The organism is uncultured Lacinutrix sp. (genome assembly GCF_947500605.1).
In the GTDB taxonomy this organism is placed as follows: domain Bacteria; phylum Bacteroidota; class Bacteroidia; order Flavobacteriales; family Flavobacteriaceae; genus Lacinutrix.
In genome coordinates, this window is sequence record NZ_CANMSJ010000006.1 from 1 (window position 1) to 57,671 (window position 57,671).

61 protein-coding genes and 1 pseudogene (1 of these 62 running past the window's edge) are annotated in these 57,671 nt (G+C 30.2%); 27 read left to right on the forward strand and 35 right to left on the reverse strand.

Going from position 1 to position 57,671, the window contains the following annotated elements:
• Window positions 1-87: 87 nt before the first annotated feature.
• The 14 genes from Q0935_RS09770 to Q0935_RS09835 all read left to right on the forward strand — a co-directional run bounded on the left by Q0935_RS09770 (window position 88) and on the right by Q0935_RS09835 (window position 12,650).
• Window positions 88-576, forward strand: a complete 489-nt coding sequence (locus tag Q0935_RS09770) for a hypothetical protein (RefSeq protein WP_299385378.1) — start codon at window positions 88-90, stop codon at window positions 574-576.
• A 38-nt stretch (window positions 577-614) separates the two neighbouring features.
• The gene (locus tag Q0935_RS09775) at window positions 615-1,115 is read left to right on the forward strand and encodes a hypothetical protein (RefSeq protein ID WP_299385380.1); all 501 of its coding nucleotides are present in this window, start codon (window positions 615-617) and stop codon (window positions 1,113-1,115) included.
• 158 nt (window positions 1,116-1,273) lie between these two features.
• A complete protein-coding gene (locus tag Q0935_RS09780) occupies window positions 1,274-1,801 on the forward strand; it encodes a DMP19 family protein (protein WP_299385383.1) in 528 nt (175 codons plus the stop codon).
• A gap of 152 nt (window positions 1,802-1,953) precedes the next feature.
• Complete coding sequence (locus tag Q0935_RS09785; protein WP_299385385.1) at window positions 1,954-2,775, forward strand: GIY-YIG nuclease family protein; 822 nt, start codon at window positions 1,954-1,956, stop codon at window positions 2,773-2,775.
• A gap of 169 nt (window positions 2,776-2,944) precedes the next feature.
• On the forward strand, window positions 2,945-3,739 hold the full coding sequence (locus Q0935_RS09790; RefSeq protein WP_299385387.1) for a cation transporter: 795 nt from the start codon (window positions 2,945-2,947) through the stop codon (window positions 3,737-3,739).
• Window positions 3,740-4,063: 324 nt separating this feature from the next.
• Complete coding sequence (locus Q0935_RS09795) at window positions 4,064-6,271, forward strand: DNA cytosine methyltransferase (protein WP_299385390.1); 2,208 nt, start codon at window positions 4,064-4,066, stop codon at window positions 6,269-6,271.
• Window positions 6,268-7,449, forward strand: coding sequence for an MvaI/BcnI restriction endonuclease family protein (locus tag Q0935_RS09800; protein ID WP_299385392.1), 1,182 nt, complete (start codon window positions 6,268-6,270; stop codon window positions 7,447-7,449). Before Q0935_RS09795 ends, Q0935_RS09800 begins: the two co-directional genes overlap by 4 nt.
• 332 nt (window positions 7,450-7,781) lie before the next feature.
• Window positions 7,782-8,240 carry a hypothetical protein gene (locus tag Q0935_RS09805; RefSeq protein ID WP_299385394.1) on the forward strand — a complete coding sequence of 153 codons (459 nt, stop codon included), beginning with the start codon at window positions 7,782-7,784 and terminating at the stop codon, window positions 8,238-8,240.
• Window positions 8,241-8,445: 205 nt separating this feature from the next.
• Window positions 8,446-8,853: a hypothetical protein gene (locus Q0935_RS09810; protein ID WP_299385396.1), complete on the forward strand. Its 408-nt coding sequence runs from the start codon at window positions 8,446-8,448 to the stop codon at window positions 8,851-8,853.
• Between the two features lie 5 nt (window positions 8,854-8,858).
• Window positions 8,859-9,074 carry a hypothetical protein gene (locus Q0935_RS09815; RefSeq protein ID WP_269354032.1) on the forward strand — a complete coding sequence of 72 codons (216 nt, stop codon included), beginning with the start codon at window positions 8,859-8,861 and terminating at the stop codon, window positions 9,072-9,074.
• A 227-nt stretch (window positions 9,075-9,301) separates the two neighbouring features.
• Window positions 9,302-10,096 (forward strand): cation transporter, encoded by a 795-nt coding sequence (locus tag Q0935_RS09820; protein WP_299385387.1) that lies wholly within the window; start codon window positions 9,302-9,304, stop codon window positions 10,094-10,096.
• A gap of 166 nt (window positions 10,097-10,262) precedes the next feature.
• Window positions 10,263-10,943 (forward strand): hypothetical protein, encoded by a 681-nt coding sequence (locus tag Q0935_RS09825; RefSeq protein WP_299385400.1) that lies wholly within the window; start codon window positions 10,263-10,265, stop codon window positions 10,941-10,943.
• Window positions 10,944-11,088: 145 nt separating this feature from the next.
• Window positions 11,089-12,018, forward strand: a complete 930-nt coding sequence (locus Q0935_RS09830; protein WP_299385402.1) for a hypothetical protein — start codon at window positions 11,089-11,091, stop codon at window positions 12,016-12,018.
• Window positions 12,019-12,098: 80 nt separating this feature from the next.
• Window positions 12,099-12,650: a hypothetical protein gene (locus Q0935_RS09835; RefSeq protein ID WP_299385404.1), complete on the forward strand. Its 552-nt coding sequence runs from the start codon at window positions 12,099-12,101 to the stop codon at window positions 12,648-12,650.
• A 29-nt stretch (window positions 12,651-12,679) separates the two neighbouring features.
• On the opposite strand, the gene Q0935_RS09840 is transcribed toward Q0935_RS09835, so the two are convergent.
• The 6 genes from Q0935_RS09840 to Q0935_RS09865 all read right to left on the reverse strand — a co-directional run bounded on the left by Q0935_RS09840 (window position 12,680) and on the right by Q0935_RS09865 (window position 20,070).
• Complete coding sequence (locus tag Q0935_RS09840; protein WP_299385407.1) at window positions 12,680-14,083, reverse strand: ATP-binding protein; 1,404 nt, start codon at window positions 14,081-14,083, stop codon at window positions 12,680-12,682.
• 12 nt (window positions 14,084-14,095) lie between these two features.
• Window positions 14,096-14,491, reverse strand: a complete 396-nt coding sequence (locus Q0935_RS09845; protein ID WP_299385410.1) for a response regulator — start codon at window positions 14,489-14,491, stop codon at window positions 14,096-14,098.
• A 4-nt stretch (window positions 14,492-14,495) separates the two neighbouring features.
• Window positions 14,496-16,217: an ATP-binding protein gene (locus Q0935_RS09850; RefSeq protein WP_299385412.1), complete on the reverse strand. Its 1,722-nt coding sequence runs from the start codon at window positions 16,215-16,217 to the stop codon at window positions 14,496-14,498.
• A gap of 196 nt (window positions 16,218-16,413) precedes the next feature.
• Window positions 16,414-18,741, reverse strand: a complete 2,328-nt coding sequence (locus Q0935_RS09855; protein ID WP_299385415.1) for a TonB-dependent siderophore receptor — start codon at window positions 18,739-18,741, stop codon at window positions 16,414-16,416.
• A gap of 7 nt (window positions 18,742-18,748) precedes the next feature.
• The gene (locus Q0935_RS09860) at window positions 18,749-19,288 is read right to left on the reverse strand and encodes a YfiR/HmsC family protein (protein WP_299385417.1); all 540 of its coding nucleotides are present in this window, start codon (window positions 19,286-19,288) and stop codon (window positions 18,749-18,751) included.
• Between the two features lie 506 nt (window positions 19,289-19,794).
• A complete protein-coding gene (locus tag Q0935_RS09865) occupies window positions 19,795-20,070 on the reverse strand; it encodes a helix-turn-helix domain-containing protein (RefSeq protein WP_299252642.1) in 276 nt (91 codons plus the stop codon).
• 157 nt (window positions 20,071-20,227) lie between these two features.
• Here Q0935_RS09865 and Q0935_RS09870 point away from each other — a divergent pair, with 157 nt between their 5' ends.
• Entirely contained in the window at window positions 20,228-20,740 is a 513-nt protein-coding gene (locus tag Q0935_RS09870) for a VOC family protein (protein ID WP_299385420.1), read from the forward strand.
• Window positions 20,741-20,828: 88 nt separating this feature from the next.
• On the opposite strand, the gene Q0935_RS09875 is transcribed toward Q0935_RS09870, so the two are convergent.
• The 3 genes from Q0935_RS09875 to msrA all read right to left on the reverse strand — a co-directional run bounded on the left by Q0935_RS09875 (window position 20,829) and on the right by msrA (window position 22,467).
• Complete coding sequence (locus Q0935_RS09875; RefSeq protein ID WP_055437634.1) at window positions 20,829-21,131, reverse strand: hypothetical protein; 303 nt, start codon at window positions 21,129-21,131, stop codon at window positions 20,829-20,831.
• A gap of 174 nt (window positions 21,132-21,305) precedes the next feature.
• Entirely contained in the window at window positions 21,306-21,902 is a 597-nt protein-coding gene (gene folE, locus Q0935_RS09880; RefSeq protein ID WP_299385425.1) for a GTP cyclohydrolase I FolE, read from the reverse strand.
• Window positions 21,903-21,924: 22 nt separating this feature from the next.
• On the reverse strand, window positions 21,925-22,467 hold the full coding sequence (gene msrA / locus Q0935_RS09885; RefSeq protein WP_299252630.1) for a peptide-methionine (S)-S-oxide reductase MsrA: 543 nt from the start codon (window positions 22,465-22,467) through the stop codon (window positions 21,925-21,927).
• Window positions 22,468-22,654: 187 nt separating this feature from the next.
• On the opposite strand from msrA, the gene Q0935_RS09890 reads away from it, so the two are divergent.
• Together Q0935_RS09890 and Q0935_RS09895 are read left to right on the forward strand one after the other, a co-directional pair.
• Window positions 22,655-25,093 carry a DUF5916 domain-containing protein gene (locus tag Q0935_RS09890; protein ID WP_299385428.1) on the forward strand — a complete coding sequence of 813 codons (2,439 nt, stop codon included), beginning with the start codon at window positions 22,655-22,657 and terminating at the stop codon, window positions 25,091-25,093.
• 59 nt (window positions 25,094-25,152) lie between these two features.
• A complete protein-coding gene (locus tag Q0935_RS09895) occupies window positions 25,153-25,815 on the forward strand; it encodes an ABC transporter ATP-binding protein (RefSeq protein WP_299385431.1) in 663 nt (220 codons plus the stop codon).
• Window positions 25,816-25,927: 112 nt separating this feature from the next.
• On the opposite strand, the gene mtaB is transcribed toward Q0935_RS09895, so the two are convergent.
• Window positions 25,928-27,262 carry a tRNA (N(6)-L-threonylcarbamoyladenosine(37)-C(2))-methylthiotransferase MtaB gene (mtaB, locus tag Q0935_RS09900; RefSeq protein ID WP_299385434.1) on the reverse strand — a complete coding sequence of 445 codons (1,335 nt, stop codon included), beginning with the start codon at window positions 27,260-27,262 and terminating at the stop codon, window positions 25,928-25,930.
• 105 nt (window positions 27,263-27,367) lie between these two features.
• Between mtaB and Q0935_RS09905 the strand changes: the two genes are divergently transcribed.
• Window positions 27,368-28,963 carry an ABC transporter substrate-binding protein gene (locus Q0935_RS09905; RefSeq protein WP_299385436.1) on the forward strand — a complete coding sequence of 532 codons (1,596 nt, stop codon included), beginning with the start codon at window positions 27,368-27,370 and terminating at the stop codon, window positions 28,961-28,963.
• Here Q0935_RS09905 and Q0935_RS09910 read toward each other — a convergent pair.
• From Q0935_RS09910 to Q0935_RS09930, 5 genes are all read right to left on the reverse strand, one after another.
• Window positions 28,950-29,669, reverse strand: coding sequence for a lysoplasmalogenase family protein (locus tag Q0935_RS09910; protein WP_299385439.1), 720 nt, complete (start codon window positions 29,667-29,669; stop codon window positions 28,950-28,952). The two genes, Q0935_RS09905 and Q0935_RS09910, sit on opposite strands and share 14 nt — an antisense overlap.
• 28 nt (window positions 29,670-29,697) lie before the next feature.
• Window positions 29,698-30,414 carry a lysoplasmalogenase gene (locus Q0935_RS09915; protein ID WP_299385442.1) on the reverse strand — a complete coding sequence of 239 codons (717 nt, stop codon included), beginning with the start codon at window positions 30,412-30,414 and terminating at the stop codon, window positions 29,698-29,700.
• Between the two features lie 62 nt (window positions 30,415-30,476).
• A complete protein-coding gene (locus tag Q0935_RS09920) occupies window positions 30,477-31,184 on the reverse strand; it encodes a lysoplasmalogenase (protein ID WP_299252609.1) in 708 nt (235 codons plus the stop codon).
• 97 nt (window positions 31,185-31,281) lie between these two features.
• Window positions 31,282-32,457, reverse strand: a complete 1,176-nt coding sequence (locus Q0935_RS09925; RefSeq protein WP_299385445.1) for a GlmU family protein — start codon at window positions 32,455-32,457, stop codon at window positions 31,282-31,284.
• A 141-nt stretch (window positions 32,458-32,598) separates the two neighbouring features.
• On the reverse strand, window positions 32,599-32,850 hold the full coding sequence (locus Q0935_RS09930) for a type B 50S ribosomal protein L31 (protein WP_299252603.1): 252 nt from the start codon (window positions 32,848-32,850) through the stop codon (window positions 32,599-32,601).
• A gap of 160 nt (window positions 32,851-33,010) precedes the next feature.
• Between Q0935_RS09930 and Q0935_RS09935 the strand changes: the two genes are divergently transcribed.
• The 8 genes from Q0935_RS09935 (at window position 33,011) to Q0935_RS09970 (ending at window position 41,365) form a co-directional block, all read left to right on the forward strand.
• Entirely contained in the window at window positions 33,011-33,538 is a 528-nt protein-coding gene (locus Q0935_RS09935; protein WP_299385447.1) for a DUF4199 domain-containing protein, read from the forward strand.
• A gap of 40 nt (window positions 33,539-33,578) precedes the next feature.
• On the forward strand, window positions 33,579-34,544 hold the full coding sequence (locus Q0935_RS09940) for a glycosyltransferase family 2 protein (protein WP_299252597.1): 966 nt from the start codon (window positions 33,579-33,581) through the stop codon (window positions 34,542-34,544).
• A 56-nt stretch (window positions 34,545-34,600) separates the two neighbouring features.
• Window positions 34,601-36,331, forward strand: a complete 1,731-nt coding sequence (locus tag Q0935_RS09945; RefSeq protein ID WP_299385449.1) for a phospho-sugar mutase — start codon at window positions 34,601-34,603, stop codon at window positions 36,329-36,331.
• Window positions 36,332-36,336: 5 nt separating this feature from the next.
• Entirely contained in the window at window positions 36,337-37,566 is a 1,230-nt protein-coding gene (locus Q0935_RS09950) for an IPT/TIG domain-containing protein (RefSeq protein ID WP_299385452.1), read from the forward strand.
• Window positions 37,567-37,628: 62 nt separating this feature from the next.
• Entirely contained in the window at window positions 37,629-39,470 is a 1,842-nt protein-coding gene (locus tag Q0935_RS09955; protein ID WP_299252588.1) for an ABC transporter ATP-binding protein, read from the forward strand.
• Between the two features lie 297 nt (window positions 39,471-39,767).
• Complete coding sequence (locus Q0935_RS09960; protein WP_299252585.1) at window positions 39,768-40,310, forward strand: RNA polymerase sigma factor; 543 nt, start codon at window positions 39,768-39,770, stop codon at window positions 40,308-40,310.
• Between the two features lie 66 nt (window positions 40,311-40,376).
• Window positions 40,377-40,853 carry a hypothetical protein gene (locus tag Q0935_RS09965; protein ID WP_299385455.1) on the forward strand — a complete coding sequence of 159 codons (477 nt, stop codon included), beginning with the start codon at window positions 40,377-40,379 and terminating at the stop codon, window positions 40,851-40,853.
• 62 nt (window positions 40,854-40,915) lie between these two features.
• A complete protein-coding gene (locus Q0935_RS09970) occupies window positions 40,916-41,365 on the forward strand; it encodes a sensor of ECF-type sigma factor (protein WP_299385458.1) in 450 nt (149 codons plus the stop codon).
• Window positions 41,366-41,429: 64 nt separating this feature from the next.
• On the opposite strand, the gene Q0935_RS09975 is transcribed toward Q0935_RS09970, so the two are convergent.
• From Q0935_RS09975 to Q0935_RS10070, 20 genes and pseudogenes are all read right to left on the reverse strand, one after another.
• Window positions 41,430-42,491 (reverse strand): oxidoreductase, encoded by a 1,062-nt coding sequence (locus Q0935_RS09975; RefSeq protein ID WP_299385460.1) that lies wholly within the window; start codon window positions 42,489-42,491, stop codon window positions 41,430-41,432.
• Window positions 42,492-42,582: 91 nt separating this feature from the next.
• Window positions 42,583-43,263, reverse strand: coding sequence for an SCO family protein (locus Q0935_RS09980; RefSeq protein ID WP_299385462.1), 681 nt, complete (start codon window positions 43,261-43,263; stop codon window positions 42,583-42,585).
• Entirely contained in the window at window positions 43,223-43,855 is a 633-nt protein-coding gene (locus Q0935_RS09985) for a toxin-antitoxin system YwqK family antitoxin (RefSeq protein WP_299385464.1), read from the reverse strand. The genes Q0935_RS09980 and Q0935_RS09985 overlap by 41 nt, the downstream gene beginning before the upstream one ends.
• A complete protein-coding gene (locus Q0935_RS09990; protein WP_299385467.1) occupies window positions 43,821-44,762 on the reverse strand; it encodes a YHYH protein in 942 nt (313 codons plus the stop codon). Before Q0935_RS09990 ends, Q0935_RS09985 begins: the two co-directional genes overlap by 35 nt.
• Window positions 44,763-44,892: 130 nt before the next feature.
• Entirely contained in the window at window positions 44,893-45,540 is a 648-nt protein-coding gene (locus Q0935_RS09995) for an SCO family protein (RefSeq protein ID WP_299252564.1), read from the reverse strand.
• Entirely contained in the window at window positions 45,537-46,163 is a 627-nt protein-coding gene (locus Q0935_RS10000) for a hypothetical protein (RefSeq protein ID WP_299385470.1), read from the reverse strand. The genes Q0935_RS09995 and Q0935_RS10000 overlap by 4 nt, the downstream gene beginning before the upstream one ends.
• 6 nt (window positions 46,164-46,169) lie before the next feature.
• Entirely contained in the window at window positions 46,170-47,057 is an 888-nt protein-coding gene (locus Q0935_RS10005) for a YHYH protein (RefSeq protein WP_299385472.1), read from the reverse strand.
• A gap of 34 nt (window positions 47,058-47,091) precedes the next feature.
• Entirely contained in the window at window positions 47,092-48,222 is a 1,131-nt protein-coding gene (locus Q0935_RS10010) for a YHYH protein (RefSeq protein ID WP_299385475.1), read from the reverse strand.
• 30 nt (window positions 48,223-48,252) lie between these two features.
• Window positions 48,253-48,786 carry an EF-hand domain-containing protein gene (locus Q0935_RS10015; RefSeq protein WP_299385477.1) on the reverse strand — a complete coding sequence of 178 codons (534 nt, stop codon included), beginning with the start codon at window positions 48,784-48,786 and terminating at the stop codon, window positions 48,253-48,255.
• 66 nt (window positions 48,787-48,852) lie between these two features.
• Entirely contained in the window at window positions 48,853-49,602 is a 750-nt protein-coding gene (locus tag Q0935_RS10020) for a hypothetical protein (RefSeq protein WP_299252549.1), read from the reverse strand.
• A gap of 112 nt (window positions 49,603-49,714) precedes the next feature.
• The gene (locus Q0935_RS10025) at window positions 49,715-51,166 is read right to left on the reverse strand and encodes a CotH kinase family protein (protein WP_299385481.1); all 1,452 of its coding nucleotides are present in this window, start codon (window positions 51,164-51,166) and stop codon (window positions 49,715-49,717) included.
• A 41-nt stretch (window positions 51,167-51,207) separates the two neighbouring features.
• Window positions 51,208-51,492, reverse strand: coding sequence for an EF-hand domain-containing protein (locus tag Q0935_RS10030; RefSeq protein ID WP_299385484.1), 285 nt, complete (start codon window positions 51,490-51,492; stop codon window positions 51,208-51,210).
• A gap of 246 nt (window positions 51,493-51,738) precedes the next feature.
• The gene (locus Q0935_RS10035; RefSeq protein ID WP_299385486.1) at window positions 51,739-52,329 is read right to left on the reverse strand and encodes a hypothetical protein; all 591 of its coding nucleotides are present in this window, start codon (window positions 52,327-52,329) and stop codon (window positions 51,739-51,741) included.
• A gap of 4 nt (window positions 52,330-52,333) precedes the next feature.
• Window positions 52,334-53,338 (reverse strand): YHYH protein, encoded by a 1,005-nt coding sequence (locus tag Q0935_RS10040; protein WP_299252538.1) that lies wholly within the window; start codon window positions 53,336-53,338, stop codon window positions 52,334-52,336.
• A gap of 26 nt (window positions 53,339-53,364) precedes the next feature.
• Window positions 53,365-53,982, reverse strand: a complete 618-nt coding sequence (locus Q0935_RS10045) for a hypothetical protein (RefSeq protein WP_299252535.1) — start codon at window positions 53,980-53,982, stop codon at window positions 53,365-53,367.
• A gap of 12 nt (window positions 53,983-53,994) precedes the next feature.
• On the reverse strand, window positions 53,995-54,996 hold the full coding sequence (locus Q0935_RS10050; protein WP_299385489.1) for a YHYH protein: 1,002 nt from the start codon (window positions 54,994-54,996) through the stop codon (window positions 53,995-53,997).
• 118 nt (window positions 54,997-55,114) lie between these two features.
• Window positions 55,115-55,183 (reverse strand): annotated as a pseudogene (locus Q0935_RS10055) (hypothetical protein); the annotation flags it as partial.
• Window positions 55,184-55,501: 318 nt separating this feature from the next.
• Window positions 55,502-55,978, reverse strand: a complete 477-nt coding sequence (locus Q0935_RS10060; protein WP_299385491.1) for a hypothetical protein — start codon at window positions 55,976-55,978, stop codon at window positions 55,502-55,504.
• Between the two features lie 72 nt (window positions 55,979-56,050).
• Window positions 56,051-56,368, reverse strand: a complete 318-nt coding sequence (locus tag Q0935_RS10065; RefSeq protein ID WP_299385494.1) for a hypothetical protein — start codon at window positions 56,366-56,368, stop codon at window positions 56,051-56,053.
• Window positions 56,369-56,409: 41 nt separating this feature from the next.
• The gene (locus tag Q0935_RS10070; RefSeq protein ID WP_299385496.1) at window positions 56,410-56,988 is read right to left on the reverse strand and encodes an RNA polymerase sigma factor; all 579 of its coding nucleotides are present in this window, start codon (window positions 56,986-56,988) and stop codon (window positions 56,410-56,412) included.
• A gap of 190 nt (window positions 56,989-57,178) precedes the next feature.
• Between Q0935_RS10070 and Q0935_RS10075 the strand changes: the two genes are divergently transcribed.
• Window positions 57,179-57,671, forward strand: the 5' end (the start) of a protein-coding gene (locus tag Q0935_RS10075) for a methyltransferase domain-containing protein (RefSeq protein ID WP_299385499.1). Its footprint extends 722 nt past the window's final position; only the first 493 of its 1,215 coding nucleotides appear in the window; its start codon is at window positions 57,179-57,181; its stop codon lies off the right edge, out of view.

Consider the following 57,671-nt stretch of genomic DNA (forward strand, 5'->3'; position numbering starts at 1 on the left):
TTCGGAATTTTCTCGGGTTCGTATTTGTTTACTAAATTAGTTGCTAAACCACGCAACTAACCATACACAACAACGTTGTGCATAATTATGAAGAAACTACTTTTCATTTTAATAATGATGTTTTCAATCCAATCTTTTGCATGTTCTTGCGAATGTAATTGGGATTGTAGATTCGGAGCAGTTTCTGATAATCAGGAATTCGTAGCACTTATTAAAGTTATTGAATACACCGATTATTTTGAACATAGAAATGAAAAATTCCCATATTCGATAACGGTTGAAATAATTAAGAAATATAAAGGCTCGGAATCAAAAAAGCGGATAAAAATTTGGGGAGACAATGGAATGCTATGCAGACCATATATTTCGGATTTTGAAGTTGGAAAGTATTATTTAATCGCACCATCGAAAATCGAATATGACTCGAAACCTGACCAAAAGAATGATTATGACTTGTTTTCGTGCCATACCGATTATTTAGAAGTGGATTATGAAAAGAAAATGGCTTACGGAGATTACTCTTGGTGGCGAAAAGAAATAAGTTTGGAAAAGTTTGAGAGTAAGCTTAATAAATAACTTTAGGTAACAAAATCTATAATTCCAATATAAACCGAATGAACAAAAATATTTTATTATTATTCCTCATTTTTACCTGTTTAAGTTATGGGCAAAAAATAGAAATTGATTCCACAGACACATTAATATTTAATGACAAAAAAGTTTCTTTAGATTTAACGAGAGACGAACTGAAAGAGGTTTTTGGAAATCCCGATAGAATTACGTTAAAACATAATATTATTTGGACTTATGACGAGTTAGGGTTTATGATTTACATAAAGCCACAGACTCTGAAAATAATGAATATTACTATTAATTTCAAAAAGGAAACTCACGACTTTTCCCCTAAAGAAAAATTTAAAGGAACACTAATTATATTTGGTTCAGCTGTAACCGAATACACAACTTCTGCTGGATTGAAAAGTATTGAGAAAGAAGCAATAAAGAGAAATCGACCACCTGTTTATTCCATAAAAACATCTAATCATTCTATGCATTTCTTTCAAAGTGAGAAAATGAAATCTGAATTATCAGGTTGCGAAATAAATCTGATATAAAAACTATGCACAACACCGTGTATAATTAATTGCTTTGGTCGTTGCTTATTTGGAAAATTCCTTCGGAATTTTCTCGCGTTCGTTTTTGTTTACTAAATTAGTTGCTGAAACACGCAACTAACCATACACAACAACGTTGTAACACATTAAACCATACTTTGAAAAAACTGCTATTATTCATATCATCTTTATTCTTTGCCAACGCAAATGCGCAATCTGAATTTGATTTAGAAAAAGTTTTGAAAATCGAAAGACGAGATATGATTGTTATGGAAATCGACTCATATCTGAATGAAAAATCAGAATATGGAGAAAATATTGAGAAACTGAATTCTAAACAACGGACTTTTCTTTTTGTGGAAAATTTGGAACGTGAAATAAATAATGGAGGATTTAATCAATTCTATTTTAATTCAAGCGGAGATTTTAGTCAAGAAACTGTGAATGCTTTATTGGAAATTGGAGCGGAAAAAACAGCGGAAATTGTAAAAAAGGCAAACTCTGAATTTAAAAGCGGAACTGTTCCCAAAAACAGAACTGAAAGACAAAATGAACTGGAATTAATTGAAGGAAAAGCGGAGGAAAACTGGAACAAATGCGATTCGGAATTTTATAAATATCAGGATAATTTGACCGAATTATTAATTGCATTTGTAATTAAGAACAAATCGGAATTTAAAAAATAACGTGTTACAACACCGTATAAAAATAATGCTTAGTTTAGTACTTAATCAAGAGTCCGTGCGCTTTTGTTACGTCTGATTTTCCTTCGGAAAATCCTCGCACACAAAACCGCACTATTCTTATACATAAACGTTGGCAAACATATGACCAAAAAATGAACAGAAGAACAAAGTTTAATACTTCTGAATATAATCAGCTTCGGAAATTAATTAAGGAAAAAGTTTTGGCTGATAAAATTGAGCAAAAGAAAATTAGAAATAAGATTCGCTCAATTGGGTTTCATTTTTCAATGTTTTCATCAAAAAAAGGATACAATCTAATTGATTTTGAACAACTAATTAATTCTGGACAAATTTCAATTGTGGATAATGGATTTGAAAATCAAAAAAAGGAATCAAGAAATACTAAAATAAGCCCGAAATTAAACTCAACGAAATTTGAGATAAATCTATCAAGCGACCCATTTAAAAACGGAATTTTCACTCAAATTGAAAAGCTGGATAAAAGTAAACTAGATAAAACTGGAATTTATTGTTTTCGATTAAAAGCAAACTCAAAATTGCCAGAAAAATACCAACGAATACTTGACAATAAGCAGAACCGAATAATCTATATTGGAAAAGCAGAAGGACAATCTTTAGCAAGTCGTTTATCACAAGAATTTTACCATACAAGTCCTGGAACATTTTTCAGAAGTATTGGAGCTGTTCTTGAATTTCAACCAATTGCAGGACATTTAATAGGAAAATCAAATCAAAAGAATTATAAATTTTCAAAACCTAATACTGAATTAATAATTTCTTGGTTAGTGAATAATGTAGAAATTTGTGTCTTTAATTGTTCAAATGATTTTACAATCGAAAAAGAGTTAATTAAAAAATATAGACCGATTTTAAACCACACTCATAATCCTGAAAAATGTCAGGAATTAGTAAATGACAGAAGAAAATGTCGAATGATAGCTAAGAATGAATAAAAAATACGATTTGCCAACAACGTGTATAATTAATGGCTAGTTCTCGCCTACTTACGAAAATCCTCGCGGATTTTCTATTCGGTTTTTATTTGCTAAATTAGGTGCTTAAAACACGCCACTAATCATACACAAACACGTTGTAAGTAATGCCGAAAAACCCAGAAACCGAGTGAATAAAACGATATTTGAAATTACCAAAATGGACTGTCCTTCAGAGGAAAATCTAATCCGAATGAAATTGGACGGAATTTCGAGCATTGCAAATTTGGAATTTGATATTCCGAACCGAAAATTGACCGTTTTTCACAGCGGAGAAATTGACCAAATCGAAAAGTCCGTTATCGAATTGAATTTAGGCGGAAAGAAAATCTCAACTGAAAAAACCGACCAAACGGAATTTAAAGAAAACGAAAATCAGAAAAAACTTCTTTGGTCTGTACTTATCATAAATTTTGCGTTTTTCATAATCGAAATGACAACAGGAATTATCTCAAAATCTATGGGACTTGTTGCCGATAGTTTAGATATGCTTGCGGACAGTTTTGTGTATGGAATTAGTTTGTTTGCGGTTGGCGGAACAGTAATAAAGAAAAAACGGATTGCCAAACTTGCTGGATATTTTCAAATAATACTTGCGATTATTGGATTTGTAGAAGTCTTGAGAAGATTTTTAGGAAACGAGAAACTTCCCGATTTTTCAACAATGATTATTGTTTCGATTTTTGCACTTATCGCAAACGGAATTTGTCTTTATATTTTGCAAAAGTCAAAGAGCAAAGAAGAAGCACATATGAAAGCGAGTATGATTTTTACTTCGAATGACGTGATTATCAATTTGGGAGTAATAATTGCAGGAATTTTAGTGCATTATTTGAGTTCTAATAAACCTGATTTGATTATCGGAACAATTGTTTTTGCATTGGTAATTCAAGGAGCATTTCGGATTTTGAAATTAAGTAAGTGAACGAAAAAAGCACTACTTACAACACCGTGTATAATTAATTGCTTGTTTTAATCCTACTTACGAACATTCCTGCGGAATATTCTATCTGTGATTTATTTGCTAACTTAGTGCCAAAATCACGCAACTAACCATACACAATCACGTTACCTGCAAGCTGAAAATCCAACCGCACAGTCAAGCACATTTCATTTTTTTCGTGCCTCAAAAAATAAAAAGAGCTTGCCTTTTCCCAACGCTCACTCATAACAAAAACCAGAATTAAATAGGAATTTAAAAAAATGTCCGTAAATTTGTCCGTGTACGCAAAAACGTCCGTGAATAATTATGGCTACAATTAATTTTTATTTAGACAAACCTGACAAAAAAGGGTTTGCACCAATTCATCTTCGAATAAACTGTAACGGAAGCCAAGTTAAGGTTTCTACAGGACAGAAAATAGAACCGAAAAACTTCAATAAACCCAAACAAAAAGCGATTGGACTAAGTGTGGAATCTCACGAAATCAATCATTATTTAGATTTCCTAAGAGAAAGAGCAGATGAACTTTTGCATCATTCCAATAAAAAAACCTTTGTTCAAGACGAAGTTAAAAGCGTATTGAACGAACATATAGAAAACTATAAAGAAAGTAACAATGTAAATATTGTTAAAGAACAGGTTGCTCTTTATGGAAAACCTTTCACTTTTGTAGATTTATTTGCTGGAGCTGGCGGTTTTAGTGAAGGCTTTTTACAAGCTGAACATAATAATAAATTCTTTGATTTCGTTGTTGCAAACGACATCAACGAAAATTGCGAATTAACTCACGTTGTTCGCTATAATCATCAATTAGGTTTGGATGCTAAATTTCTAAAACAGGATATTACCGAACCTGACTTTTTAGACAATTTATTAGAAAACATAGATGGGCGTAAAATTGACGTTGTATGTGGTGGACCACCTTGTCAAAGTTTCAGTCTTGCAGGTAAGCGAAAGAAATTCGATAAAAAAGACGACCTTTTTTCTCACTACTTAGAAGTCATTAAGGTTTTACAACCTAAATACTTTGTGATGGAAAACGTAAAAGGCATTTTGACCAAAGAAGGTGGTAAAATAAAAGAATTAATTATCAAAGAAATCAACTCTATTGTTGACATAAAAGAAATTCCATTACTAAATACATTCATCAAAAAAATACGAAAAGAATCAAATTCTTTCCTTTTTGATAGTATTGTAAAAAGGGTTGAACTTGAAAAACTACTTGAAAAAGACAAGGAAATTGGAAAAGCTGATTTCATCAGCTTTGTAGAGAATAGATTTAAAAAACTGACACCAAAAATTGCAGACTACAAAACCAGTAAAACGGACGAAAACATCAATACAATTCGTCACGGTTTCAACCTTTTGACTCGAACAAAAGAATGGGAGAAATTAAAACGTGACATTATCAAAGAAAAAGATTTTTGCAATATCGATAGTGATGATTTCACAAATGCTTTTACTGATTTTCTAACAGAAATAGGCTCTGAAAATGTTATCTCAAAAATTGAGAATTCTTTTAAAGCCTTAAAAGTTCCAACAGATTATAAAAAAGATTGTGAGGATATCATAACTGCATTAAAAATCTACACAACGTCCTTTGATGAATCTATTGAGATATTAAAATCTCATTGTAATAAATCGCAGAAAAAGGAATTAGAAACTATTCTTGAAAGCATAAGGCTTTATAAAATAGAACAACCATTTGTTGCTAACGCTTCAAATTATGGTGTTCCTCAAAACAGAGAAAGAGTCCTTTTTATTGGTTGCCGCAAAGACCAAAAATATATTTCGGAAGTCCCTGCAACGGTTTCAGAAGAAGAAAAAGTAACTATTTTCGAAGCTTTATACGATTTAGACTTTATTGGTAATAACCAAGAAGCACATCGATATGAAGAAATTGATATTTCTGCTCAATACAACGGAACTGCAAAGAAAATGGCTAAACTTCTCAAAAAAAGAAAAATTGACGGGAAGCCTATTTCCAAAGGTGGAAAATCATTTGCAGAATGGTCAAAAAAAGGTAGGTTAATTGAACGATTTAAACCTCAAACAAAACCATTTTACGTAAAAAATACTGAAGGTTTAGAGAATGGAGAAAAATATTTTGACATCCTAAATAATCACAAAACAAGTAATCAAAACGAAACCGTGATTGAAAGACTCGGAGTGATTTTAAAAAATGGTAATTATAGAAAATCACAACCAGAACTTGAGAAATTAAATCTTTCTACAAACAAGAGAAATTACAATGTTTTAAAACCAGACGAGCAAAGCTCTACAATAATGACTATTGCAGATGATTACATTCATTACAATTCGCCTCGGTCTTTAACAGTTAGAGAAATGGCACGCTTACAATCGTTTGACGACTCATTTGTGTTTCAAGGAAAACGGTCTACAGGTGGAAATAACAGAAAAACAGAAGTGCCACAATACACTCTAGTTGGAAATGCTGTTCCGCCTTTATTAGCACGAGCAGTAGCAAGTGAAATTTTAAAACATATCAAGTGAGAAAGCTTACAGACGCAGAACAAGAAAAGATAAAATTACTGACCAAAAACCAAGTTTCTCTTACTTTAATTGAACCAACTGAAACTGGATTAAAAAAATCCATAATGGATGCAACTGGTTCTGTACGTAGTTATTTGAAAAGTGAAAATATTCACGATTACGAATTACAACAACAAGGTACAGAGAGCAAAATAATGATTCCAGCAGTTATTCATACTGGTTTTAAGACAATAAAATCACAAGCATCTTTATATCGTCCTTCAACTAAAAAAGGAGACCCACGAATTTGGTTTTATAGCTTAACAAAGGTTGCAGAGCCAAATGATATTATTGCAATAACGTACTTTGATAGTCAATTTCAAGTTTTCAACTTGACAAAATTGGACATCAGAGAATTGATTAATTCTTCAATTCTAAATCCATTTCAAGAGTTAATTAATGCAATTAACACGACTGAGAATGAAGTAGCTTTTGAGCTTTTGGGAATGCTAAGAAAAATAGCAAATGCTGGCCCAATTCCTTCAATGGTAGATGCTGACACTTCTGTTGGTAGAACACTTGAAACTGCACTTGGAATAGACATTAACTCTTCTAAACAACCAGATTATAAAGGAATTGAGCTAAAATCATTCAGAAATAGCAGAACGAATCGAAAAAATCTATTTGCACAAGTTCCAGATTGGAAATTAAGCAAGTTTAAAAGTTCAGCAGAAATTCTGGATAATTTTGGTTACCAACGTGAAGATGATTTTAAATTGTATTGTACAGTTTCAGCAATTACAAGGAACTCACAAGGTTTGAATTTGAGAATTGATAACGATATAAAGCAACTAATTGAAAACTCTGATAAACCAGAAGTTGGAGATTTTGTGGTTTGGACTCTGGAAAAACTTCATAATCGACTAAGAGAAAAGCATAAAGAAACATTTTGGGTTGAAGCCGAAAGCACAAGAATAAATGACCGAGAACATTTTCAATACAAATTAGTTGAACATACAAAAAAGCCAATTACTACTCAATTTGATTTACTAATTGACCAAGGGATTATTACTCTCGACCATCTAATTAAACGAACAAAAACTGGGGGAGCAAAAGAAAAAGGTCCAATTTTTAAAATCAAACCAGAAGGAATTGAATTGCTGTTTCCACCAAGTGAAAGTTATAATTTAATGGCATAGCGGAATTGCCAACGCTAAAAGCCATACACATTTCCAGTCGCGCCATCCACGCTACACCAAAACTGTAAAAGAGTATGTCTTTGCCAACGCTAGCAAGTTTGCGGAAAAAAGCCAGCCAGGTAACAGTGTATAAAAAACATAGGGCATTTATGGCTTAACCGAAAGGTCTGTGAAAGTTAAGAATGTCCGCTAAATATAAAATTTGGCGTTTATAGAAGAAAAAATAAAAGCAAAATATTTATATTTAGCTAAGTAATAAACCGAAACGAAAGTGCTTTTTAACTGCCCTACGTTTCTTATACGTTAACGTTGTAACCAATTTGAGAAACCTAATGCGAAAGAAGAAAAATCTGATTTTAATTGCAATTCTAATAATCGGAATTTTAAGTTTCTATGGTTTTAAAAACTACGCTGAAAAAGTAAAAAACGAACATTCTCTTGCTACTCAAATTTCATCTAAAATATTTGACTTTAATACGTTTGACTTAAAAGTTGATTCTGCTCTGAATTTATCGGATTTTAAAGTTGTGAATCAAAATAGCGGAAAAACAATCTTTGCGGACGGAAAAAACCGAAAAGGAATTAAAAACGAATATGGTCATTGCACTTTTGAATTGTTTTGGAAAGGAAAACAGGTTTATGAATTTGGACACTTCAAAATGAATAATTGGAATACTAACAAATACGAATTGAATATTGGAATGGAAAATAACGAACTTAAACCGAGTTTGGAAATTTATGGACCTGACAGTAAAAAAGCGGATTTATATTTTAGAAAAATAACGGAATAAAAAACTGGTTACAACAACGTGTATAAAAAATTGCTAAATTGGTGCTTAACCAAAGGTCGTTGCATTTTTGTTACGTCTGAATTTCCTTCGGAAATTCCTCGCACACAAAAACGCAACTATTCATACACAAGACCGTTGTAAAACATTTACGAAAAACCGTATGAAATTGATATTTACATTGTTAATTGGACTTTTTACTCTGACTTTGAACGCTCAAGCGGACGAAGAAGAAACTGTAATATTCTCAAGAATTGGAGAATTGAGTGATGAACAATTGAATAATTCTGGAGCTTCTAAACTGACTTTTGTTACGGACAAAAAAGAGGCTGAAAAAATGGCGGAATTGGATATTAAAAACGGAATTCCATTTCTTTTATTAATGGGCGGAATTGCACCAACGATAATTGCAACTGACCCAATTTTTGAAAAAGAATATGGAATTTATTTTTTTGAGTTTGGTTGTACAGGATCAGAAAACGAAATAATAATCGCTTATAACAGAATTATATTTGAACACCTAAATTCGACAAAAGGAAAAAAGTGGATTAAAGACGTCAGAGATGACGTAATTGGATTTAAAGATTGGAAACGAAATAACAAACGGAAAGATTAAACAAAATGACTGAATTTATAATTATCTCTATCCTTGTTATTCTATTTGCTGGATTTTTATATTGGGCTTATTTGCCTGATTATCGGAGAAATCCTAAAGAATTTTGGAGAACATTAATTGGAATGCCAATTGGGATGCTTTTAGGTGGTTTAGGATACTCGACTTTGAATGATAAAATAAAAAAATGGGCAACTGACGACAAAAAGAAGAACGCGAAATAAAACGTTTTACAACAACGTATATAGCTCATAGATTGGTAGTTGCATAATTCAAAGTTAAGGCATATTTGGAAAGTCGCCAAATTTTTAAATTTGGCTTATTGAAAATAAAAGGTAATAAGAAAATTAAAAAATTCGGCTTGTGTTTAACCGAATGGTTATCGCTAATTTGCACGCTACGAGCCATATACAAAACCGTTGTAAGTAATGCCGAAAAACCCAGAAACCGAGTGAATAAAACGATATTTGAAATTACCAAAATGGACTGTCCTTCAGAGGAAAATCTAATCCGAATGAAATTGGACGGAATTTCGAGCATTGCAAATTTGGAATTTGATATTCCGAACCGAAAATTGACCGTTTTTCACAGCGGAGAAATTGACCAAATCGAAAAGTCCGTTATCGAATTGAATTTAGGCGGAAAGAAAATCTCAACTGAAAAAACCGACCAAACGGAATTTAAAGAAAACGAAAATCAGAAAAAACTTCTTTGGTCTGTACTTATCATAAATTTTGCGTTTTTCATAATCGAAATGACAACAGGAATTATCTCAAAATCTATGGGACTTGTTGCCGATAGTTTAGATATGCTTGCGGACAGTTTTGTGTATGGAATTAGTTTGTTTGCGGTTGGCGGAACAGTAATAAAGAAAAAACGGATTGCCAAACTTGCTGGATATTTTCAAATAATACTTGCGATTATTGGATTTGTAGAAGTCTTGAGAAGATTTTTAGGAAACGAGAAACTTCCCGATTTTTCAACAATGATTATTGTTTCGATTTTTGCACTTATCGCAAACGGAATTTGTCTTTATATTTTGCAAAAGTCAAAGAGCAAAGAAGAAGCACATATGAAAGCGAGTATGATTTTTACTTCGAATGACGTGATTATCAATTTGGGAGTAATAATTGCAGGAATTTTAGTGCATTATTTGAGTTCTAATAAACCTGATTTGATTATCGGAACAATTGTTTTTGCATTGGTAATTCAAGGAGCATTTCGGATTTTGAAATTAAGTAAGTGAACGAAAAAAGCACTACTTACAACACCGTGTATAATTAATTGCTTGTTTTAATCCTACTTACGAACATTCCTGCGGAATATTCTATCTGTGATTTATTTGCTAACTTAGTGCCAAAATCACGCAACTAACCATACACAATCACGTTCTGGTTAATTTGCCCAAACCAATGAACAGAAAACTAATTTTAATATTTCTACTTACAATTGTCCAAATTTCTTGGGCTCAAGATTGTAATTTTGAAATACGAAATTTATCGAATATTCTAAATGGAAAATCGGAACTTATTGACAAAACGGAATATGATAAAGTTGTTGAGATTTCAGAAGAATTTATTGAGTTTAATCCAAAATCTGAAATTGAACTGACCAAAAAATATCCAAGAATTTTCAAACTTAAAGATTCTTGCTATACATTTTCGGCAATCTCAAATATCGGAATTGGAATAAAAACAACTGAATTAAAAGCTTGTAAAAATAAAATTCAAACAAAAGAATATTCGGATTATAAATTCAAAGGAACTTATTGCGGAAATGCTTTAATTGAAATCATTGGTTACGAAAGTTGGGGATTTTTATCAGTTAACTTGAAAGACGGACTGACTTGTTTTACAATGGGAAAACCTTTGACTTCAGATGGAGAAACGACTATTTCTCACTCAAACTATTATGGAGAAGAGGAAATCGCATTAACTGATTTAAAAACTAAAGAACAGTACGTTATTGGAATTGAAGGTTGGAATACAATTGAATCAAGAGTATTTGAAAATATTTACTATTTAAAACTTGAGTCTTTTATGAGTAAATGCAAAAATGAAACTAGATATTTGAAAGTAAAAATAAAAAACTAACCACAACACTGTATATAAAAAATTGCTATTTTTAGCTAAACCAATGTGAGTTGCTTTGCTTGCTTGCATCTGATTTTCCTTCGGAAAATCCTCGCACACAAAACCATAATATCCTTATATAACAACTTTACCAGACAAACTTAAAATGAAAATAACTAAGCTCTCTATTTTATTACTTTTTATATCAAACTTATTATTAGCACAAAATAAATCTGATATTACACAATTTAATAAATCATTAAATCAGTTTCATAATGTGAGGGATTTTAGTATTTCTAAAGATGGAAAAGAAGTTTATTTCACTATACAAAGTCCTAATCAAGAAATTTCGCAACTTGCATACATTAAAAAAGAAAGTAATAAATGGTCTGAACCAGAATTATTATCTTTTTGTGATTCATATATGTACTTAGAACCATTTCTATCATTTGATAATAATCGATTGTTTTTTGTTTCTGATAGACCATTAAATGATTCTATTAGTTCCAAAAAAGATTTTGATATATGGTATGTAGACCGAAATAAAGAGAATAATAAATGGTCTAAACCAAAGAATATTGGAAAGCCTGTTAATTCTGAATTAGACCAGTTTTATCCTTCTGTAAGCAAAAATAACAATCTATATTTTACGATGGTATCTCCTTTAGGTATAGGAAAAGATGATATTTATTTTTGCAAATGGGAAGGTGATAAATATTCAAACCCTATTTTATTAAGCGAAAATATAAATAGTGCTGGTTATGAATTTAATGCTTTTATTTCAGAAAAAGAAGATTTTCTAATATTCTCAAAATATAAAGAAAAAGATGGTCAAGGAAGTGGTGATTTATACATTTCTAAAAAGGATGAAAAAGGAAAATGGAAAATGGCAACAAATTTAGGTATTCCCGTAAATACAAAATACATGGAATATTGCCCATTTTATGATGAAACAAATCAGATATTATATTTTACTAGTAAAAGAAATAATTTAAAATCGAGAAGCTTTAATACTATTTCAGATCTGAAAAAACATATTAACGATAGCAATAATGGTCTAAGTAAAATATACATGACTCCTCTTAAAATTGAATAAAACTATTGCCAAAAAAGTTTATCTTTAAATATACTAAATCGTATAAAACAAGCTAAACCTGATCAACCTAATTTATATTCATGAACAAAAAATTATGGTGGAAAAATCATTATGCTGAAGAATGTCTAGTATTTGGAATCTGTTGTATTCTTTGTTCTTTCTACTTTTTTGCACCAACACTTTTTACTTTTAAAAATGCTCTAATTTCTAAATCTGGTGAAATAAAAGAGGTAGAAACATACTATGTTCAAGTTTCAAGCAGTAATGGAATTTATGATGTAAAAAGTATAAAGGCTGAACTACAATTTTACATTAGTGGACAACCACAATTATACTCACTTAAAAAAAATATAGGAATTGAAAGCCGTTACGAAATGTATGAGGATATAAAAAAAGCATTAAGTAACTCAAACGCTGTAAAAGTTTGGATTAAAAAGAGTGAATCGGAAAAGTGGAATCCTGAAGTTTTTCAAATTGAAAAAAATGATGGAATAATTTTATTTGATATTAATGATGCAAAATATGAATTGTATTTTTTGTTTCCATTTTTAATGGTACTTGGAACATTCTCATCAAGCATATATTTAAAGCATAAATATCCTGAAAAATTTAAAAAATACATTGGCATTTAATTAAAGTCTGTTGGTAACACAACAAATAATTAATTATGAATATTCTTTAAGCCTCCATCATCATTATTGCTATTATCAATAAGAATATCGTTTTCAATATTTTTTAATGGCAAAGAGACAAAGAACGTACTACCTTCCCCTAATTTAGAATCAACCCATATAGTACCATTTAAAAGTTTAACTAGCTTTTTTGCTATAGTAAGACCTATACCAACGCCTTCATGCGTTCTATTAAAAGAACCATTAACTTGAGTAAAACCATTAAAGATTAAATCTTGATGACTTTGGTCTATACCAATGCCTTTGTCTGATACAAAAAAAGTAATCTGACTTTTATTTTCTTCTTTACAAATATTAAACCCATAATCTATGGTACCATTGTCTGAAAATTTAATAGCATTTTTTAATATATTTTCTATAATGTGTTTAAGTTTTAATTCGTCGGTATATATTATTAATTTCTCATAATCTGAAGGTACAGACAGGTTGAAGCCTAAATGTTGTTTTCCTAAATGCTTTTGATAAACCTGCATTGATTCATTAATTTTATTAAGAAAAACAGCCAAATCTACATCCTTTAATATCACTTTTTCTTTTCCAGTTTCGATAGCAGATACTTTAAAAAGATCATTAATAAGTTTTAGTAAATGATCGCCACTTTTATTAATAATTTGAACGTACTCAAGAATGTCTTCCATAGAAGAGTCTCCTTCTATTAAATCTGACAAACCAATAATAGCATTAAGTGGTGTTCTTAACTCGTGAGACATGGTTGATAAAAACTGAGATTTTAATCTATCGCTTTCTTCTGCTTTATCTTTTGCATAAGAAAGCTCTAAAGTTCGTTCTTTAACCAAGTTTTCGAGGTTGTTTCTATATTGTTCTAATTCTTTATTTTGAGTAGTAATTTCGTGTTGCTTTTCTAAAAGTAAGTTGTTTTTATTATTTAATTCTTGTGTACGCAACTTTACTTTATGCTCTAGTGAAGTGCTTAACTCTATTAATTCTTTATTTTTAATTTTAAGCTGATTATCTCGCTGGTAACTTTTAAGCGCTTCTTTAACAGTTAAAACAAGGTCGTTAGTATGCCAAGGCTTAGAAATAAACCTATATAAACCTGCATTATTTATTGAATTTGCAACACCTTCTATAGTGGCTTGCCCAGTTAATAATATGTTTAATGTTTGCGGTGATTTTTCATGAAGCTGCATTAAAAACTCGTCACCTTTCATTACTGGCATTGCATAATCTGCTATAACAACTTGAATTTCGTAATTTAAGTCTAGCAAATTATTAATAGCTTCTAAAGCTTCTATTCCAGACTCTGCCGTTTCAATAATATAATTATTACCAAAAGCATTTTTTAGTTCTGTTTTTAAGCTATTTAGAACTATCTTTTCATCATCAATGCAAAATATAACACCTGTTTTCATTCTTCTTGATTTTTAATTAATTGTATTTCTAGAATCTATACAAGAAAATAATTCAGATTCAATCCATGGTTTTCTAATACATTTATATAAACTAGCTTCCTTTTTTGTTTTTTCAATAGAAATAGTATCGGCTTGACCGGTTAACATTATTTTTAATGCCTTTGGATATTTGCTATGCACTTTAATTAAAAACTCGTCGCCCTTAATTCCTGGCATTAACCAATCGCTAATTATTATTAGTTTAACTGTAAGATCCGTCATTATCTCATCGATAATCTCAAACGCATCAACAGCACTCTCGGCAGTTTCATACAAAAACAAATTGCCGTAATTTTCCTTTAATTGCGCTTTTATGCTATTTAGTATGATTTTCTCATCATCAACACATAATATTACAGTTTTTGCCATAGTACTATTCTTTTAAATTTGTTGGTGTTTCCTTTCCATTCATTATCGGTAAATAAATGCTAAAAGTTGTTTCTCCAGGCTTACTCTCTACTTCAATTTTTCCGCTGTGTTTTTCTATAATTCTTTTCGAAATATCTAATCCTATCCCTGTTCCTTCTCCCGTTGGTTTTGTGCTAAAAAACGGATCGAAAATTTGATTTATTTCATCCTGTGGAATACCTTTTCCACTGTCTGTGATGGAAACAACCACCCAACCTTTTTCTTTAAATACTTTAATATGCAACTTACCATTTAAATTCATGGCATAAATAGCGTTGTGCAGTATGTTGGTCCAAACTTGATTTAACTCATCGTAATAACAAAGTATTTTTGGTATTTTTTCGTATTTTTTAGACACTTCAATACCTTGCTTAATCTGGTTATTGTATAGCGTTAAAATATTTTCGATTCCATCTGTAATATCTGCTAAAACTTGCTCATCGTTATTATTAATTCTTGATGAATTTTTTAATGCGAAAACAACTTTTGAAGCTCTTTCGGCTGCAAACTCAATGTTTTCTGTACTACGTTGTAGTCCAGTTATTTTATATGCAACTTCTAAAATCTTTTCAGAGTCTTCGTTTTGTAAAAGATCTAAATATTTTTCAACATTCTCGACAACCATCATATCTACAAAAGTATCGGCAAAAGAATATGAGTTTTTAATATTGTGCTGCTCGAATATTCCTGCTATCTTCTTTTTAAAAACACGTTCTTCTTTCGAAGTTAGCATATGCCTATTTTTAAAGGAGTCTTCCATAAGAGATAAAAATTCTTCTCTTAACTTTTGTGGTAGTTGATTAATAAAGATTGGATACTCGTTTAACACAAAATTTAATGTGTTTTTAATATTCCCTATAGAAGAACGAATAGCACCAAGAGGTGTATTTATTTCATGAGCTACACCTGCTATTACTTGACCTAGTGCAGCTAGTTTTTCTGAATTAACAAGTTTTTTTTGCGTTTGTTTTAAATTCTCTAATGTTTCAGTTAATTCTTTTGTTCGTTGTTTTAAAGACTCTTCTCTCTCATAAATTTGGAGAAGCATTTTATTATATTCTTCTACCAATACTCCTATTTCGTCATTACCTTGTTTTTTAACTCGCAATTGGTAATTTCCTTTTTCTGAAATTTCTTTTGTTGCTTTCGTTAAATATATTATTGGTTCTGATACTATTTTTTGCAACCAAAAAGCGAGTATATAATTTACCACTAGAAGACCAAACAACAATAATAACATAGTGATTACATAGTCTCTTATTTTTGATGATAATACTTCGGTAGAAACTCTTAAATAAATTGAACCTACTTTATTGTTTTCTAAATAAATAGGTCTGTAAACGTTTAAATAATTAGCATCAAACCTTTCCCATGAATCTGAATTATTGGTATTTGAGATTAATACTTTCTCTTCGTTTTCATAAAAATCTGCAAATATTTCGTTTTCATTATTATAAACAATTCCAACATCTACAGATGGAATGTTTTTTAGTTTTTCTAGTGTTTCTACAGCATTTTCTGAAACATCAAAATCAAGTGAAACAGCACAATATTCGCCAATTAAATTAGCATTAATAATGGTGTTGTTTTTCATGTCTTCTTTAAAATTGGAAATATTGCTAAAGATTACATACGTTAAACCTATTACAAGAGAAAACAACGATACTAGTTGGATAACAAGTATCATTTTAAACTTTATAGATAGGTTTTTAATTAACATAATTTATACTGTTTTATGTAATAAAAATACGATTATTTAAAATTGATAATAGAAGATAAGTTGAGTTATACAATGTCTCTATAACACTACTTAAAAGTTTTGAGGTTGAAATAGATTTGAAGACTATTTTCATTATAAGTTAAAATGAAAAATTTAATTTATATTAATATTTCCATTGCAACCCTACAAAAAATAATGATCCAATATTATCTGCAAAGCCATATTCTCGATGCTTACCAAACAAGTTTTTTGCAGTTAGATTTATTGTTGCATGTTTATTTAATTGGTAAGATGTTTTTGCATTTAATATTAAGTTGGTTTTTATATCCATTTGCGATTTATCCTTTTCAAGGTTTTCTAAATCGTTTATTTGATAGTAATTATAACTTGCAAACTCATGTTGTGAATATATATACCCATCGGTATTAAAACTCCATTTATTATTAGGCTTATAGTTAATAGTAAAGCCTCCAAAAAAGGATGGTGTAGCCTCTTCACTCCATTGCGTAGGATTTGTTGTATTACTTAATGTAGTGGTTAAAACATCTCCAGTATCATTAACTTCAAATTGAATATTTGTTAATTCAACATCAATATTTTTTCGACCAGAAATATTCGTTTTTTGATAATTACCAAATACCTTGGCTCTAAACTTATCATTAAAATCATAATCTAATGTAAAGCCTATACCATATTGGCTTGCATTTAAATTATAATTTTCAAATTTAACAGAACCATCTGCTCTTATAGATAATAAAGCGCCTGGATTGCCAAATTCATCAAGCTCTTGTTCTGTTGTATAGTCGTGGTATACATTAGGATTTACAAAGTTATCTACATTAGAATAAAACACTTCTAAATCTAAACTTAAACTATTATTAATTTTAGTTCTCCACCCGATCTCGCTACTTGTTATAGTAGGATATTTAAGATCTTTTTGCCCATTAACATGCAATGTTACAGGTACAGATATTGGAGATGGTGAACCATCTACTGAATGGTTATAATTTGTTGTAAGAGTACTATTTAAATAGGTATCGAAAAAGAAAGGAGACTTTGATGCTTTAGAGTGCACTGCGCGTACTAAGTTATTTTTATTTATACGGTATGTAGAGGCTATCTCATAATTCATGAAATAGTTTTTATTAAAGCCAAACTTATCTACTCGAGCAGCACCAATAACTCTAAGTTTTGTAATAGGTTTCCATTCGGTAAGCATAAATGCCGAATAAGAAAAAGTTTTTCTTGCTTCATCTTTAAATTCATGGTTAAGCTCATTAAAACTAAATCTATCTTGGTAAGTCCAAGGACTATTATATGATAAATATTTATAATTAATTCCAGGTCTAATACTTAACGTCTTAAACTCTTTAAAGTACTCTAAATTACCTTCAACATTAGTAAACTTATAAGAGTTGAACATGTAATTATTCTCATCTTTGCCTGAGTTAATATTAAATTGTCCGCTTAAATTATTGTGCTTTATTTTTGCGTTTAAATAATAACTTTCAGATTCTGTTTGAGATAAAGGTGTTGCTAAATTTAAAAATCCTGTTCTTTGACTTTGAGATTTTTGAGCTCCTAAAGCAACGTCTATATTAGAATTTACGCCATAATTATGTGTAAAAAAGATATTACCTCCTGCTCTTCTTAAACTAAGTTCTTCATCGTAATAAGCACCTAGTTCTTTTTGGTATTCATTAAACGTCCAAGGTTCATTAGCACTTATATCTCTTACTGGTGCAACAAACAATGTTAAACTATCTACACCTACGTAATCTTTTCTAATAAAATCGTAATACTCATTATCAAAACGATAGCGTTCTGAAAAATTACTAGAAAACGAAAGCTTTGTTTTATCATCCCAATTATACCCAATATTTACACTAGCATCTTTAGCTTTGTTAGTACCTAATTGAGTATTAACCGTAATGTTTTTTCCTTTTTTATTTGCATGAGAAGTGATTATATTAATTACTCCAGTAACTGCATTTGGTCCATATAAAGCAGAAGCTGGACCTCTAACAACCTCAATTCTCTCAACATCGTTTAAGGCAACAGGTAACGTTTCCCAAAATGTTCCACCACTAAAATAACTATACACTATTCGGTTATCAATCATAACCAAAATGGTAGTGTTATAAGACAATGTTAAGTATACATTTTTTGTAATATCATCGTAACCTCTAATATGAATATCATAATTACCAGGTGTAATTTCTCTAACAATTAATCCCTGCGATAAGCGTAATGCTTCTGGAATGCTTGTAACACCAGAATTACTTATCTCTTCTTTACTAATAATAGTTGTAGACAAAGGCGTTTCGAACAAATCTTCTGGGTGTTTAGAAGCGGTTACAACTACATCAATATCTAACAACTCCTCAAGAGTCATTTCATTATAAACTTTGTCTTTTTGCGCATAAGTTTTAAAGCATAACGTAGATGTTATGATTATAATGAATAACAGTATTTTTTCCTTAAAATTCATAACTGTTTTATTTAAAAATTTTTCCAATTCTCAATATATCCGATGAGAATGATTGTCCTTCTAGATCTAGCGATGTTAAATTAACTAATATCTTAGGTTTACTATTTTCAATTCCAAATCCGAGAGAGATTTCGCCTTCTTCTACAAATCGAGTTGTAGCGGTAACAGATAAAACTTTATTATCTCTACATATTTTAGAGAAACCATTTATGCCTTTCATGAAGTATACGACATCAAAATTAGATATGTTCCCCTCTAATTCTTTTGGTGTTATAGCTTTAACCACCATAGAACTTCCTAGTCCTTTAATAAATTCGTCCTTATCTAGTAAAGAGTTATTATTATAAACAACTAAAATTTTAATTTCTGAATTTTGAGGAATTTGAGGATTGTATTTTAAAACCTTTGTTAAAAGTGCCGCTTGAATATTTTCTGGAACCGAAATATTTTGTGCGTAAACAGCACTACCAAAGCATAAAAAAATGCAGATAAAAACTAATCGCTTAGTAAAGAATAATATATTTTGGGCTAACTTTAAGTTAAACATTTATTAGGTATCAGTTTTAACTTTAAATTCAAAAAATTTGGGGAAATTAAATGAATTTCGTGTTATTTCATCGCGACTTTTAGTGGGTTAATAAAATTATATACTTTTAAAAATAAACACTTAAAACCATTACTAAAGAATATATTAGCATTACAGGAACTATAAAAAATATTAGAGCTCTTTATTTCAGGAAAGGAAAAACTTGAAAACAGTGTAAAAAACAGGCTTTTGTTTGGTTGCATTTGTGGTTAAGTTATTTAACATTTAACTCAATTAGTTCTAAAATTAAAAATCTAAAGTAATTGAATTAAAACATTAATTCCTACAAAAATAAGCTTTTAATCTAACATATAAGCTTTATATCGATGTTTTTGTGTAAAAATGTAATCCATTCGTCTGCGCATTTTTAATTTAAAAATTATTTAAAATGTTAAATTCATCACTAAAAACATGCTTATACTAACTAAAGCAATCGAATTAAAGAGGCTAAAATGGCTCACTTTTAATTAGTTTTTACAATCTTCTAAGCCCCAATTATCTAGGCGCCTTAAAATATCTTCTAGAGACCTACCTCTTTTTGTTAAACTATACTCCACTTTAGGAGGAACCACAGGAAAAACTTTTCTAGAAATAAGACCATCCTTTTCTAAATCTCTTACTGTTTGTGTAAACATTTTATTAGAAATTCCTGGAATATTTTTTTGTAACATGCCCGAACGCAAACCACCTTCTAATAAATGGAATAAAATTAAAGGTTTCCATTTTGTTCCTATTAAATTCATTGTATAATTTAGAGGACAAGTATTTTCTTTATTCAAAATTTTAGATTTATAACACTAATTATCAATATATTACTCCTTTTGGTAACTATACCACTTTTTGGTAAGTTATTGCCAATTAAGCAAATATAGATTAATTTTGGAATCTAAAATAAAACCTATGACAACTAATAAAAATTATCCAAAATCATTTTCGCATATTGGATTAACAGTTCCAGATATTAATAAAGCAGTAAAGTTTTATTCTGAAGTAATGGGCTGGTATGTAATTATGAAGCCTTCAAAAGTTAAAAAAGAAAAAAAAACTGCTATTGGCCAAATGTGTATTGATGTTTTTGGTGATGATTGGACAGAATTTGAAATAGCTCACTTAGCTACTTCAGATGGTATTGGAATAGAATTATTTTCTTTTCCTAATGGAATTAAAGAAGCTCCAGAATTTAATCCTTTCAATACTGGTTTATTTCATTTTTGTGTACAAGACCCAAATATTGAAGAACTAATTGATAAAATTTTGGCTTATGGAGGAAAACAAAGAATGCCAATAAGAGAATACTACCCGGAAGACAAACCTTTTAAAATGTGCTATGTTGAAGATCCGTTTGGTATTGTATTCGAAATTTATACTCATAGTTACGAACTAACATATTCTTCAGGTGCCTATTCAAAATAAAATCACTGCTCTAAAAAGAATATAATCTGATTAAAACAAAAAAGCACTCTTACGAGTGCTTTTTTTATATCTAAAACTATTAGTAAAATTAATTTACTTCAATAATTGTTTCTTCTTCTTTTGTTTTAAAAACGTATGTGTATAACCACATTAATGTAAATGTTGGTATTACGTCTAATCCTGGCATTGCTTCCTCTATAAAAGAAACAGCAGCTCCTACTTTTCCTGCAGTACCTTTGTAGAGTTTAGTCATTAAATAAGCCGAGGCAGGAGCCCATACTACATCTATTACTTCTCCTATTCCTGGAATTATAAAGCTGGCATAACCTATAGCATCGAAAATGATACTCGCGGCTAATATTTTGTATTTGTTTGTGTTTTCTAAATTCATTGTGTTGTGTGTTAATACTTTTAATAAAGCAAATAGTGTTCCATTTTTTATTAGCATTTTAAAATAACCCTCTAAAAACAAAAAAACTACTATTTAACTATAAGTAAGCATTTTACGTGTTTTGTTACAAAAACGCCTAAAATCATTTACTTTTTCACCTAACACAACATCGTTTTAGCTTAAACTAGAACTTATTAATTTTAAAAATTCGTTACGCGTTTCTATATTTTTAAAAGCGCCTCTAAATCCAGATGTTGTAGTTGTAGAGTTTTGTTTTTGTACACCTCTCATCATCATACACATGTGCGATGCTTCTATTACTACAGCAACACCTGCAGGTTTTAAAGTATCGTTAATACAATCTAATATTTGATGTGTTAAACGTTCTTGCACTTGTAATCGTCTTGAAAAAACATCTACAATTCTTGGCAATTTACTTAAACCAACAATATGTCCGTTTGGTATATAGGCTATATGTGCTTTACCAAAAAATGGTAAAATGTGGTGCTCGCAAAGCGAATACAATTCTATATCTTTAACTATAACCATATCGTTATAGTCTTCCTTAAACATTGCTCCTTTTAAAATTTCGGCAGCATCTTGCTCGTAACCTTGAGTTAAAAACTGCATGGCTTTAGCAGCACGTTCTGGTGTTTTTATTAAACCTTCACGTTTAGTGTCCTCTCCTAAATCTTCAATTATACTTTTATAACGTTCGGTAACATCGTCGGTAACTTTAATATTATACTCCTCAAATTGTTTATATGCCATGCTATTGTATGTTTTAGAAACCTTATTTTAATTTATCACTGTAATAAGTATTTAACTTTTTAAGCTTTGGGTGAATAACAAATTGGCAATACGAGTTTTCCGAATTACGTTCGTAATACTCATGGTGATCTGCTTCAGCATTGTAAAAAACATCGAAAGCTGTAACCTCTGTTACAATTTTACTATCGAAAACATGTTCTGAATCTAAATGTGTAATAAAAGCTTCAGCTTGATGCTTTTGATCTTCAGAATGATAAAAAACCGCCGACCTATATTGGGTACCAACATCATGACCTTGCCTATTTAATGTTGTTGGATCGTGAGTTGCAAAAAAGATCTCAAGTAATTCAATATAACTAATTAATGCTTCATTATAAAAAATCTGTATTCCTTCGGCATGACCGGTACGTCCTGTAGTTACTTCGCGATAAGCAGGATTTTTAATGTTACCGCCAGTAAAACCAGAAACTACTTTTTCTACACCTACTACTCTATTAAATACAGCTTCGGTACACCAAAAACATCCATTTGCGAAAGTCGCAATCTTTAAATTATTCTTTTCCATTATTTAAATTTACTTAAAAAAAGTCCATTTACTAAGATATTCCTTACATAAGAGCGCTATTTTAACTTTAAATTAAGATAAAAAAGGACTTGTAAAAGTAGTTTTGTCCAAGAAAACTGTAACAAACCAAAACTATTAAAGTCTTTAGACTATATTTTACTAACTACCTACCTTAACGACTAAACTAATGAAACTTTTTTCACTATTAACTTTAACGCTTCTAGTTGCATTTCAAGTTACGGCTCAAGACAAGAAAACATACACTATCGAACGTACTGAAAATTCGCCAAAAATTGATGGAATATTAGACGACGAGGTATGGAAAACAGCACAAATAGCAACAGATTTTGTAGAATTTAGACCTACCGTTGGCAAAACAATGCCTGAGAATAAGCGCACTGAAGTTAAAATGACTTACGACGACTCTGGCATTTATATTTCGGCTTATTTATATGATAACCCAGAAGACATGATGAAGCAATTTACGCAGCGTGATGATTTTGGACAGTCAGATTTTTTTGCAGCTATCTTTAATCCTAATAACGATGCACAAAACAATACAGAGTTTTTTGTTTTTAGTTCTGGAACACAAGCAGATGCAACCGAAAACCCAACTAGTGGAGAAGATTTTGGTTGGAATGCTGTTTGGGAAAGCGCAGTTAAAACGGTTGAAGATGGTTGGATAGTTGAAATGAAAATCCCATATAGAGCTTTACGTTTTACACAGCAAGAAAACCCAACTTGGGGAATCCAGTTTCATAGACATTATAGAGATACACGCGAACAAGCAACTTGGAATGCAGTAGATATTACTAGTGGAGCCGGTATAGGTTATTTTAATGGTGAATTAAACGGATTAAAAAATCTAGAACCGCCAACACGTTTAAGTTTTTATCCTTTCGCCTCTTTTGTAGCCGATCGTTTTGATGATAATAAAATTAACGACTTTAATGCAGGTTTAGATATAAAATACGGTATTACAGAAAACTTTACATTAGATGCTACATTAATTCCAGATTTCAGCCAAGTTGGTTTCGACGATGTACAATTAAACTTAGGTCCTTTTGAGCAACAATTTTCTGAGCAACGACAGTTCTTTACAGAAGGAACCGATTTATTTACCAAAGGAAACTTATTTTATACAAGACGTATTGGTAGTGCTCCAATAGGAGATCCAACGCTAGGAGCTAACGAAGAAATTGATGGCAGATTTCCACAGAAAACAGCATTATTAAATGCTGTTAAAATTTCTGGAAGAACAAAAAACGGTTTAGGAATTGGCTTTTTTAATGCCATTACCGAAGAAACAGATGTAGATATTTTAAATACAGTAACTGGCGAAAAACGAAGCGAAACTGTAGAGCCTATAACAAACTATAATATTCTTGTGGTAGACCAGCAGTTTAACAAAAACTCTTCAATTAGTTTAATTAATACCAATGTAACAAGAAATGGATCTGGTTTTAGAGACGCTAATGTAACAGGCTTATTATTCGACGTAAAGAATAAGAAAAACACCTACGGAGCTATTGCTGAAGTAAAAATGAGTAACATTAATTTATTAGATGGTACACAAACTGGACTTAGTACACGTGCTGGTTTTGGTAAAATAAGCGGAAAATACAACTGGAGCGTTAGTCATGAATTGGCAGACAAGGATTACGATATTAATGATATGGGAATCCAATTTACAAATAATTACAATAATTTTAGTGCAGATTTTGGTTACCAAATTTTTGAACCTACCGAGAAACACAACAACCTTAGCTTTAATGCTTGGACAAACTACAATAGCTTATACAGACCTGGCACTTTTACAGGATTCAATTTTGGAGGACAGGTTAACGCTGTTGGTAAAAAGAGCTTAATGTCTTATGGTGGTAATTTTAATGTGCAACCTGGTAAACAATTCGATTATTTTGGACCAAGAGTAGATGGTCGTTATTTTATTACAGAAGACTGGCTAAATACCGGAACTTACATATCTACAAACTACAACAAAACTTTTGCCATAGATATTAACCTTGGTTACGAAACCTTATTTGAAGAGGAACGAAATTATGAAAGTGTATTTTTTAGCATAAGTCCTAGAGTTAAATTTAACGAGAATTTTATAGTTGTTTATTCTTTTGATTGGGATCAAGAACTTAGAGAACGTGGTTTTATCGATTTTATTGGTGACGATATTATTTATGGTCAACGCGACCAAATCACTATAGAAAACAGCATCTCTACAAGTTATAATTTTAATGCCATGAATAGCTTAACCTTAAGTTTTAGAAACTATTGGAGTGCTGTACAATATGAAAATAACATTTATGCGTTGGGTGACAATGGAAGGTTAAATAGAGACGATAATTACACAAAAGACGATATAGACGATCCAGATGTAAACTTTAGTACTTGGAATTTAAACCTAACTTACTCTTTACAGTTTGCTCCTGGAAGCTTTTTAACAGCACAATACCGTAACCGTATTTTTAATTATAGTAATGATGGCGCACAAGCTTTTAATGATAGTTTAAAAGATTTATTCGACCAACCAAATGGCAATACCTTTTCTCTTAAAATGGTTTACTTTATAGATTATAGTAATTTAAAAAACGTATTTAAAAGAAAATCTTAAACCTTATAAAGTTGTACATTACTTTGTAAAGTGGTAATTTCAACTTCTTATTTTTTTATATGATTAAAGCTGAAAACATCCATAAGTATTACGACGATTTACACGTTTTAAAAGGAGTAAATGTACACATTAAAAAAGGTGAAGTAGTTTCTATTGTTGGTTCTTCGGGAGCAGGAAAAACAACTTTATTACAAATTTTAGGAACTTTAGATACCATTTCGAAAACCAATGACTCTTCACTAATAATTAATGGAGAAAACATTAGCTCGCTTTCTGAAAAGCAATTGGCAAAATTTAGAAATGAACATATTGGTTTTATTTTTCAGTTTCATCAATTATTGCCAGAATTTACAGCTCTAGAAAACGTATGTATTCCTGCTTTTATAAAAAAAACACCTAAAGCTGAAGCCACAAAACGTGCAAAAGAATTACTGGACTTCTTAGGTTTATCTCATAGATATAACCACAAACCAAACGAATTGTCTGGTGGAGAACAACAACGTGTTGCAGTTGCTAGAGCATTAATTAATAACCCTAGTCTTATTTTTGCCGATGAGCCTTCTGGAAACCTAGACAGTGAAAGTGCAGAAAACCTACACAGCTTATTTTTTAAACTACGCGACGAATTTGGGCAAACCTTTGTTATAGTAACTCATAACGAAGAATTGGCAGATTTAGCAGATAGAAAATTAGTGATGGTAGATGGTGTTATTAGTAATTAACAGATTAATTCAATCCTAATTTTAATAAAAACAAAAGCCCGATAAATTAATTTATCGGGCTTTTTTATACACTTGTTTAAGCTAATATAGTAGTCTATAATTGCTCTATGTTTTATGCAAATACTGTTTCAAAATCAAACCTTACTAAACCATCATCATCTATATTAGTAAGCTTTACTTGATGTAATGTATTCACAAGTTCTGGATTCCATGGTGCTTTTACTTTTACATAGTTTTCTGTAAAACCATGTATATAACCTTCTTTATTATCGCTTTCGAATAAAACAGTTCTAGAAGTTCCAATCTGCTTTTCGTAAAAGGCACGACGCATTTTTGTGCTTAATCCTCTTAACATTTTACTACGCTTACTTCTAACGTTTTTAGGCACAACGTTTTCAAAACTTGCAGCCTCTGTGTTATCTCTTTCAGAATATGTAAATACATGTAAATAAGAAATATCTAATGTATTTAAAAAGTTATATGTTTCTAAAAAATGCTCTTCTGTTTCTCCTGGAAAGCCAACAATTACATCAACTCCAATACAAGCATGTGGCATTACTTCGTTAATTTTAGCAACACGGTCTACATACAATTCGCGCATATAACGACGTTTCATTAACTTTAAAATATCATTATGCCCACTTTGTAATGGAATGTGGAAATGCGGTACAAAAGCTCTAGATTTACTTACAACGTCTATGGTTTCGTTTTTAAGTAAATTTGGCTCTATAGAAGAGATACGAAGTCGTTCTATTCCCTCTACTTTATCTAATGCTTGTACTAGCTCTAAAAAGGTATGTTCATGCTTTTTATTACCAAACTCTCCTTTTCCATAGTCACCAATATTAACACCAGTTAAAACGATTTCTTTAATACCTTTTGCAGAAATTTCTTTTGCATTATTAAGTACACTTTCTAATTCATCACTTCTAGATATACCTCTTGCCAAAGGTATTGTACAATAAGTACATTTATAGTCGCAACCATCTTGTACTTTTAAGAAAGCGCGAGTTCTGTCTCCTATAGAATAACTCCCAACATAGAAATCGGCATCATTAATATCGCAAGAATGTACTTCTCCAAAATCGTTTTTAGATAAATCGTTTAGGTAGTCTGTAATCTTAAATTTTTCGGTTGCACCAAGTACTAAATCCACGCCATTAACATCTGCTAATTCCTGTGGTTTTAACTGCGCATAACAGCCAACTGCTGCTACAAAAGCATCTGAATTTGCTTTTTGAGCTTGTTTTACTATGGTTTTAAAACGCTTATCGGCATTTTCTGTTACAGAACAAGTGTTTATGACATAAATATCGGCAGTCTCAGAAAAGTCTACGCGTTCGAAACCTTCATCTTTAAAATTTCTAGCTATTGTAGAAGTTTCAGAAAAATTAAGCTTACAACCTAAGGTGTAAAATGCGACTTTCTTTTTTGTATTTACTGGCAAAATTTAAGTTTATTATTAAATTGGTATTATATTTACTTCTTACTTTAATTTAAGGTTGCAAATTTAAGTAATTGTTTGCAAGTAAGTTTATAAGTACTTTAAAATATGACAAAATACTTACTATTTTCTTTAATAACTATTCTTGTTTTTTCCTGCGGAAATAATAACGATGATAAAAATCTAAACCAAGTATTTAGATATAATGAGCATAAAAACATTGGCTCGTTAGATCCTGCTTTTGCAAAAGACAATGCCGATATTTGGGCTGTAAACCAATTATTTAATGGTTTAGTACAAATGGATAATGCTTTAAATGTACAACCAAGTATCGCTAAAAGTTGGACTATTTCTCAAGATGCACTTACCTACTCTTTTTCGCTTAGAGACGATGTTTACTTTCATAAACACAAATTGTTTGGAAAAGATTCTACCCGTGCTGTAAAAGCTTCAGATTTTGAATATAGTTTTAATAGACTTATCGATAAAAAGATAGCATCTTCAGGACGATGGGTTTTAAATAAAGTTGATCATTTTTCTGCAGAAAACGATAGTACTTTTACTATTAAATTAAAGCAGCCTTTTCCTGCATTTCTAGGATTATTAACCATGAAATATTGCTCTGTAGTACCAAAAGAAATTGTAGCGCATTATGGTACAGATTTTAGAGCAAACCCAATTGGAACTGGTCCTTTTAAATTTAAACGATGGGAAGAAAACATTAAACTGGTTTTTAGAAAGAATATTAATTATTTTGAAAAAGATAACAACGGAAACAGCTTACCTTACTTAGAGGCTGTTGCTATTACCTTTTTACCAGATAAACAAAGTGAGTTTTTACAGTTTATTCAAGGCAATTTAGATTTTTTAAATTCTTTAGATGCCTCTTATCAAGATGATATTTTAACAAGTAAAGGAGAATTAAGAGCTAAATACGAAGCTAATGTTAATATGATTCGTGGTCCTTATTTAAACACCGAATATTTAGCATTTTATATGGATTCTGAAGCTTCAGAAATGCAATCTAAGTTAATTAGACAAGCTGTGAATTTTGGTTTTGACAGACAAAAAATGATGACTTACTTACGTAACGGTATTGGTATACCAGCAAATGGTGGTTTTATCCCTAAAGGGCTACCAGGTTACAATGCCAATATTGGTTATACTTACAACCCAGAGCAATCTAAAGCACTTATAAATCAATTTAAAGAAGAGACTGGTAATAATTCTCCAGAATTAACCATTACAACCACAAGTAACTATTTAAACTTTTGCGAATATATACAAAGAGAGTTGCAAAAAACGGGATTAATAGTTAACGTAGATGTTATTCCTGCATCTACTTTAAAAGGTGCTAAGGCAAATGGTAAACTCGATTTATTTAGAGCCAGTTGGGTTGCAGATTATCCAGATGCTCAAAACTACTTATCTCTTTTTTATAGTGAAAATTTTGCGCCTAATGGTCCGAATTACACTCATTTTAAAAGTGTTAACTTTAATGCTTTGTATACACAATCTTTTTCTGAAACTAATTCTAAAGCCAGAGAAACCCTATATACTAAAATGGATAGTATAGTAATGCAAGCGGCTCCAATAGTTCCTTTGTATTATGATGAAGTGGTTAGATTTACACAAAACAATGTAAAGAATTTAGGCATAAACCCTATAAATATGTTAGAATTAAAACAGGTTAGGAAAGAATAACATCTCTCTTAATCGCTTTACTTTTTTCTTTACTTTTCTCTTCAACTAAGCCCATAATAATAAAGTATTGCGACAAACCGTAAAACAGCATTATTAAAAACTTTTGATAAGGGAATTCTTCATAATAAAAAGATTGTATTACAGAAATACTATCGCATAGAATAGCAAAAGTTACACCTATTAAAACAGTATAATAACTTCTTTTGTTTACATCTCCTTTTCTTAAATATGCAAACAACATAACGATTAAGCATGAAAACAAATAAAGCAATGTAGGAAAGAAAAAAGCACCTAATTTATTTAATACTAATACCATAATAAAAACCATATATGCAAAGCATAAAATAAAAAACGGCAGTAATTTAAAAACATTAAAATCGCGTTGGTTAGAAAAGCACTTAGCATAACATAATTTACCTATCATTAATAAAATAAGTCCCAAAATATAAATTGGGATAATTTTATAAAAAATTAATAGTATATCTCCAATTAAAAAACTCAGTAAAGCAACAATAATATAATGCCAGTTCTCTTGTGTTTTACTGTTATTAACTATAAAGAAATATAAAAGAGACAAAACAATAAGTGGTTTTGTAATTAATCTATACGGTACAGCTTCTAAGTTTAACTTTACATAAATATCTAGAGATAGAAATATAAAAAATAATATAGAAAAGTAAATTTTGTTGGTGAATACAATTTTCATAATAGCGATATGAGCAATAAGTTTTAACCTATAATTTAATTTTTATTAGTTCTTCTTCAATAGTCTTCTTTTCAATTAAAATACCATAAACAATTAAAAACTGTCCTATTCCATAGAATAGCATAACCGAAATATCTTGAAATGGAAGAGAAATATAGTAAGTTTTTATGCCCATAATAATCTCGGAGAGTATTAAAAAAAACATCGATAGCATAACAAGGTTATAACTCTTAGCATTAACATCATTCTTTCTTAAATACGCAAACAGGCTTAATAATAAGGAAATAAAAAAGTAAATTAAAACAGGTATAAAAAAGACACCTAATCCTTTATAAATAAGAAAAAAAACGGAAACCATTAAAATAAAACTTCCTGTTAAAAATGGTAATAATCGTGCTAATTTAAAATCCCTTTTATTTGTAAAACGTATGCAATACATTGCCTTACCTAAAATAAAAAATAGCATTCCAAAAATAAATCTAAAATTATTTACGTGATTGATTACCGCAATACTTGCAATCCAAAATAAAAATAAAGCAATTAATGTATAATAATGTTTTCTTTCTTTATTCAATTTCTGATTTTTCAAATAAAAAACGATTAACAAAATCATTAATAAAGACTTAGTTATATACCTATATGGAACAGTTTCTAGGTTAAGTTTTCCCCAAAGATCTATTACTAAAGCTAGAAAATAGACAATAGTAAAATATGGTTTCTTAATATTAAGTAGGTTATCAAGCATTTGGGGAGCTCTAATATTATTTATTAATATTTTCTGTTTTAAATTAAACTAGTTTTAAATTATTATACACTTATTTTCACTGCATTCTTATTCTCTTTTAAAATACCTAAAACAATTAAGTATTGCGCTAAGCAATAAAAAAACATAACTGTTATTTTATTGTACGCTATTAATGGATTATAAAACATTTTAAGGATGTTAATACTATCGGCAATCATAAATGCAATAACTCCAAATATTACTAGCCAAAAGCTAATAACATTAACCTCTCCTCTTCTTAAATAAGCAAATTGCATTATTAACATTGCAACAAACAAATAGATAAGTAATGGTATAAAATATTGACCTAAGTTATTATATACTATAGACATAATAATACTCATGTAAATAAAACAGAAAAGTAAAAAAGGAATTAGTTTAATAATATTAAAATCTTCTTTATTTAAAAACCGAATAGAGTAGCAAATTTTGGCAACAATAAATAAAAGGGAAGCGATAATAAAGTATACCATATTACCATTATTACCTGAAATGAAGAAAAAGTCTCCAAAAAGAAATAGGCATAGCGCTGCTATAACTAAGTTTTTTTTATCACTATCTTTTTGTTTAGTGTTAAAAAGAAAAAAAAGTAATAAGCTTAAACTTAATAATATTTTCGAGAAATATCTATAAAAATATAAAGTATCATTATTCTTAAAAAAGGCATCTAAAAGATATAAACCTAAGTATAGAATTGAAAATCTAAGTGTGGTTTTAAAAATGAGTTTCATATTGGTAATTGCGATACCGAATATAAACTTTAAATTTAACAATTAAAGACTTACAAAAAAAATCTTTAATAGCTCATTACCAAGTATTAAAATAATTTTACTCTCTTCTAAATCTTTTGGTTTCTTCAAAAACATGTTCTAGAATAGATTGATCTGCTTCTGTAAACTCAAGTCCTCTTCTAGACATTACAACTTTACAAACCTCGAAAGCTTTTTTAGTTAAATAAGTAGTAAAACCACTGCTTCCTCCCCAACTGTAACTTGGTACAAAATTTCGAGGAAAACCACTTCCAAAAATATTAGCATTAACACCTATAACTGTACCTGTATTAAACATAGTATTAATACCACATTTACTATGGTCTCCCATCATTAAGCCACAAAATTGCAATCCTGTTTTAGCAAAACCTTCTGTATCATAATCCCAAAGTCTTACTTCGGCATAATTATTTTTAAGGTTAGAATTATTTGTATCTGCACCTAAATTACACCACTCTCCTATTACAGAATTTCCTAAAAAACCATCATGTCCTTTATTTGAATAGCCAAATAAAACAGAATTATTAACCTCTCCACCTACTTTACTATGCGGACCAATAGTAGTTGCTCCATAAATTTTTGTAGCCAACTTTAAAGTTGCATTATCACACAAAGCTAGCGGTCCACGAACCACACTGCCTTCCATAATTTCTGCATCTTTACCTATATAAATAGGACCTGTACTTGCATTTAGTGTTGCAAATTCAAGCTTTGCACCTTCTTCAATAAAAATATTTTCTGGAGCAATTATATTATTAGATTTTGGTATTGGCTGTGATTCTCTATCCTTAGTAAGTAATTCGAAATCCTGCGCAATAGCTTCGCCATTTTTAGAAAAGATATCCCAAGTATGTTCTATTGTAATAACATCTTCGTTATACTCAATAGCACCAAATGTTTCTAAATCTATATCTTCTTGATCTTCTTCTGTATAAAAAGCAATAACTTCTTCATCTTTAAAGATCGCTTCATTCTTTTTTAGGCTCTTAATTTTATCAACTAAAGTTTCTGTTGGTAAAAAAGACGCATTAATCATTACATTAGCTTCTAGCTCCACCATTGGCCATTTCTCAGACAAATAATCTTCTGTTACTGTTGTTGTAGTAGCTAGTAAATGCTTTTCCCATTTTTCGCGAATGGTTAAAATACCTACTCTAATATCTGCAACTGGTCTTGTATAAGTAAATGGTAATAATTGATTTCTTGCTGGACCGTCAAAGAGAATGTAATTCATTTTAAATTTTATAGTTTAAAGCTTAGAGTTGTATTAGTAAACCTCTAAAAACTTAAGGTTATAACAAAAATAACATAATTGTAGAAAACAAAAAAGCCTTTCATTTTATATGAAAGGCTTTTTAATATGCTGTAGGCCAAATTATTTTTTAAATTTAGCGTATTTGTTTTTGAATTTATCAATACGTCCTGCTGTATCAATTAATTTAGATTTACCTGTGTAAAATGGGTGAGACGTTCTAGAGATCTCCATTTTAACTACTGGATACTCAACACCATCTACCTCGATAGTTTCACTTGTATTTGCTGTAGATTTTGTTAAAAATACGTCTTCGTTAGACATATCTTTAAATGCTACTAGTCTATAATTTTCTGGATGTATACCTTTTTTCATCGCTTTATGCTTTAATTGTATTCTAAATTCGAGGTGCAAATTTAATCATTTTTTGCAAACACACACTATTTTTTAAAAAAAATAATTTAAACTTATTTCTGTAACGTTTTTTTATCTTTGGCTACTAACTAAATATAACAAACTAATAAACTACAAAAATATGGAAACTACAACAAAATCATCAGCAATTAATTACGGTTTATACCTCGGAGGTATTCTAGCATTAGCTACAATATTAGTATATGCTATTAAACTAGAATTATTTACAAGTGTAATTTTAGGAGTAGTTCTTTTTGTTATTACTATAACATTAGGTATTATTTCATTAATTAAATCTAAAAAAATACAAAATGGATTTATTTCTTTTAAAGAAGCCTTTACATCGTACTTCATTACAGTACTTATTGGAATAGTAATAAGTTCATTAATTTCATTTGTAATTTTTAATTTTGTAGACCCTGAAGCTGCTGTACAACTAAAAGAATTAGCTTTAGATTCTCAAGTAGAAATGTTAAGAAACTTTAACCAACCAGAGGAGACAATTGCTCTTATGGTAGAAGCTTCAGAAAAACAAGGGAACTTATTTTCTATTGGAAATGTATTCACTTCACTAATTGGTTATATTATCTTTTATAGTATTATAGGACTTATAATTGCTTTAATTCTTAAAAAAACCCAGAAACAGTAGAATAGTTTTATATTTGAAGTAACAATTTTCAAAATAATACATGGATATATCTGTAGTCATACCACTACTTAACGAACAAGAATCAATTACAGAATTACACGATTGGATTGCTAAAGTTATGCAATCCAATCGTTTTTCTTATGAAATACTCTTTATAGACGATGGCTCTACAGATGGTTCTTGGAAAACTATAGACGCACTTTCTAAAACAAATGCTAACGTAAAAGGTATTCGGTTTTTAAAAAACTTTGGTAAATCTCAAGCATTACATGCTGGTTTTGAAAAAGCACAAGGTGATGTTATTGTTACAATGGATGCCGATTTACAGGATAATCCAGAAGAAATACCTTCGCTTTACAACAAGATTATTAAAGAGAATTTCGATCTTGTTTCCGGATGGAAAAAGAAACGTTACGATAATAAACTTACCAAAAACCTACCATCTAAACTCTTTAATTGGGCTGCTAGAAAAACATCTGGTGTTAAACTTAACGATTTTAATTGCGGTTTAAAAGCCTACAAAAATGTTGTTGTTAAACATATTGATGTTAATGGTGAGATGCACCGTTACATTCCTGTACTTGCTAAAAATGCTGGTTTTACAAAAATTGGAGAGCAAGTAGTACAACACCAAGCAAGAAAATACGGTGAAACAAAATTTGGTATTGAACGCTTTATTAATGGCTTTCTAGATTTAATTACCATTTGGTTTATCTCTCGTTTTGGCAAAAGACCAATGCATTTATTTGGTGCATTAGGTGTTATTATGTTTGCTATTGGTTTTGTGTTTTCGGTTTACTTAGGTATCGATAAACTGTTTTTTCATAAAACGGCAAGACTAATTACACAAAGACCTCAATTTTATATTGCTTTAGTAACCATGATTATTGGCACTCAATTTTTTATTGCTGGATTTTTAGGTGAAATTATTTTACGCTCGAAGCAAAATAAAAAACGTTACTTAGTTAAGGAAGAATTGAACCTAAAGACAAAAACTCCAAACTAATACTCCGTTTACAACTTTTTATAATACTTACTTTTACATTCTATTAATTTACAACTATGATACATATAGAACCAGAATTACTAAAGAGAGTTAATGCATGGCTAACACCTGCTTTCGATAAGGACACTCAATTACATATAAAAGATCTTATAGGTACAAACCCTAAAGAGCTAAAAGAATCTTTTTATAAAGATTTAGAATTTGGTACTGGAGGTATGCGCGGTGTAATGGGTATTGGTACCAATAGAATTAATAAATATACCTTAGGAAAAAACACGCAAGGCTTAAGCGATTATATGTACAAAGTGTTTCCTAACGAAACATTAAAAGTTGCAATTGCTTTCGATTGTAGACATAATAGTAAATCTTTAGCAAAGGTTGTTGCTAATGTATTTTCGGCTAATAATATCGAAGTGTTTTTATTTGAAGACCTTCGTGCTACTCCAGAACTTTCGTTCGCTTTAAAGCACTTAAACTGCCATTGTGGTATTGTTTTAACAGCATCGCACAATCCTCCAGAATATAACGGTTATAAAGTATATTGGCAAGATGGCGGACAATTAGTTCCACCTCAAGATGGAGAAATAATAAATGTTATTAATAAATTAGATTATGCTGAAATTAAATTTGAAGCCAACGAAAATCTAATCCATTATATAGGTAAAGAAGTAGATGATGTTTTTATTAATGCATCTGTTAAAAACGGAAGCTTTAATACTTCCGCGGAAGCGAGAGAAAAATTAAACATTGTATTTACCTCACTCCATGGTACATCTATTACTGCAGTGCCAGAAACATTAAACCGTGCAGGCTACACTAATGTTAATATAGTTGAAGAACAACGCGAACCTAATGGCGATTTTCCAACTGTAGTCTCTCCAAATCCAGAAGAGCCAGAAGCTTTAAAAATGGCAATGGAATTAGCCACTAAAACAGATGCAGATATTGTAATTGGCACAGATCCAGATTGCGATAGATTAGGTGTTGTTGTTAGAGACCTAGATAACGAGCTTGTTATTTTAAACGGAAATCAAGCGATGTTATTAATGACGGATTTCTTATTAAAACAATGGCAGAGTGAGAACAAAATTAACGGCAATCAATTTATTGCTAGTACTATTGTATCGACTCCAATGATGAGTGTTTTAGCAGAATCTTATAATGTTGAATCTAAAATTGGTTTAACCGGTTTTAAATGGATTGCTAAAATGATAAAAGACTTTCCAGAGCAAGACTTTATTGGTGGTGGTGAAGAAAGTTTCGGGTTTATGGTTGGCGATTTTGTTCGCGATAAAGATGCTGTTACCTCTACTCTACTAGCTTGCGAAATTGCGGCACAAGCAAAAGCCAAAGGCAGTAGTGTTTACCAAGAGTTAATTAAACTATATATAGATCATGGTTTATACAAGGAGCGTTTAATTTCTATTACTAAAAAAGGGATTGAAGGTGCTCAAGAGATAAAACAAATGATGGTTGATGCTCGTGAGAATCCATTGAAAAATGTAAACGGTGAAAAAATAGTTTTAATAGAAGATTATCAGTCTTCTATTGCAAAAAACATTCAAAGTCAGGAAGAATATATTTTAGATGTTCCAAAATCTAATGTTTTAATTTATTACACAGAAGATGGCAGTAAAATTGCCTTAAGACCAAGTGGTACAGAGCCTAAAATTAAATTTTACATTAGCGTAAATACAACATTAGACAATGTGTCTGCTTTTAAAACAACGGAACAACAATTGGAAAGTAAAATTGATGCTATTTTAAAAGACATGAAATTAAAATAATACCTATGAATAATATTAAGTTTTTAAGTATTCTGTTTTTTCTACTTTTAATAACTGCCTGTAGCAAAGATGAAACTAAACCAGTTATAACAGACCCACTTGTTGTGGACCAAGTAACAGTTAACTCTTACACTCCTACACAAGGTTATCCTGAAGAAATTGTTACTATTTCAGGTGTAAACTTTGATGCGTCTATTACTAATAACACCGTAAGCTTTAATAATGTATTAGCAAATATTATTAATATAACAACTACCCAAATTTCAATAACTGTACCCAATGCTCCAGCTGGAAATTATACAATTACATTAAACACAAATAATGAAAATATTACTGTTGGAAATTTTGAAATACTTGAAGATTCGAAAATTCTTGCTTTTTCTCCATTAGGAAAATTACATGAAGTATTTACTGGTTCTGGAAGAAGTAATCTTCTTGACACTATAGATTTCGATTTTTGGAGTCAAGGAAATTTAAACTTAATCGATTTTTCTGATGACATATTATACATTACAGATTGGTCTTTATCAGAATATAGAATACTAGAATATAATATAAATACTCAATTACTAGAAACGACAACAAATAATTATTCTAACATACCAGAATTAACCAACACAAATTTTCCTGCAATAGTAACTTCCAATTTTAACACTACTGATGGTTTATTATATTTATTATTCGCCGGAGACGACATAGGAAATGGAAATTTTCCATACTATTTATATACATTTAATCCAGAAACAGAAGCTCTTATAAATTCTAATTTTAGTTTCGATTTGGACTTAATACGTTCAACATTTATCTCTAATAACACTTGGTATATATCATCTAACAATGGAACAGTAAAAAGCATAAATCTACAAGACAATACAATAGTATCGCAAACTTTTAATAATCCACTACATAAAGTCTTTAAACATAACAACCAACTATACGGTTTATATAAAAACCCATCTCAAATTGAAGCTAAACTTGCGCTTATAGATTTAACAACAGGTGATTTGACAGATATTTCTAGCAATACATTAGGTTTTTTAAACCCATCTGGAAATGGATTTAAAAATACTGAAGATAAATTTTTAGACTTTACCATTGTAGAAGATAATGATGTAAATGGATTTACAAATAACGGGATTTATACCTATGATATTTTAAATAACGAGTTGCACTCAGTTTATTTAGAAAATCAAGATTTAGGCTATGGAACTAAAATATTAAAAGAACTTAATTAGAAGAAAATAATATTGTTTCAATTACTACCCACTATAAAGAGTAAAAAATGAAATTAAAATAAATGGATAAGAACTTAAAAAAAATAATTCCTTATACAAAACCATACAGGTCTAATATTGTATGGAATATAATCTTTAATGTACTATACGCATTCTTTAGCACACTATCTTTAATTACAATGTTTCCGCTTTTAGAAGTATTATTTCAAAAGAAAACAGACGATGTAGTTGCAGTAATTAAGGAGCCTGTTTATACAGATATTTGGAATATTGGCACTTATTCTAAAGAATATTTCTTTTATCATATTTCTAGCTTACAAGAAACTTATGGTCCAGAATACTCATTATTATTAGCTGTAGGCTTAGTAATCACAACGTTTTTATTAAAAAACTTATTTAATTATTTAGCATCACTACATATGATGTTTTTAAAAAATGGTGTTTTAAGCGATTTACGAAAAACAATGTTTGCTAAAATTATTAGTTTACCTATTCCGTTTTACTCTAAACGTACTAAAGGTGATATAATGGCTAGAATGTTGGGAGACATTAGTCAGGTACAAAATTCCTTTTTTGTCATTTTAGAACTTATAGTTCGTGAACCACTTACAATTATGTTCGCCATCTATGCTATGTTAAAAATTAGTTTAGAACTTACTTTATTTGTTTTTATTTTTATTCCAATATCAGGTTTTATAATCTCTAGAATTGGTAAAAACTTAAAATCTAAATCTACACGAGCGCAAGAAGAATCTGGAAAATTAATTTCTATTGTCGAAGAAAGTATTACAGGTCTTAAAGTAGTTAAAAGCTATAATGCTGAATCTAATTTTAAAACAAAATTTAATAGTTCTGTAAATCGTTTATTAAAACTATCTAATAGTATTGGTAATAAAAATAATCTAGCTTCACCAATGAGTGAATTTATGGGTATCGTTACTATTGCAACACTACTTTGGTATGGTGGAAACTTAGTACTTGTAGACAAAACTTTAGAAGGTGAATTATTCTTGGTTTATCTATTATTAGCCTATAATATTTTAACACCTGCAAAAGCAATATCTAAAGCATCCTATTCTGTAAAAAATGGTTTGGCTGCAGCAGAACGTGTTTTCGAAATTTTAGAACAAGAAGATACTATTGCATCTAAAACCAATGCTATTATTAAAACCGATTTTACTGATAGTATAGACGTAAATAATATCAATTTTAGATATGAAAAAGAAAACGTACTCAAAAACTTTAGTATAAAAGTGCCAAAAGGCAAAACAGTTGCTCTAGTTGGACAATCTGGAAGCGGAAAAAGTACAATAGCAAATTTACTAACACGCTTTTACGATGTAAATGAAGGTAATATTTTAATAGATAATATTAATATTAAAGACTTAGATATTCATTCTCTACGAGATTTATTAGGTCTCGTAACACAAGATTCTATCTTATTCAACGACACTATTAAAAACAACTTATTAATAGGAAAAGAAAATGCTACTGAACAACAAATAATTGAATCTTTAAAAATTGCCAACGCATGGGAGTTTATAAAAGACTTACCGGATGGTATAGAAACAAATGTAGGAGATGCAGGAAACAACTTTTCTGGTGGACAAAAACAACGTTTAAGTATCGCAAGAGCTGTTTTAAAAAATCCTCCAATCATGATTTTAGACGAAGCAACCTCAGCCTTAGACACAGAAAGCGAACGCCTAGTTCAAGTAGCTTTAGAAAACATGATGAAAAACAGGACCTCTATTGTTATTGCGCATAGACTTTCTACTATTCAAAATGCAGATAATATAATTGTTATGAGCAGAGGAGAAATTGCAGAGCAAGGTAAACACGACGAACTTATTGCTTTAAACGGAATCTATAAAAAACTAGTAGATATGCAAAGCTTTGAGTAGCTTCAAGATCAACACAAATAGAAAAAGGATAAACATTACGTTTATCCTTTTTTCGTTCTATGCATAAAACATAAGTATTATTTTCTGTAATAAATTTAGGACATAAATAGTTAATATCCAAACAATTCACACTTTAATCGTTTAAAGACGTCTTTTAATCGGGTTTTAGAGTATCCAAACAAAATTCAATCAATATCTCTTCAAAAAACAAACTACAAAAAGAGAATATTTTTAAAAGAATATTACATTTACATTAAACCATATTAAACTTTAGAAGTCTAAAAGAAAATAGATTTAGTGACAACAGAAACAGAACTTATATCTCAACTACAAGCTAAAGGCAATAAAGATGCTGCCTTTAGAGAACTTATAACGCAATATAAAGAGCGTTTGTATTGGCATATAAGAAGTATTGTAAAATCTCATGACGATGCAGATGATGTGCTTCAAAACACATTTATTAAAGTTTATAAGAGTATTGATGGTTTTAAAGGCGATAGTAAACTCTATTCTTGGCTATATAGGATTGCAACAAACGAAGCAATTACACTAATTAACAAGAACGCAAAGCGGTTACAGATTACTAATGAAGAAGCTAAAGATTTAGCCATAAATAATATGGAATCTGATGTTTATTTTGAAGGAGATGCTATACAGCTTAAGCTTCAAAAAGCAATTGCTACATTGCCAGAAAAGCAACAGTTAGTTTTTAATATGAAGTATTTTCAAGACATTAAATACAAAGATATGTCTGAAATTTTAGACACTAGTGAAGGCGCATTAAAAGCTTCTTATCACATAGCAACAAAAAAAATTGAAGCCTATTTAACTAACAATTAAACTATTTAAGATTTTTACAGTCTTAATATTAAAGAAATAAAATTCCCACTTTTGTGAGAACGAAATATGAAAAACGAAAACTTACATAGCATTAAAGGTTCAGGATTTAAAATTCCTCAAAATTATTTTGAAGGATTAGAAGACTCCATTTTATCTGAAGCTAAACTTAAAAATTTAGTTAGCGATTCTGGTTTTAAAACACCCGAAGGTTACTTAGATAATTTTACTGTTTCTGTAAAAAAAGAAACAAAAGTTATCTCTATTTTCTCGAAGAAAAATATATTGCTAGTTTCTAGCATTGCTGCGTCATTAGTATTATTTTTTAGTTTAAATGTTTTTAAAAATTCGCCATTATCATTTAACGATTTAGATATAACCACAGTAGACAATTATATAATAGATGAAACTGAAACAGGTGATTTAACCACACTATTTCAAGACAACGAATTAAGTGAAACTAATTTTATAGAATACACATTAAGTGAAGAAACGCTAGACAGTTATTTAGAAACTATAGTTGTAGACGACTTATTTTTAGAATAATTAACACACTAAGTAAACTGCTGTTATAAATGCATTTTACATGATAAAAAACACATATAAAAATGAAAACATTAAAATTACTTTTTATTCCACTTTTTGCTTTACTATTCTCCATAAATAGCCATGCACAAAAGCCTGATAAAGAAAAAATAAAAGCTTTAAAAATTGCTCATATTACAGAGCAATTAGACCTAACAACAAAAGAAGCTCAAGCTTTTTGGCCAATTTATAATGCTAATGATGAAGCACGCCACAAACTTAGAGATAACTATGCAAAGAACAAAACAGAGGAATTATGTAAGCCAGGTTCTAAAATAACAGAAGCTGAAGCTAAAGATTTATTAAATAAAATATACGAAATAGAAGAGTCTAAATACAAAATCGAAAAAAAATATTACAACGATTTAAGTGCTATTTTATCTTCAAAAAAAATATTAACTCTTATAAATGCCGAACGCACTTTTAGATATAAAATGATAAAAGAGTTTAAAGAAAGACATCGCAAAGATTAATCTAAAATAAAGCAGAAATAAAACATAAAAAAACAGCCAATGGCTGTTTTTTTATGTTTTATTTCTATCTAAAAGTAAGCTTTGCTATCCTTTTATTTCCTGCTGCATAAGCAACACTGTCATTTACAAAACGAAGTGTATAAAAACCTTCGTCGCTTAAATGCTTCCAAGAATCTCCTGCATCGTTAGAATAGTCTACACCTTTAAAACCTATGGCAACTAATTCTTTAGCCTCTCTTCCAGGAATATACTGTACACAACTTCTATAACTAGGATTTTGATTTTGAGCAACCAACTGCCACGTTTTACCACCATCTGCAGTTCTTATTTTATTTGCAGAACTATCTGCAGGTTTTGTATAATCTCCTCCAATAGCAAATCCGTTTTTATTATCGTAAAAATCTAAACTATACATACCTTGTGGTCCATTACCTTGTACGATTGGAGTATTAAAAACCTCCCAAGTTTCACCTTTATTTGGAGAATACAAAATACGACTTGCTCCTCCTCCAGTTGCTACCCAAGTTTCGTCTCCTACAATAGCAATATTTGTATCACTTGCTGCAAAGGCTGCTTCATCTTTTATAGCTTCTGGTAGTATATCGCAAGACAGCTTATTCCATGTGTTTCCACCATCTCTAGTTATAATAATACTTAAACAACTATCTGTTGGATCACCAATAGCAATACCTTCTTTATCGTTCCAGAAAGCCATAGCATCGTAAAATGCTTTTTCATGGTCTTCTTGATAGACAATTGAAGTTTCGTTTTCTCCTATTTTATATAAATAAGCAGGACTTGCTATAGATAGAGCAAAACCAGCCTCACTAGTACTCGCAAAAGCTCTAAAATTTAATTTTTCATTATCATTATCTATCTCAATTGGAAAAACAATTTCGTCTTCTCCTATCATTCCTCCTTTACCTGTAGAAGTTAAGAAAAACAATCCCTCATAACCATTAACCAATTCTATAGCTCTAACATTTAAAGTAGAATCTTTAAGCAATAGACCTATCTCTACTTCGCTAATATCTCTTGGCATAAAAACAACTTCTTTTTTTACTTCATCTTTTTTACATGAAAATAATGATAGTGCTATACTTAGAGTAATTAAAAACTTTTTCATTTGTTCTTTTGATTTTCTTAATTTCTATAAAAGTAAAAAAGCTTCACGACATAATCGTGAAGCTTTAGCAAAGGAATTTAAAAAAAAATAGTTAGTTCTCTTTTTTTAAAGTTTTTATATCTGTTATTAATTGCTGTACAGATGTTTTATTAAGTCCATTATAGATACCACGAATATGTTTGTTTTTATCTATAAGCACAAAGTTTTCGGTGTGTAGGAAGTCGTCTTCTGTTTTTGGCTCTCCTAAATCTTCTTCTACAAAATAGGCTTGTCTTCCTAAATCGTAAATTGTTTTACGTTCTCCAGTTACTAAATGCCATTTACTACTATTTACATTTTTAGCAATTGCATAATCTTTTAAAGTTGCAACAGAATCTATTTTTGGAGTTACTGAGTGCGATAATAATAAAATTTCGTCATCATCTTTAAATTCTTCTTGTAAAACAGACATGTTAGCTGTCATTTTTGGGCAAATTCCTGGACAGGTTGTAAAGAAAAAATCTGCTACATAAATTTTATCTTTAAATGTTTGAGAGGTTACTGTTTCTCCTTCTTGATTGGTTAGAGAATAGTCTGGTATTTTATGAAATTCTTTTACCTCATTACTACCTGCATCTAACCAATGTGGAGTAAATGTTGAGTCTTCATAGAATGGCAAACTTGCTACTCTACTTGTTTTCTCTGCCTTATTGTTACAACTTACAATTAACACGAAAACAAAAAGTAGTAAACTATAATTTTGTTGTTTGTACAACTTCTTCTTCCAATTCATAACACAATCCTGCTCTTTTTAAGCCAAAAATTCGTCCGTTTTTAGCTTCATAATTATTATATATCTTTCCGTTTCTTCTCCAAGCACGTTGCAAACCTTCTTCTTTTCCGTTTACAATATTTATTTCTTTAAACAGTGTGCCTCCTTTATACCATTGTTTTTGGACACCATTAACTTTACCTTTTATGTGGTTTGCTTCAGATCTAATTTTACCATCTTTCCACCAGCTCTTTGTTGTTCCGTTTTGCAATCCGTTTTTATAAAAAGACTCAAAACTTAACGTTCCATCCACATACCATTTCTTAAAGCTTCCTTGTTTTTTACCTTCAGTATAAAAAATTTCTTCAGCTTTAACTCCGTTAGGATAATTTAAAACTGAAATACCAGTAAAGGGCTCATTGCTATAATAAATGAGCCCAATATTTGGTTTGGAAATTAATTCCGATTTTAATACCTCTATTAAAACACTATCATTATCAGTATAATTTATGGCATTATTATCCTTTTCCTTGTGTTCACAAGAAAAAAATAAGACAACGCTTAATGCTAAAAATAGCTTACTGAATGTTACTTGGAGTTCCTTGATAATCACCTGGGAATAAAATATAATATGAATTTAAATATAATTCGTTTTGAATATGATAGTGATACTCTGCTGTTGTTGTATGCTGCGTAGTACTTGTATGCCCACCTGAAGCATCTAAATCTGTAGGATACGTTCCTGTAGAGTTACATTTTCTTCCGTAGATAAAGAAACCATCTGCTATTATACCAATTAACTCATCATCGTCTTCAGACCAAGCTTTTGTTTCTAAATGGTAATGGTAACTTTGTGGTCCTGTGTGAGCTGCTGTATAATCTAAAGAACCAACGGCGTCATCTAAAGGTACATTTGGCCCTTCTTCATCATTATATATCATTGCTCCAGATACTGCAATACCAATTGCTCCTAATCCTGTTGCGCTAGAACTTGATGCTAATTGTGGGTTTGCAGATACTGTTAAGCTATAAGAACCATTAAAATCGTCTATATTTCCAGGAGCCATTTGCTCGTTAGTAGTAACTATTGGCTCTATCCAGTTTTCGTGATTAGAACTTGAAACCGTTGTAATGGTATTACCCATGGGATCTGTTGCTGTTCTTGACGTTGTGTTAGACCAATATGGTGATGTATGGTTTGGTAAACCGTTTGTTTGGATAACAACATTATCTCCACTAAGTGCTATATCTAAGTTATTTGCATCAAAATCTGCAAATGCTTCGTGTAATGTATTTGTGTTAGCACTATCATCTGTATCTGTATTATCTGCTACATAACCAGATGGCTGGTCGCAAGAACTCTGCGAAACGGCAGCATTACCTAAACCATCTCCATCTAAATCTTGATACCAAGTTGTTGGTGTACAATCGTCTGAATCTGAATTATTGTCGTCGCTAGTACAAGCTATAGAGATAGCTATTAAAGCAAAAACTAGTGTGATTTTAAAAATGTTTTTCATAAAAAAAGGTTTATTATTTTGTTTGTTTTCTATTTAGATGCTACTTAGAAATAAAACTTGCGTTTAAATAAAAAAAAACTTCACTTTTATAGTGAAGCCTTTAAAAAACTAACAATTTAACCGTATTATTTCAGGCTTCTTTTTTAAGAATTTCTATATGGCGCATTAATCTCTTAATCTCTAAAGGTAAAGTACCATTATAAACGCCACGAATACTTCCTTTTTTATCAATTAGCAAAACATTTTCTGTGTGTATAAACTCACTTTTATCTTGTGTTTTAACAAACTCTTCATCTGCAAAATAAGATGTTCTTGCTAACTCATAAATTTCGTCTCTTTCTCCAGTAAGTAAATGCCATTTATTAGAAGTAATATTTTTATTAATTGCATATTCTTTTAAAACAGCAACCGTATCTACCCAAGGCATAACGGAATGAGAAACCAATTTAATAGCATCGTCATTACTATATTCTTCTTGTATAGCACTCATATTTTTAGTGAGTACGGGACAAATACTTGGACATGTAGTAAAGAAAAAATCAGCAACATAAATTTTTCCTTCTAAATCTTTATTTGAAATTATTTTTCCATCTTGATTTGTAAATGAGAATGGTGCAATGGTATGAATGTTTTTATACGCGTCTGAATTTGGAGAGATCCATTGTGGTGTAAAATCATTAGTTGAGTAATAAGGTAATGTTGTTGTTTTATCTATTGGAGCTTCTTTTTTACAAGAGACGCAAACTAATAGTATTAAAACAAGTTGAATACATTTCATATTATATTTTTATTTTGAGAAGAAGTCATAATACTTACACAGTTTTTCAAGCCTATTAATCCATGTCTTTCACCATTTACTGTAAAAAAATTGGCTCTAATATTACCGTTTGGATTCCACATTTTCTGACTTCCACTTTCTTTACCTTTTTCAAAATTAAAGTGTTTTGCTAAAGTGCCATTAGAATACCACTCTTTAACAGAGCCATTATAAGCACCTGCATTATTAAAATAATATTCGAATTTCTGTGCTTTAGTATCATACCAACCTTTATGAATACTAATTTTTAAACCATTTGAATATGTTCTTTCAAATTTTATGTTTCCGCTAAAATACCAACCATTATAAAACCCTTCTCGTCTACCTTCAAAATATTGAGATTTTGATTTTAAAATTCCATCCTTATAAAATTCAATTATAATACCAGAATATGGAATACCATTAAATAATTGAACACCATTATCTAACTTAAAATTAGCGTCGTTAATGTTTTTTTCAATATTTGGAATGGTAACTCTTGGAATAGAATCTACAATTTTCACCTCTTGCTCATCAACTATAGAAGTGTTTTGATTGCAAGAGGTGAAAATTAAAAGTAATAGTATTAAAGTAGATAATTTCAAATCTTCTTAATTTGTAATAGTTCCAGCTGTACCGTAAAAACCGTTTCCATTAATATATGGTGCTTCAGACGTTATGTGATAATGGTAAATACCATTTGGGAAATCTGCAGTAGCAGCTGTATGCCCATGATAATCGTCTAAATCTGCGTTTGTAACAGTTGCACCGTTTTCTTCTGAACCATATACAGGAAAACCATCAGCCAATAATCCTAAAAAAGCATCAGAACCAAATGTTGTAGTTAAATACGTTGGATCTATATGATAATGGTATTGGTTTGTTCCTGTTGGATGACCTAACCATTGATCAAACGAATTAATTTCGCTTGTTAATTCTTGTTCATTTGGTCCTGCATATTGATTAAAAAACACAATACCGTTTCTTGCAATTCCCATTGCTCCTAATGAAGTTGCTTCATGATTAGAAGCCTCTGCTGGATATAAAGGAATAGTTAATGTTATATTTTGAGTTTCAATTTCATTAGGATTCTGGTTCCACTCTGGATTTGTACCATTATAGTCTTCATATAAAGCATTTGTAGTTGGCCAATATGGACTTGTATGGTTTGGTAAATCTTGTGTAGTAAATATTACATTATCACCACTAATTTGATATGACAAGCCTGTACCATCAAACTTTGATAGTATTGAAGTAATATCATAAGTCACAGCATTTGTACCATCATCGTTATCGTCTGTATCTGTATTATTCGATACATAGTCATCAGGTTGGTCGCAAGCTTCTAGGCTAATATCTGGATTTCCAAATCCATCTCCATCTGCATCTTGATACCATGTTGTTACTGTACAATCGTCTGAATCACTGTCGTCGCTAGAACAAGCTATAGAAATAGCTATTAGTGCAAAAAACGGTATGATCTTAAAAATATTTTTCATGAAATTAGTTTGTTATTATTTTTCGCATTTAATTTTATCTTTGAGCTCTTCCTCCTTGTGGTCTTTTACCATTACCATTTGCTCCTTTTTCTAATTCTTCTTTAGAAATAAAACCATCGCTATTAGTATCTATTTTAGAAAAGTCTTGTTTTAATGGTCCTTTTGCTTCTGTTTTAGATAATTTACCATCTTTATTAGCATCCATTTGCTTAATAAGCTCTGCTGTATTTGGTCTTTCTCCTTGACCATTTCCTTGTTGTTCACCTCTTGGAGGACCTTGTTGCTCTTGTTGTGATACTTCACCCATTACACAACGACTTATATAAGGAAACTCTTCTGTTACTAAATATATGTATTTTCCATCAATTGTAGTACCATTACATTCATCTAAATCTCCAGAACTATCAACATATTCATAATCCGACCCATAAGTTCCATCATGGTGTCCTCCAACAGAAATATCTATAGTTTTACGTGCTGTATACGTACAATCTTCTCCATCCCTATTACCATTTAGCAATTTATAACTTGGCTTATATTTTCCACTTTTAGAATAATACATTGGAAATCCATCGTGAGCAAAACCTATATGTACTAAATCTTCACCAGTATCAAATTTACTAATTATAGATGTTGGCGAACCGTGATAATGGTATGCACCTGTTGGCTGCACGTGTGCATGATTAAAATCTAAACCTAAATCTATTACATTTTGTATAGCCTCTACTCTATAATTTTCTCCTGTTTCGCATTCTACAACCTCTGCTGTTCCTGGTTCAAATTTAACACCATTTAAGGCCACTCCTGGTTCTCTCATCCATTGTGCATTTCCTGTATATTTAGGATTTAACGGAAAAGTATATGTTATATTTTGAGCAGAAATAGTATTAGGATTACCTTGATTTGGAAACGCTCCCGTTTCATGATTTGGCAAAGAATTTGTAATCATAATGCGTTCGTTACCTGAAATAGTAACTTCTGTTTTTGTACCATAACTTTCGTCTTTTAAACTGTAAGCTTCAAAATAGTTACTCACTTTATTTGAAACTTCATCATCATGGGTATGATACGCTTCTCCATCATGAGTATGTACGTTAGTATTTTTATGACTGTTACAACCAAAAAACGATACAGCTAACACAATTATTAAAAATTCTTTTTTCATTATTCTAAATCATTAAAAATTTATAAAAATCTAATCTCTTTTTCTTCGTTTAGGTTCTTCTTCCTTAGCATTCGCATAATAAGCTTCTAACTCTTCTAAATCAAGTTCGCTATCACCATTAGTATCTATTTCTGCAAAATTTTCAGAAAGTTCATGCTTTCTTTTTACTGCTATTTCTAACTCGTTTAACAAACCATCTCCGTTATCATCGACTTCTTTTATTAATTTTTCTGGAGATACTTTTTTAGGTTTTCTTTTAGATGATCTATTCTCTAAAGAGTCTTTTAATTCTTCTAAATCGATGAATGAATCATCGTTACTATCTATCTCGTCAAAATCTTCAGAAATTTTACCTCTTTTATCTTTTGAGGCTTCATCTTTATCGATAACCTCATCATTGTTAGTATCTAACTTAGAAAATATTTCTGAAGCATCCGGTTGCCCACCTCTTTGTCCACCGCCTTTTCCGCCTCTACCGCCACCACCTCCTGGAGGACCTTGTGCATATACGCCTATAGTTAATAGTAATGTAAAAATTGTTAGTGTTAATTTATTGTTCTTCATTTTAGTTCTTGTTTAATATTTAGATGTGTAATTTAAAAATAACTTGCGATAGAATATTATATTTTTTTAAATACCTAATTCTATATTTAATTTAGATGCTATAGCTTTTGTTTTATCTCTTAAACTTATACTATTTGCTAACTGTATTTCTGTTTGTATCAACCTATCGACTAAAGCATTTTGATATGCTCTACTATTTAAAAGGTCGACGTAATTAGATTGTGTCGAAAAAGAGTTTGCTGTTTTAAAGCCAATGTCACGATTGGAAACAATATCTAATAAAGAAACATGCAATTCTATTTCCGGTTTTAAACGGTTTGTAATAATGTTTTCAATTTTTGCTTCTTGACTATTAAAATTATCTAACTCGTTTGGGTAAGACGCTATTAAATGTTTTAATACAGCACTTTCTATAAATTCAAATTTATTTGTGCTGTTTATAGAGTTTATTGCTCCATCATGTAACTGCGTTAATTTATAGTTAAGTAAAACAATATCCTTTTTTAATTCCGTTGTTATCTCTTCTGGTTGTAAACCAACATTTCTTATTGTGTTACTAATGATTTTTACATTTTCTGAATATCTATATATTGAAGAATCCAGAATTTTTAAATTAGAGTCTAACTCTTCGTTTAAACTTTGATAGATTTTATGTTCTACAATTTTATTTTTTCTTATTTCATTTAGGCTATTAATCTTCCAGGCAATTAAAATACCGATAACAATTAAAACAATTTCACCAAAAGCATAAATTAAATAACTTTTAGTTTTACCTGAAGCTATTAAAGTTCTTCTAAGTTTTCTGAATATCTTCATTCTTTACATTACTTTAAAATGATAACAATTAACTTTTTTATAAAAAAAGACTCCATAATTTTTACATTACAGAGCCTTTTAACTACTAACCAACCAAAATTTTAATAAAAATTTAATTTAAATAATCACTTACAGCACTTGCTCTTGCTGAAACATGAGTATTAAGTTCGTTTACTGCATTTTGAAAATCTGAGCTATTATTTAAAAATGTATAACCTTCAATTTCCGAAATTGCGTATGGCTGTACTAATGATGCATAAGTAGAATAAGTAGACTGCATTGTGCTTACATTAAATGCTCCATCAACCACTTCCTGAACATAAGTATCGTATTGAGATTTATATACCGAATCTTGGTATAAATAACCAATTAAAGGCCAATCGCTCGCATTTAATCCTGTAAAATCTAATGGTAAAGCACCTTCCATATTTCCTGTTTCAAGCGCCTCGTTATTATCCCAAGGAATCCAAGTTAATTTACTAGTATCTGGATTATTATATAAGAAGTAATTATGAGTCATTCTACCATAAGTATCCCAATTTTGAATAACTGTATTCACCGCTAAATATTTTAAAAACACATCTGTATCTAAAACAGCATCAAGATTTGTTCTCCAAGCTACAGGATCTGTAGTTCTTGTATCGTCGTGTAAAATTGATAATAAACTTTCTACATCAGAAAAATCACCTTCATCTTCATTTGTTTTCTTTACATATTCAGATTCATTATAAGTACCAGCAGCAAAACTTGCTGCATCTCCATCTGGTTTGTATAAATTACCGTCATCGTCCGAGAATTGTTCATCTAAAACAGTATCATCCACTTCTTCAACTAAAGTATATAACCCAAAATACTCTGGTCCGTTTCCATGATCTACATAAACAGTATAAAATGCAGCGTGAGAAGACACTAAACCTGCGTTTCTAAACACATCTGTCGCTACCTTTTCGCGAAGCATAGAATTGTCATTAAAATTATTTTTAAGACTTAATTTTTTAAAGCCATAAAAACGTTGGTTATCAATTTGCGGATAATCATCTTCAAACTCATCGAAATCTAATTTAAAAGACAGTTTTAAAATACCACTTTCCCAACTTGTTTTTAAGCTTGAGTTTCCTTTAAAACGTACACCAACTCTATACCACTCTTTCCCATTATAAAACACTTCTCCAGGAACAAAAATTGGATCTTCTTCGTCTAATACTGTTTCCACAGGACCTCCTCCTCCTCCTGGACCTCCTGATACCGAACCAAAATCACCGTAAAGATTAGTCATATCGTCCAACATACTTTGCCAACGTGTTTCTGTTATTACAATGTCAAGTCTTTTAACAGCATTGTCTTCAAAAACTTCGTCAAAATTAGGGTCTGCATCTTTACTATGTGTTTCTGTTGTCCAATCTGTTGCTACAAAATCGCTATCGTCTGCTTCTTCTGCCGCTTCCTCTTCTGCAACTACATCTGCAATATCTTCATCGTTAGCACAGGCGTTAAATGTTAATATAGTGGCTCCAAATGTTACTGCTACTATAAATAGGTTTAGGTTTCTTTTTAATCTTTTCATTCTGTTTATTTTTGGTTTACTTAACTGCTAATTAGTATTTTTTACTTTCTTTCTTTTCTTTTTGGCTTTGGTGCTTTTTTAAATTCTTTTTCAGAAATAAAACCATCTTCATCTGTATCTATTTTAGAGAAATCTTCTTTTAACGGACCTTTAAGCTCAGACTTTGCAAGCTTTCCATCTTCATTTTTATCCATTTCTTTTAATAACTCGCTAAATGTAGGAGGTGTTTTCTCTTTTCTGTTTTCCGATTGACCGAAAGAATTATTAGCGACTAATACTGTTAGTCCAAAAACCAATATTGCTGTTTTAAATGTGCTGCTTTTCATAATCTAAATTTTATTTGTTATGTACTTTTAGATGCTAGCCAAGTAAATAACTTGTGCGTTGTTTTGTTAAATAAAACACAAAAAAAAGACTCTTAAAATGTAGAGTCTTTTTAAAAAATAAATAAAAGTCTTTTTACTAAAAAACACATAACATTCTGATTAAAAATAAATTGCACCCAAACAACACCAAGACATATTCGCTTTTTAAAAATGGGATTGTTATTTTGTTTTTTTTAATTTTAGAATTCAATTACATATTTTTTTACTAATTATAAACACTGGAATCAAGACTAAAAACCACAAATAATTCTTATTAAAACTATTTGCTTCTGAAACAATTTTATTTTCTTTAAATTTTACAGATGTTTCATAATCATTATTTTTACTTAAAATAACCTTGCTTGTTTTTCCGTTTAATAAAATAGAAAAAACAGTTTGATGATGATCGTTTTCTTTAAAAGCTTCTATTTTAACATCTAAAGTATTTAGCTTTTTTGGTAATGCATTAGTAATAAACTTTATGTCCGTTTGATGATTTCCTAATTTTAAACCACCTTCTAAAAGCTCAATTTTATTTCCATTAATATTTAAATAAAATTTTTCTTTTAAATACCTAACAGCTAATTTTTTATATTCTATACTTGTTAGTGTTTCAATTTTCCTAGCTGAGTAATGCTTCTTCAATGCTTCTTGCAAACCTGCTTGACTTAAACTAATATTTAATATACCTATACCTTCTTTAACTTCTAAATAATACATTGCTGATAAAGGATTATGAGCATGTGCCGTTTTAAAAGAAAGGGCTAATATTACACAAAAGAGGAATAGTTTTCTCATAATATTATTGAAACATAAAGTTATCGTTAGCAGCTACTCCTTTTAAACATTTTGGTACATTTGGTGCATCTGTATTACTTGCAACATAATGGTAAACACCATTTGGGAATTCTGTAGTAACGTCTGTAATACCGCCACAATCATCTAAATTTGAAGGTTCAACTTCATATGCATAAATTGGAAAGCCATCTTTTGCAAAGCCTATTAATTTTGTTCCAGAAACTTGATCTATCAATGTACAAGAAACATCATTTATTCCATTTGAATCTAATACTTGATTCATAGTTTCTGCTACAAAATGCCAATGATAATAACCTGCAGGATCATGGTGACCACCACAAGGATCTAATGAAGGTATATTTCCTCCAGCACTTCCAGGCATTCCTGGACCATCTACTACAGAAGGAGGATCTCCATTAATTGGAACTCCATCTGTTGAAACACCTATTAACTCAACAGTATCAATATTATTATTTGAAGATGCTAATTTTGGTACTGCTGGAATTAAAAAAGTAAGTAACAAGTTGTTGTCTGGAGCTGCTTCTAAACAATATGCGAAATCTGGATTTGTCTGACCTGAATTGAAATCGTCTATATGAATATCTCCATTATCATCTACAATATCATAACCGTCAGCTTCCATAGCATTAAACAAATCTGCTTTCATTACTTGAAAACCTGGATTTGTTGTTCCATCATAAATACCTAATCCACCAATTTCATCAATTGTTTCAGGACAATATGGTCCATTTTCAACTGGATTACTAGAAAAAACCAATTTGTAACAATCTCCTGTTGTACCATCTTCTAAAACACAATCTACTTTAGTATAAGAAACTAATGATGTAGAATTGAAGAAAGATTCTTGAATTAATTCTACACTTTCCTCTTCTTCACTATCTGAAGTAGAACTTCCGTCATCATCACTACTGCACGATATGTATGTAAATAGAATAAATATAAAACCAACTAAGACTGAACTTCTATTAATTATTACACTTTTTTTCATTTTTGTTGTTTTTGTTATTTTAATAATTAATTTTTAATTGATTTCATCTTTAATAATTTAGTCAATAACCCAATAATTATAAGACCTAATAATATGTAGAACATGTTTAATGAGAAAAAACTTGCTTGGTTTTTAGTTTTAATTACAAACTTATTCTCGTCTACTATTAAATTTAAAGTATGATTGTTTTTATCGTTTAAAACAAAATGTTCTTTATTAAAACCTTCTTTTAAAAGTACTAAAGCACTTTGGTTTTTATGAATATCTTTAAATGCGCTATTTTTTACAAAAACAGTATTTATTTCTGAAGGAACACCAAACACCTCAAAAACTACTTTTGCTTCGTGACCTAATTTTACAAAACCTTTACCTAAAGTAATCTCATGATTTTGGTTAAACTTAATTTCTAGATTATTTTTAATATGCTCAATCACCATTTTTTGAAACTCCTCAGGTGTTTTATAAGGAGTTTCAGAAAAATGAGTATTAATTTCTTGTTGAAAAGCAGTTAAAGATGCACTTATTTGTAAAACCCAAACATTATTCTCTTTTTCCACCAACATTGTTGTAGAAACATTTGGTTGATGCGCTTTCATAGCAACCGAAGTGAATAGAAATAAAGTAAGTATGATTATCTTTTTCATCTGTTTAGATTTTTAGTTTACATATGCTCCATAAATGCAGTCAATAAAATTGTTGTTTCCTGGAGCATCCACATGATAGTGATATCCTCTGGTATCATCTGAATGCCCTCTACAATCATCTAAATCTGTTGGCTCATCTCCATTTGCGTCTAATTGTGCATATAAACCATGACCATCTATTGCATAACCAATCATTGCTGCATGATCATCATCTTGAGTAATTTGAGTAGAAACTCCAGTTGCTGCATGATAATGATAACCTGCGTTTAAATTAATATGTCCTCCAGCATCATCAAAAGGCGCTAATGTATAGGCTCCTAAAATAGCGTCTGTTGGTGCAGGTGCATCAAATACAACACCATTGAAAGCAAGTCCTCTTTGTGATGGGCCTGTACTTTGTCCTGGAGGTCCACCAGCACCTCCAAAAGATATTGGTGTTGTTTGTTTTACTGGTGTAATTGGTATTAAGTACGTTTGTGTTAAATCTGCAACATAAGATGGTAAACATTCTACACAAAAATTCTCATACTCTGCTCCAACATTTGGATTTGCAGCATTAGCGCAATCGTCTTCTGTTTCTGTAGTATAAATATCTCCATTACCGTCATACATTAACCAAGTGGAATCATTATAAAATGTTGCCATATTTTCAATAAATGCTCCATCTACGTCATAAACCTGACCATTCTCTAGCCAAATACCACCTGCTGACGCATCATCTGAAATATTTTCTGGACACCAAGGACCCATTTCATGATCTGTAGGTGTGCTTGTTGCTATTATTTGATAACAATCTGTATCTGTTCCATCAGATAATGTGCATGGAACTACAGTTATAGTAACTGCTGATGTATTAGTTAAGAATAAAGATGAATCTACATCTATAACAGTTTCAACCGTAGTATCTGCTTCTGTTGTTGCATTATCATCATCACTACTACTACAAGCAACAAAACTAATAGCAATAATTGCAAGTGCTATTGTTAATACTTTATTTAAAAATTTGAAATTCATAATTATATATTTTTTATTTAATTATTTAGATGTGTTAATTGTATAATACTTGTGTAATTCTTTAAAAAAAAGTTAAAATGAAAATTGGCAACGGGTTACAGTAATCAACCATTTTTTTTTACTTACTTCCTTTACCTTGTAGTTTTGGTACTTTTTTAAATTCATTCTCAGAAATAAAACCATCTTCATTTGTATCTACTTTGTCAAAATCATTTTTGAAAGTTTTTCATCTGTATCTGCATCCATTTCTTTAATTAACTCACTAAATGTTGGTGATTTTCTTCTTGTATGCTTTGTGATTGCACAAAAGAACTCGTAGTCATTAATAATGTTAATCCAAAAACTAATTTTACTGTTATTAAAGTGTTACTTTTTATATCTAAAATTTTTATTTTTTATATGCTACCTAAGTAAATAACTTGTGCGGTGTTTTGTTAAATAAAACACACAAAAAAAGACCTTTATATAAAATAAAGGTCTTTTAAAATCTTACTGTAAACAATAGCTATTCTGGTCTGTTTGGTCTATCTCCTCTTGGGCCATCTGCTCCAGGTCCATCTGGTCTACGTGCTTTTTTTATAATATTACTAAAACGTTGTTTTTGCTCTGCATTACATAAATTATAAATACCTCTAAGTCTATTAAAAATAGCTTTTTCCTTTAGTATTTCTTTTTCCGAAATTAATCTTATTAAGCTATCTATTTCATCTTGGTTAACTTCTGAAGCTGAAATTTTTTGAAACAATTCATCTTTATAAACCTTAACATTATCACCAATATTTTTCATACTGTTGTGATGACTTTTTTCTACACTTCTAAATTGTTTTAATTGTGTCTCATTTAGCCCTAATGCTTTTACAATAAACTCACCATTTTCTTTTGGCCCTTTATGCTCCGGTCTTCCTAAATAATTATATAAGAAAAAACCATTCATTATTATTAATACTATAACTAGTATATATAAAACGCTATTTTTTTTCATTGTCTCTTTTATTGCTTTTTATGGTTGCACATATTCTTTTTATGCAACAATATTCTTATTATAATCGTCTAATTAATTAAACAGAGAAGACTCTCTATCTGCTGTAATTCCATAATCTGAAGCAAAACTTGTAATCGACGCTTCATATTTAGAACTCTTTATTTGTTTTACAGCATAAACATTAACAAAAACAACACAAGTTAAAGTTACTAATTGCAATTGCGGTGTAAACCAACTCCAAATAGATACAGATGCCTTTTTTTCTTTTTCAGCAAATAAACGTTGCATCGTTTTATCCTTAAAAAAAGGAGGCGTTTTTACAGCTTCTACTGTATTAAATACTTCCAAAGTCTTTTTAACGTTATCTTGTATATTCATATTTGTATTCATTACTATATTTCTTTAGATGCAGGTTTTCTAAAAAACTTGCGCTAATTACTGTTTTTATAAAAATTTTCTAATAATTTTTGCAAGCTTTTTTTAGACCTAAACATTAAAGATTCTATAGAGGATAAACTCTTGTTTGTAATCTCACTTATCTCTTTATAACTCTTACCATCTATTTTATGAAGTGTAAAGACAACACGTTGTGCTTCTGGTAATTGGTTAATAGCATAAAATAAAGTTTCGCTTGTTTCCTTATTTTCTAGAACAACTCCAGGATGATTCATCTCTGTAAAGTATGCCGTCTTGTCCATAGGTATGGCATTTCCTGTTATAGTCTGTAAAAAAGCAAAACGTTTTTTCGTGTTTTTCTTCCTTATAAACTCTAAACACTTATTTGTTGTAATTCTATAAATCCAAGTAGATAGTTTAGAATCACCTTTAAACTTATGTATAGAATTAAACACTTCTACAAAAACTTCTTGCGCAATATCCTCGGCATCTTCAGTATTAGGCACAAAAGAAATACAAGTTGCAAATACCTTTTGCTGAAAATCATCCAAAAGAGTACTATAAGCGAGCTGGCTTTTATTTATTAATTGTTTTATGAATTCGGTTTCAGTCAAAAAATAGAATTAGAAAATTATATTAATAGTATTTAGATGCAATAGAAATTAAAAACTTGCGCAAAAATATATTTTTTTTGAAAAGATAACACTTTAGTTAAACTCTTCAACTATTAAACTTTTAACGTACCTTTGCATGCTGAATTAAACATCAAAATAACTTGATTTTTAATTGGATTAAATATTGAAAATGAGATTACACAGAAATTTATGTTTTGCTACAGTTGATGGATTATTATTAATCTTTAACGAAGGCAACTATGCAGATAAAGTAGTACAACAACTTCTTAAACGAGATAAACGTTGGGGAAGTAGAGATCGTGGGTTTGTTGCCGAAACAACCTATGATATTGTACGTTGGAAACGTCTATACGCTGAAATTGCAGGCGTAAAAGAACCTTTTTCGCGAGATGACATTTGGCGTTTGTTTGCCGTTTGGGCAACATTAAAAGGAATAAAATTACCAGATTGGACTTATTTTGAAGGTACACCAACAAGAAAAATTAAAGGTCGTTTTGATGAGTTATCTAAAATTAGAAAAATAAAAGAGTCTTTTCCAGATTGGATGGACGAATTAATTGTGTCTGAATTAGGCGAAAAAGTATGGAACAAAGAAGCAACTGCTCTTAACCAACAAGCCGATGTTATTTTAAGAGTTAACACACTTAAAACTACAAAAGAGC

Coding starts and splice junctions, on each gene's coding strand:
- Q0935_RS09770 (WP_299385378.1), top strand. CDS start 88: ATGAAGAAACTACTTTTCATTTTAATAATGATGTTTTCAATCCAATCT.
- Q0935_RS09775 (WP_299385380.1), top strand. CDS start 615: ATGAACAAAAATATTTTATTATTATTCCTCATTTTTACCTGTTTAAGT.
- Q0935_RS09785 (WP_299385385.1), top strand. CDS start 1,954: ATGAACAGAAGAACAAAGTTTAATACTTCTGAATATAATCAGCTTCGG.
- Q0935_RS09795 (WP_299385390.1), top strand. CDS start 4,064: ATGGCTACAATTAATTTTTATTTAGACAAACCTGACAAAAAAGGGTTT.
- Q0935_RS09805 (WP_299385394.1), top strand. CDS start 7,782: ATGCGAAAGAAGAAAAATCTGATTTTAATTGCAATTCTAATAATCGGA.
- Q0935_RS09815 (WP_269354032.1), top strand. CDS start 8,859: ATGACTGAATTTATAATTATCTCTATCCTTGTTATTCTATTTGCTGGA.
- Q0935_RS09825 (WP_299385400.1), top strand. CDS start 10,263: ATGAACAGAAAACTAATTTTAATATTTCTACTTACAATTGTCCAAATT.
- Q0935_RS09830 (WP_299385402.1), top strand. CDS start 11,089: ATGAAAATAACTAAGCTCTCTATTTTATTACTTTTTATATCAAACTTA.
- Q0935_RS09835 (WP_299385404.1), top strand. CDS start 12,099: ATGAACAAAAAATTATGGTGGAAAAATCATTATGCTGAAGAATGTCTA.
- Q0935_RS09840 (WP_299385407.1), bottom strand. CDS start 14,083: ATGAAAACAGGTGTTATATTTTGCATTGATGATGAAAAGATAGTTCTA.
- Q0935_RS09845 (WP_299385410.1), bottom strand. CDS start 14,491: ATGGCAAAAACTGTAATATTATGTGTTGATGATGAGAAAATCATACTA.
- Q0935_RS09850 (WP_299385412.1), bottom strand. CDS start 16,217: ATGATACTTGTTATCCAACTAGTATCGTTGTTTTCTCTTGTAATAGGT.
- Q0935_RS09855 (WP_299385415.1), bottom strand. CDS start 18,741: ATGAATTTTAAGGAAAAAATACTGTTATTCATTATAATCATAACATCT.
- Q0935_RS09860 (WP_299385417.1), bottom strand. CDS start 19,288: ATGTTTAACTTAAAGTTAGCCCAAAATATATTATTCTTTACTAAGCGA.
- Q0935_RS09865 (WP_299252642.1), bottom strand. CDS start 20,070: ATGAATTTAATAGGAACAAAATGGAAACCTTTAATTTTATTCCATTTA.
- Q0935_RS09870 (WP_299385420.1), top strand. CDS start 20,228: ATGACAACTAATAAAAATTATCCAAAATCATTTTCGCATATTGGATTA.
- Q0935_RS09875 (WP_055437634.1), bottom strand. CDS start 21,131: ATGAATTTAGAAAACACAAACAAATACAAAATATTAGCCGCGAGTATC.
- folE (WP_299385425.1), bottom strand. CDS start 21,902: ATGGCATATAAACAATTTGAGGAGTATAATATTAAAGTTACCGACGAT.
- msrA (WP_299252630.1), bottom strand. CDS start 22,467: ATGGAAAAGAATAATTTAAAGATTGCGACTTTCGCAAATGGATGTTTT.
- Q0935_RS09890 (WP_299385428.1), top strand. CDS start 22,655: ATGAAACTTTTTTCACTATTAACTTTAACGCTTCTAGTTGCATTTCAA.
- Q0935_RS09895 (WP_299385431.1), top strand. CDS start 25,153: ATGATTAAAGCTGAAAACATCCATAAGTATTACGACGATTTACACGTT.
- Q0935_RS09905 (WP_299385436.1), top strand. CDS start 27,368: ATGACAAAATACTTACTATTTTCTTTAATAACTATTCTTGTTTTTTCC.
- Q0935_RS09910 (WP_299385439.1), bottom strand. CDS start 29,669: ATGAAAATTGTATTCACCAACAAAATTTACTTTTCTATATTATTTTTT.
- Q0935_RS09915 (WP_299385442.1), bottom strand. CDS start 30,414: ATGCTTGATAACCTACTTAATATTAAGAAACCATATTTTACTATTGTC.
- Q0935_RS09920 (WP_299252609.1), bottom strand. CDS start 31,184: ATGAAACTCATTTTTAAAACCACACTTAGATTTTCAATTCTATACTTA.
- Q0935_RS09925 (WP_299385445.1), bottom strand. CDS start 32,457: ATGAATTACATTCTCTTTGACGGTCCAGCAAGAAATCAATTATTACCA.
- Q0935_RS09930 (WP_299252603.1), bottom strand. CDS start 32,850: ATGAAAAAAGGTATACATCCAGAAAATTATAGACTAGTAGCATTTAAA.
- Q0935_RS09935 (WP_299385447.1), top strand. CDS start 33,011: ATGGAAACTACAACAAAATCATCAGCAATTAATTACGGTTTATACCTC.
- Q0935_RS09940 (WP_299252597.1), top strand. CDS start 33,579: ATGGATATATCTGTAGTCATACCACTACTTAACGAACAAGAATCAATT.
- Q0935_RS09945 (WP_299385449.1), top strand. CDS start 34,601: ATGATACATATAGAACCAGAATTACTAAAGAGAGTTAATGCATGGCTA.
- Q0935_RS09950 (WP_299385452.1), top strand. CDS start 36,337: ATGAATAATATTAAGTTTTTAAGTATTCTGTTTTTTCTACTTTTAATA.
- Q0935_RS09955 (WP_299252588.1), top strand. CDS start 37,629: ATGGATAAGAACTTAAAAAAAATAATTCCTTATACAAAACCATACAGG.
- Q0935_RS09965 (WP_299385455.1), top strand. CDS start 40,377: ATGAAAAACGAAAACTTACATAGCATTAAAGGTTCAGGATTTAAAATT.
- Q0935_RS09970 (WP_299385458.1), top strand. CDS start 40,916: ATGAAAACATTAAAATTACTTTTTATTCCACTTTTTGCTTTACTATTC.
- Q0935_RS09975 (WP_299385460.1), bottom strand. CDS start 42,491: ATGAAAAAGTTTTTAATTACTCTAAGTATAGCACTATCATTATTTTCA.
- Q0935_RS09980 (WP_299385462.1), bottom strand. CDS start 43,263: ATGAATTGGAAGAAGAAGTTGTACAAACAACAAAATTATAGTTTACTA.
- Q0935_RS09990 (WP_299385467.1), bottom strand. CDS start 44,762: ATGAAAAACATTTTTAAAATCACACTAGTTTTTGCTTTAATAGCTATC.
- Q0935_RS09995 (WP_299252564.1), bottom strand. CDS start 45,540: ATGAAATGTATTCAACTTGTTTTAATACTATTAGTTTGCGTCTCTTGT.
- Q0935_RS10005 (WP_299385472.1), bottom strand. CDS start 47,057: ATGAAAAATATTTTTAAGATCATACCGTTTTTTGCACTAATAGCTATT.
- Q0935_RS10010 (WP_299385475.1), bottom strand. CDS start 48,222: ATGAAAAAAGAATTTTTAATAATTGTGTTAGCTGTATCGTTTTTTGGT.
- Q0935_RS10015 (WP_299385477.1), bottom strand. CDS start 48,786: ATGAAGAACAATAAATTAACACTAACAATTTTTACATTACTATTAACT.
- Q0935_RS10020 (WP_299252549.1), bottom strand. CDS start 49,602: ATGAAGATATTCAGAAAACTTAGAAGAACTTTAATAGCTTCAGGTAAA.
- Q0935_RS10025 (WP_299385481.1), bottom strand. CDS start 51,166: ATGAAAAGATTAAAAAGAAACCTAAACCTATTTATAGTAGCAGTAACA.
- Q0935_RS10030 (WP_299385484.1), bottom strand. CDS start 51,492: ATGAAAAGCAGCACATTTAAAACAGCAATATTGGTTTTTGGACTAACA.
- Q0935_RS10035 (WP_299385486.1), bottom strand. CDS start 52,329: ATGAGAAAACTATTCCTCTTTTGTGTAATATTAGCCCTTTCTTTTAAA.
- Q0935_RS10040 (WP_299252538.1), bottom strand. CDS start 53,338: ATGAAAAAAAGTGTAATAATTAATAGAAGTTCAGTCTTAGTTGGTTTT.
- Q0935_RS10045 (WP_299252535.1), bottom strand. CDS start 53,982: ATGAAAAAGATAATCATACTTACTTTATTTCTATTCACTTCGGTTGCT.
- Q0935_RS10050 (WP_299385489.1), bottom strand. CDS start 54,996: ATGAATTTCAAATTTTTAAATAAAGTATTAACAATAGCACTTGCAATT.
- Q0935_RS10060 (WP_299385491.1), bottom strand. CDS start 55,978: ATGAAAAAAAATAGCGTTTTATATATACTAGTTATAGTATTAATAATA.
- Q0935_RS10065 (WP_299385494.1), bottom strand. CDS start 56,368: ATGAATACAAATATGAATATACAAGATAACGTTAAAAAGACTTTGGAA.